General features: G+C 69.9%; 54 protein-coding genes. 10 read left to right on the top strand and 44 right to left on the bottom strand.

Annotated features, from left to right (window positions below):
- The 4 genes from AUV07_RS03780 to AUV07_RS03765 form a co-directional block, all read right to left on the bottom strand.
- On the bottom strand, positions 1 to 1,289 hold a 1,289-nt coding region (locus AUV07_RS03780; RefSeq protein WP_231868191.1), incomplete at its 3' end, for a cbb3-type cytochrome c oxidase subunit I.
- 3 nt (positions 1,290 to 1,292) lie between these two features.
- Positions 1,293 to 2,219, bottom strand: a complete 927-nt coding sequence (gene ctaC, locus AUV07_RS03775; protein WP_062634011.1) for an aa3-type cytochrome oxidase subunit II — start codon at positions 2,217 to 2,219, stop codon at positions 1,293 to 1,295.
- Between the two features lie 108 nt (positions 2,220 to 2,327).
- The gene (erpA, locus tag AUV07_RS03770) at positions 2,328 to 2,690 is read right to left on the bottom strand and encodes an iron-sulfur cluster insertion protein ErpA (RefSeq protein ID WP_025105067.1); all 363 of its coding nucleotides are present in this window, start codon (positions 2,688 to 2,690) and stop codon (positions 2,328 to 2,330) included.
- 67 nt (positions 2,691 to 2,757) lie between these two features.
- On the bottom strand, positions 2,758 to 4,161 hold the full coding sequence (locus AUV07_RS03765; protein WP_062634009.1) for a dipeptidase: 1,404 nt from the start codon (positions 4,159 to 4,161) through the stop codon (positions 2,758 to 2,760).
- A gap of 45 nt (positions 4,162 to 4,206) precedes the next feature.
- Between AUV07_RS03765 and AUV07_RS03760 the strand changes: the two genes are divergently transcribed.
- Positions 4,207 to 4,779, top strand: a complete 573-nt coding sequence (locus tag AUV07_RS03760; protein ID WP_062634007.1) for a DUF3043 domain-containing protein — start codon at positions 4,207 to 4,209, stop codon at positions 4,777 to 4,779.
- Here AUV07_RS03760 and AUV07_RS03755 read toward each other — a convergent pair.
- The 25 genes from AUV07_RS03755 to AUV07_RS03635 all read right to left on the bottom strand — a co-directional run bounded on the left by AUV07_RS03755 (position 4,754) and on the right by AUV07_RS03635 (position 31,402).
- Entirely contained in the window at positions 4,754 to 5,791 is a 1,038-nt protein-coding gene (locus tag AUV07_RS03755) for a quinone-dependent dihydroorotate dehydrogenase (RefSeq protein WP_062634005.1), read from the bottom strand. The two genes, AUV07_RS03760 and AUV07_RS03755, sit on opposite strands and share 26 nt — an antisense overlap.
- A 10-nt stretch (positions 5,792 to 5,801) precedes the next feature.
- On the bottom strand, positions 5,802 to 6,272 hold the full coding sequence (gene nrdR, locus AUV07_RS03750) for a transcriptional regulator NrdR (protein WP_025105071.1): 471 nt from the start codon (positions 6,270 to 6,272) through the stop codon (positions 5,802 to 5,804).
- A 10-nt stretch (positions 6,273 to 6,282) separates the two neighbouring features.
- Positions 6,283 to 7,587 carry a histidinol dehydrogenase gene (gene hisD / locus AUV07_RS03745; protein WP_062634003.1) on the bottom strand — a complete coding sequence of 435 codons (1,305 nt, stop codon included), beginning with the start codon at positions 7,585 to 7,587 and terminating at the stop codon, positions 6,283 to 6,285.
- Position 7,588: 1 nt separating this feature from the next.
- Complete coding sequence (locus AUV07_RS03740; protein WP_062634001.1) at positions 7,589 to 8,842, bottom strand: hypothetical protein; 1,254 nt, start codon at positions 8,840 to 8,842, stop codon at positions 7,589 to 7,591.
- A gap of 67 nt (positions 8,843 to 8,909) precedes the next feature.
- Positions 8,910 to 12,428 (bottom strand): DNA polymerase III subunit alpha, encoded by a 3,519-nt coding sequence (dnaE, locus tag AUV07_RS03735; RefSeq protein ID WP_025105074.1) that lies wholly within the window; start codon positions 12,426 to 12,428, stop codon positions 8,910 to 8,912.
- A 50-nt stretch (positions 12,429 to 12,478) separates the two neighbouring features.
- Positions 12,479 to 13,060, bottom strand: a complete 582-nt coding sequence (locus AUV07_RS03730; RefSeq protein ID WP_062633999.1) for a GNAT family N-acetyltransferase — start codon at positions 13,058 to 13,060, stop codon at positions 12,479 to 12,481.
- A gap of 56 nt (positions 13,061 to 13,116) precedes the next feature.
- A complete protein-coding gene (locus AUV07_RS03725) occupies positions 13,117 to 14,037 on the bottom strand; it encodes an RluA family pseudouridine synthase (protein WP_025105078.1) in 921 nt (306 codons plus the stop codon).
- A gap of 2 nt (positions 14,038 to 14,039) precedes the next feature.
- Positions 14,040 to 14,612: a signal peptidase II gene (gene lspA / locus AUV07_RS03720; RefSeq protein ID WP_036293163.1), complete on the bottom strand. Its 573-nt coding sequence runs from the start codon at positions 14,610 to 14,612 to the stop codon at positions 14,040 to 14,042.
- A gap of 9 nt (positions 14,613 to 14,621) precedes the next feature.
- Positions 14,622 to 15,221, bottom strand: a complete 600-nt coding sequence (locus tag AUV07_RS03715; RefSeq protein WP_062633996.1) for a DivIVA domain-containing protein — start codon at positions 15,219 to 15,221, stop codon at positions 14,622 to 14,624.
- Between the two features lie 180 nt (positions 15,222 to 15,401).
- The gene (locus tag AUV07_RS03710) at positions 15,402 to 15,701 is read right to left on the bottom strand and encodes a YggT family protein (protein ID WP_025105081.1); all 300 of its coding nucleotides are present in this window, start codon (positions 15,699 to 15,701) and stop codon (positions 15,402 to 15,404) included.
- 3 nt (positions 15,702 to 15,704) lie between these two features.
- On the bottom strand, positions 15,705 to 16,178 hold the full coding sequence (locus tag AUV07_RS03705) for a cell division protein SepF (RefSeq protein ID WP_062633994.1): 474 nt from the start codon (positions 16,176 to 16,178) through the stop codon (positions 15,705 to 15,707).
- Between the two features lie 43 nt (positions 16,179 to 16,221).
- Entirely contained in the window at positions 16,222 to 16,929 is a 708-nt protein-coding gene (locus AUV07_RS03700) for a YggS family pyridoxal phosphate-dependent enzyme (protein ID WP_062633992.1), read from the bottom strand.
- Positions 16,926 to 18,080, bottom strand: a complete 1,155-nt coding sequence (gene ftsZ, locus AUV07_RS03695) for a cell division protein FtsZ (RefSeq protein WP_025105084.1) — start codon at positions 18,078 to 18,080, stop codon at positions 16,926 to 16,928. Before ftsZ ends, AUV07_RS03700 begins: the two co-directional genes overlap by 4 nt.
- A gap of 162 nt (positions 18,081 to 18,242) precedes the next feature.
- The gene (locus AUV07_RS03690) at positions 18,243 to 19,166 is read right to left on the bottom strand and encodes an FtsQ-type POTRA domain-containing protein (protein ID WP_082802838.1); all 924 of its coding nucleotides are present in this window, start codon (positions 19,164 to 19,166) and stop codon (positions 18,243 to 18,245) included.
- A gap of 3 nt (positions 19,167 to 19,169) precedes the next feature.
- Entirely contained in the window at positions 19,170 to 20,570 is a 1,401-nt protein-coding gene (gene murC / locus AUV07_RS03685; protein WP_062633990.1) for a UDP-N-acetylmuramate--L-alanine ligase, read from the bottom strand.
- Between the two features lie 42 nt (positions 20,571 to 20,612).
- Positions 20,613 to 21,689 carry a UDP-N-acetylglucosamine--N-acetylmuramyl-(pentapeptide) pyrophosphoryl-undecaprenol N-acetylglucosamine transferase gene (locus tag AUV07_RS03680; protein ID WP_062633987.1) on the bottom strand — a complete coding sequence of 359 codons (1,077 nt, stop codon included), beginning with the start codon at positions 21,687 to 21,689 and terminating at the stop codon, positions 20,613 to 20,615.
- The gene (gene ftsW, locus AUV07_RS03675; RefSeq protein WP_062633985.1) at positions 21,686 to 22,891 is read right to left on the bottom strand and encodes a putative lipid II flippase FtsW; all 1,206 of its coding nucleotides are present in this window, start codon (positions 22,889 to 22,891) and stop codon (positions 21,686 to 21,688) included. The genes AUV07_RS03680 and ftsW overlap by 4 nt, the downstream gene beginning before the upstream one ends.
- The gene (gene murD / locus AUV07_RS03670; RefSeq protein WP_062633983.1) at positions 22,860 to 24,395 is read right to left on the bottom strand and encodes a UDP-N-acetylmuramoyl-L-alanine--D-glutamate ligase; all 1,536 of its coding nucleotides are present in this window, start codon (positions 24,393 to 24,395) and stop codon (positions 22,860 to 22,862) included. Before murD ends, ftsW begins: the two co-directional genes overlap by 32 nt.
- Complete coding sequence (gene mraY, locus AUV07_RS03665) at positions 24,385 to 25,491, bottom strand: phospho-N-acetylmuramoyl-pentapeptide-transferase (RefSeq protein WP_025105090.1); 1,107 nt, start codon at positions 25,489 to 25,491, stop codon at positions 24,385 to 24,387. The genes murD and mraY overlap by 11 nt, the downstream gene beginning before the upstream one ends.
- Positions 25,488 to 26,900 carry a UDP-N-acetylmuramoyl-tripeptide--D-alanyl-D-alanine ligase gene (locus tag AUV07_RS03660; protein ID WP_062633981.1) on the bottom strand — a complete coding sequence of 471 codons (1,413 nt, stop codon included), beginning with the start codon at positions 26,898 to 26,900 and terminating at the stop codon, positions 25,488 to 25,490. The genes mraY and AUV07_RS03660 overlap by 4 nt, the downstream gene beginning before the upstream one ends.
- A 27-nt stretch (positions 26,901 to 26,927) precedes the next feature.
- Entirely contained in the window at positions 26,928 to 28,697 is a 1,770-nt protein-coding gene (locus tag AUV07_RS03655) for a peptidoglycan D,D-transpeptidase FtsI family protein (protein WP_062633979.1), read from the bottom strand.
- A 25-nt stretch (positions 28,698 to 28,722) separates the two neighbouring features.
- Complete coding sequence (locus tag AUV07_RS03650; protein WP_062633976.1) at positions 28,723 to 29,295, bottom strand: hypothetical protein; 573 nt, start codon at positions 29,293 to 29,295, stop codon at positions 28,723 to 28,725.
- The gene (rsmH, locus tag AUV07_RS03645) at positions 29,292 to 30,230 is read right to left on the bottom strand and encodes a 16S rRNA (cytosine(1402)-N(4))-methyltransferase RsmH (RefSeq protein WP_062633974.1); all 939 of its coding nucleotides are present in this window, start codon (positions 30,228 to 30,230) and stop codon (positions 29,292 to 29,294) included. Before rsmH ends, AUV07_RS03650 begins: the two co-directional genes overlap by 4 nt.
- Before the next feature lie 103 nt (positions 30,231 to 30,333).
- The gene (gene mraZ / locus AUV07_RS03640) at positions 30,334 to 30,765 is read right to left on the bottom strand and encodes a division/cell wall cluster transcriptional repressor MraZ (RefSeq protein ID WP_025105095.1); all 432 of its coding nucleotides are present in this window, start codon (positions 30,763 to 30,765) and stop codon (positions 30,334 to 30,336) included.
- 262 nt (positions 30,766 to 31,027) lie between these two features.
- A complete protein-coding gene (locus AUV07_RS03635) occupies positions 31,028 to 31,402 on the bottom strand; it encodes a DUF3040 domain-containing protein (protein WP_025105096.1) in 375 nt (124 codons plus the stop codon).
- 84 nt (positions 31,403 to 31,486) lie between these two features.
- On the opposite strand from AUV07_RS03635, the gene AUV07_RS03630 reads away from it, so the two are divergent.
- Positions 31,487 to 32,590 (top strand): polyprenyl synthetase family protein, encoded by a 1,104-nt coding sequence (locus tag AUV07_RS03630; protein WP_062633972.1) that lies wholly within the window; start codon positions 31,487 to 31,489, stop codon positions 32,588 to 32,590.
- Positions 32,591 to 32,596: 6 nt separating this feature from the next.
- Here the strand turns inward: AUV07_RS03630 and AUV07_RS03625 are convergent, their stop codons facing one another.
- The gene (locus AUV07_RS03625) at positions 32,597 to 32,953 is read right to left on the bottom strand and encodes an Rv2175c family DNA-binding protein (protein WP_062633970.1); all 357 of its coding nucleotides are present in this window, start codon (positions 32,951 to 32,953) and stop codon (positions 32,597 to 32,599) included.
- 130 nt (positions 32,954 to 33,083) lie between these two features.
- Between AUV07_RS03625 and AUV07_RS03620 the strand changes: the two genes are divergently transcribed.
- Together AUV07_RS03620 and pknB are read left to right on the top strand one after the other, a co-directional pair.
- Positions 33,084 to 34,220: a LysM peptidoglycan-binding domain-containing protein gene (locus tag AUV07_RS03620; RefSeq protein WP_231868190.1), complete on the top strand. Its 1,137-nt coding sequence runs from the start codon at positions 33,084 to 33,086 to the stop codon at positions 34,218 to 34,220.
- Between the two features lie 76 nt (positions 34,221 to 34,296).
- Positions 34,297 to 36,252 carry a Stk1 family PASTA domain-containing Ser/Thr kinase gene (pknB, locus tag AUV07_RS03615; protein WP_062633968.1) on the top strand — a complete coding sequence of 652 codons (1,956 nt, stop codon included), beginning with the start codon at positions 34,297 to 34,299 and terminating at the stop codon, positions 36,250 to 36,252.
- A 61-nt stretch (positions 36,253 to 36,313) separates the two neighbouring features.
- On the opposite strand, the gene AUV07_RS03610 is transcribed toward pknB, so the two are convergent.
- Both AUV07_RS03610 and AUV07_RS03605 read right to left on the bottom strand, forming a co-directional pair.
- Positions 36,314 to 37,654 carry a class II 3-deoxy-7-phosphoheptulonate synthase gene (locus tag AUV07_RS03610; RefSeq protein WP_062633966.1) on the bottom strand — a complete coding sequence of 447 codons (1,341 nt, stop codon included), beginning with the start codon at positions 37,652 to 37,654 and terminating at the stop codon, positions 36,314 to 36,316.
- A gap of 47 nt (positions 37,655 to 37,701) precedes the next feature.
- Positions 37,702 to 38,391, bottom strand: a complete 690-nt coding sequence (locus tag AUV07_RS03605; protein WP_062633963.1) for a lysophospholipid acyltransferase family protein — start codon at positions 38,389 to 38,391, stop codon at positions 37,702 to 37,704.
- A 151-nt stretch (positions 38,392 to 38,542) separates the two neighbouring features.
- Here AUV07_RS03605 and AUV07_RS03600 point away from each other — a divergent pair, with 151 nt between their 5' ends.
- The gene (locus tag AUV07_RS03600; protein WP_062633962.1) at positions 38,543 to 40,375 is read left to right on the top strand and encodes an AMP-dependent synthetase/ligase; all 1,833 of its coding nucleotides are present in this window, start codon (positions 38,543 to 38,545) and stop codon (positions 40,373 to 40,375) included.
- A gap of 92 nt (positions 40,376 to 40,467) precedes the next feature.
- Here the strand turns inward: AUV07_RS03600 and def are convergent, their stop codons facing one another.
- The 3 genes from def to AUV07_RS03585 all read right to left on the bottom strand — a co-directional run bounded on the left by def (position 40,468) and on the right by AUV07_RS03585 (position 45,915).
- On the bottom strand, positions 40,468 to 40,959 hold the full coding sequence (def, locus tag AUV07_RS03595) for a peptide deformylase (protein WP_062633959.1): 492 nt from the start codon (positions 40,957 to 40,959) through the stop codon (positions 40,468 to 40,470).
- A complete protein-coding gene (locus tag AUV07_RS03590; RefSeq protein WP_062633958.1) occupies positions 40,959 to 42,443 on the bottom strand; it encodes a MinD/ParA family ATP-binding protein in 1,485 nt (494 codons plus the stop codon). The genes def and AUV07_RS03590 overlap by 1 nt, the downstream gene beginning before the upstream one ends.
- Positions 42,444 to 42,507: 64 nt before the next feature.
- Positions 42,508 to 45,915 (bottom strand): pyruvate carboxylase, encoded by a 3,408-nt coding sequence (locus tag AUV07_RS03585; protein ID WP_062633957.1) that lies wholly within the window; start codon positions 45,913 to 45,915, stop codon positions 42,508 to 42,510.
- 92 nt (positions 45,916 to 46,007) lie between these two features.
- On the opposite strand from AUV07_RS03585, the gene AUV07_RS03580 reads away from it, so the two are divergent.
- Entirely contained in the window at positions 46,008 to 46,820 is an 813-nt protein-coding gene (locus AUV07_RS03580; protein ID WP_025105105.1) for a ParA family protein, read from the top strand.
- A gap of 69 nt (positions 46,821 to 46,889) precedes the next feature.
- Here AUV07_RS03580 and AUV07_RS03575 read toward each other — a convergent pair whose 3' ends face one another.
- From AUV07_RS03575 to AUV07_RS03565, 3 genes are all read right to left on the bottom strand, one after another.
- Positions 46,890 to 47,435, bottom strand: a complete 546-nt coding sequence (locus tag AUV07_RS03575; RefSeq protein ID WP_025105106.1) for a MerR family transcriptional regulator — start codon at positions 47,433 to 47,435, stop codon at positions 46,890 to 46,892.
- Positions 47,436 to 47,534: 99 nt separating this feature from the next.
- Positions 47,535 to 48,221: a transcriptional regulator FtsR gene (gene ftsR, locus AUV07_RS03570; protein WP_062633956.1), complete on the bottom strand. Its 687-nt coding sequence runs from the start codon at positions 48,219 to 48,221 to the stop codon at positions 47,535 to 47,537.
- Positions 48,221 to 48,703, bottom strand: coding sequence for an FHA domain-containing protein (locus AUV07_RS03565; protein ID WP_062633955.1), 483 nt, complete (start codon positions 48,701 to 48,703; stop codon positions 48,221 to 48,223). Before AUV07_RS03565 ends, ftsR begins: the two co-directional genes overlap by 1 nt.
- Before the next feature lie 100 nt (positions 48,704 to 48,803).
- Between AUV07_RS03565 and AUV07_RS03560 the strand changes: the two genes are divergently transcribed.
- Both AUV07_RS03560 and lpdA read left to right on the top strand, forming a co-directional pair.
- Positions 48,804 to 49,457: a copper resistance CopC family protein gene (locus AUV07_RS03560; protein WP_062633953.1), complete on the top strand. Its 654-nt coding sequence runs from the start codon at positions 48,804 to 48,806 to the stop codon at positions 49,455 to 49,457.
- 9 nt (positions 49,458 to 49,466) lie between these two features.
- Entirely contained in the window at positions 49,467 to 50,864 is a 1,398-nt protein-coding gene (lpdA, locus tag AUV07_RS03555) for a dihydrolipoyl dehydrogenase (RefSeq protein ID WP_025105110.1), read from the top strand.
- Between the two features lie 53 nt (positions 50,865 to 50,917).
- Here the strand turns inward: lpdA and AUV07_RS03550 are convergent, their stop codons facing one another.
- From AUV07_RS03550 to AUV07_RS03525, 6 genes are all read right to left on the bottom strand, one after another.
- Positions 50,918 to 52,039, bottom strand: coding sequence for an FAD-dependent oxidoreductase (locus AUV07_RS03550; RefSeq protein ID WP_062633951.1), 1,122 nt, complete (start codon positions 52,037 to 52,039; stop codon positions 50,918 to 50,920).
- Positions 52,026 to 52,751 carry a methyltransferase domain-containing protein gene (locus tag AUV07_RS03545; protein ID WP_062633949.1) on the bottom strand — a complete coding sequence of 242 codons (726 nt, stop codon included), beginning with the start codon at positions 52,749 to 52,751 and terminating at the stop codon, positions 52,026 to 52,028. Before AUV07_RS03545 ends, AUV07_RS03550 begins: the two co-directional genes overlap by 14 nt.
- Positions 52,748 to 53,905, bottom strand: a complete 1,158-nt coding sequence (locus AUV07_RS03540) for a type III polyketide synthase (RefSeq protein WP_231868189.1) — start codon at positions 53,903 to 53,905, stop codon at positions 52,748 to 52,750. Before AUV07_RS03540 ends, AUV07_RS03545 begins: the two co-directional genes overlap by 4 nt.
- Positions 53,906 to 53,967: 62 nt before the next feature.
- Complete coding sequence (locus AUV07_RS03535) at positions 53,968 to 54,579, bottom strand: CYTH domain-containing protein (protein WP_062633945.1); 612 nt, start codon at positions 54,577 to 54,579, stop codon at positions 53,968 to 53,970.
- Positions 54,572 to 54,787, bottom strand: coding sequence for a hypothetical protein (locus AUV07_RS03530; RefSeq protein ID WP_025105115.1), 216 nt, complete (start codon positions 54,785 to 54,787; stop codon positions 54,572 to 54,574). The genes AUV07_RS03535 and AUV07_RS03530 overlap by 8 nt, the downstream gene beginning before the upstream one ends.
- 47 nt (positions 54,788 to 54,834) lie before the next feature.
- On the bottom strand, positions 54,835 to 55,305 hold the full coding sequence (locus AUV07_RS03525) for a prepilin peptidase (RefSeq protein ID WP_062633943.1): 471 nt from the start codon (positions 55,303 to 55,305) through the stop codon (positions 54,835 to 54,837).
- Between the two features lie 130 nt (positions 55,306 to 55,435).
- Between AUV07_RS03525 and AUV07_RS03520 the strand changes: the two genes are divergently transcribed.
- Together AUV07_RS03520 and AUV07_RS17915 are read left to right on the top strand one after the other, a co-directional pair.
- The gene (locus AUV07_RS03520; RefSeq protein WP_062633941.1) at positions 55,436 to 56,239 is read left to right on the top strand and encodes a hypothetical protein; all 804 of its coding nucleotides are present in this window, start codon (positions 55,436 to 55,438) and stop codon (positions 56,237 to 56,239) included.
- The coding region (locus AUV07_RS17915) for a Y-family DNA polymerase (protein ID WP_442922875.1) at positions 56,236 to 56,573 on the top strand (338 nt) is incomplete at its 3' end. The genes AUV07_RS03520 and AUV07_RS17915, both read left to right, overlap by 4 nt.

The following is a 56,573-nucleotide window of genomic DNA, read 5'->3' as shown; positions in this document are numbered from 1 at the left end:
CAGAAGTAGAAGCCGGCGAACATCGCGAACACGACCGTACCGAACACCACGTAGTGGAAGTGCGCCACGACGAAGTAGCTGTCGCTGAGGTGGAAGTCCAGCGGCGGGGCCGCGAGGATCACACCGGTGAGACCACCGAAGACGAACGACACGAGGAAGCCGAGCGAGAACACCATCGGGGTCTCGAACGTCACCGAGCCGCGCCAGAGCGTTCCGATCCAGTTGAAGATCTTCACACCCGTCGGCACCGCGATGAGCATCGTCATCAGGGCGAAGAACGGCAGCAGCACCGAGCCGGTGACGTACATGTGGTGCGCCCACACGGCGACGGACAGGGCCGCGATCGCGATCGTCGCGTAGACCAGGGTCTTGTACCCGAAGATCGGCTTCCGGCTGAACACCGGGAAGATCTCCGAGACGATGCCGAAGAACGGCAGCGCGATGATGTAGACCTCGGGGTGGCCGAAGAACCAGAAGAGGTGCTGCCAGAGCAGGACACCGCCGTTGGCCGGGTCGTAGATGTGCGCACCGAGCACGCGGTCGGCGGCGGCGGCAAAGATCGCCGCGGCCAGGACCGGGAAGGCCATCAGAATCAGCAGGCTGGTGATGAGCGTGTTCCAGCTGAAGATCGGCATCCGCCACATCGTCATGCCGGGAGCACGCATCGTGATGATCGTCGTGATGAAGTTCACCGCGCCGAGGATGGTGCCGAAGCCCGAGATGCCGAGACCGAGCATCCAGAGGTTGCCGCCCGCTCCTGGCGAGAACGACGCGTTGGCCAGGGGCTGATACGCGAACCAGCCGAACGAGGCCGCACCCTGCGGGGTGAGGAAGCCGGCGACCGCGATGGTCGACCCGAACAGGAACAGCCAGAAGGCGAAGGCGTTCAGACGCGGGAAGGCGACGTCCGGAGCACCGATCTGCAGCGGCAGGATCGCATTAGCGAAGCCGGCGAACAGCGGCGTCGCGAACATCAGCAGCATGATCGTGCCGTGCATCGTGAACAGCTGGTTGTACTGCTCCTTCGTCGGGACGATCTGCATCCCCGGAGCGAACAGCTCGGCACGGATCACCAGCGCCATCACGCCACCCAGGAGGAAGAACATCACCGAGGCGATGAGGTACATGTACCCGATCGTCTTGTGGTCCGTGGAGGTGATCCACTTGACGACGATGTTGCCCTTCTGCTCGACGCGGGAGGAGCTCATCAGAGCGGCCTGGCGCGCGGGCAGGGTGGTGGGACGGGAGCGAGGTGCCTCGTCGGTGCGAGGAGCTTCAGTGGTCGACATGGCTTACTCCTCTCCTTCCTCGGTGTCGGTCTTCCCGGAAGTGCCGGGGAGGTTCGAGAGACGGTCGTACGCGTCGGTGATGTCCCCGGTGTTGCCCTCTTCCTCGAGGGTCTCGAGGTAGGCGGCGTACTCGTCCTGCGAGACGACCTTCACGTTGAAGAGCATCATCGAGTGGTACTCGCCGCAGAGCTCGGCGCACTTGCCGGCGTACTCGCCCTCACGGGTGGGGATGAAGGACCAGGAGTTGTCCTTCCCGATGAACATGTCCTTCTTGTAGAGGAAGTCGATGATCCAGAAGGAGTGGATGACGTCGCGCGACTGCAGGTTGATGGTGACCTTCTGGTCGACCGGCAGCACCAGGGTCGGCAGCTCCGCCTGGTCGATGTTGCCTTCCGCGTCGGGCTGGGCCTGGATGCCCATGGTCCACACGGTGTCTTCCTCGGTCTCGCCGTTGTACTGGAAGTCCCACGCCCACTGCTTGGCGATCGCGGTGATCTCGACGTCGGGGTCGTCCCACTTCGTCTCGATCTCGGTCTGGTCGCGAGCCGTGAAGAAGAACATGCCCAGCACGAGGATGAGCGGCACGATCGTGTAGAAGATCTCGATCGGCATGTTGTAGCGCATCTGCACCGGGAGACCGGTCTGGCCCTTGCGGCGGCGGTACGCGATCGCAGCCCAGGCCATCAGGCTCCAGGTGACGACACCGACCGCGAGGAGCACGATCCAGGAGTTCACCCAGAGGGACGACACGCGCTCCGTCTGGTTGGTTGCTGCCGGACCACCATCCACGAAGCCCGGAAGAAAGCCGTTCAGCTCGGTGGGAGTACATCCCGCCAGAGCCACAGCTGCCACAACTCCCACAGGGAGTGCGGCCCAACGAAGGCGGCGTTTCGAGGGCACGATGCACCTTTCAGATCGCGGACAAGGCATGTCCAAGTCTAGAGCAACCTCACACCTGATTCATGCCAACCATGCAGGTTGTGAAGCGGAACGGCCGCCGTCACAGGACGTGACGGCGGCCGTTCCGGGAAGAACAGGTCAGTGGAAGCTGTCGCCGCAGGCGCAGCTGCCCGCCGCGTTCGGGTTGTCGATGGTGAAGCCCTGCTCCGAGATGGTGTCCTTGAAGTCGATCGAGGCGCCGTCGAGGTAGGGAACGCTCATGTTGTCGACGATGACCTCGACACCGTCGAAGTCGACGGTCTCGTCGCCTTCGAGGTAGCGCTCGTCGAAGTAGAGCTGGTAGATCAGGCCCGAGCAGCCGCCCGGCTGCACGGCGACGCGCAGACGGAGGTCGTCGCGGCCCTCCTGCTCGAGAAGGTTCTTCACCTTCGTGGCGGCGGCGTCCGTCAGCTTGACGCCGTGTGCGCGGGTGGTCTCTGCGGACAGGGTGGTGTCGCTCATGTCGCTCCTCGTGACGGGGCCGGGTACGTGCTCTTCGACGATTCTACCGCCGGTGCGGTGGGAAGGCTCAGATCTCCCGCGCGTTCATGCGGGCCAGGAGCAGGGCCTCGGTCGCCACGGCGTGCCGGAAGGTGTCCAGGTGCAGAGACTCGTTGGGGCTGTGCGCCCGGGAGTGCGGATCCTCCACGCCCGTCACGAGGATCTGCGCCTCCGGGAACTCGCGCACGAGGTCGGCGATGAACGGGATCGACCCGCCGACGCCCAGGTCCACCGGAGCGACGCCGTACCCGTCGCGCATCGCGTCGCGGGTGAGGGTGACCGCCCACCCGCTCGTGTCCACGAGGAAAGGGTTGCCGAGGTCGACGTCCGAGAAGGTCAGCTCGGCCCCGAACGGGGCGTGGGCGCGGAGGTGCCGCTCGAGAGCCTCATAGGCCTCCTGGCCGGACTGCCCGGGGGCGACACGGGCGCTGATGACCACGGTCACCTCCGGGAGCAGCGTGTTCGACGCCGCCGCGACGCTCGTCGCATCGATGCCGATCACGGTGACGGAGGGCTTGTTCCAGATGCGACTGAGGATCGTGCCGTCACCGATGGGCGTCGTTCCCGGGAGGAGCCCGGCCTCGTCGCGCAGCGTCTCCTCGGTGTACTCAGGTGTCTCGGCGTCCCGAGCGGTCATGCCGTCGACCGCGACGGAGCCGTCCTCGTTCCACAACGTGGCGAGGAGACGCACGGTCGCCATCATCGCGTCGGGCACCGCGCCGCCGAACATCCCGGAGTGCGACGCGTGGTCGAGCGTGCGCACCTTCAGGGTGAAGCGGGCGTTGCCACGGAGGGAGACGGTCAGGCCCGGCGTGACCGAATCCCAGTTGCCCGAGTCCGCGACGACGATCGCATCGGCGCGGAGGGCGTCCTTGTTGTCGGAGAGGAACTGCGCGAAGGACCGCGAACCGTACTCCTCCTCCCCCTCGACGAACATCGCGATCCCGAGGTCGAGGTCGTCGCCGAGCACGTCGGCGACCGCGCGGATCGCGCCGATGTGGGCCATGATGCCGGCCTTGTCGTCCGCGGCGCCGCGTCCGTACAGACGGCCGTCACGCACCGTCGGCTCGAACGGCGGCGTCTCCCACAGGGCGTCGTCCCCCGGAGGCTGCACGTCGTGGTGGGCGTAGAGGAGGATCGTCGGCTTCCCGTTCCGCGCCGCGCGCGTCGCGAGGACGGCCGGCTGACCCTGCTCGTCGGTGCCGGGGATGTCGGCACGGAGCACCCTCACCTCGTCGAAGACGCCGGTGCCGCGCGCGAGTGTGGCGACGGCGTCGGCGCTACGCTCGAGCTGCGTCTGATCGAAGGCCGGCCAGGCCATGCCGGGAATGCGCACGAGGTTCCCGAGGTCCGACAGCGCGGACGGGATGCCGGTGGCGACTGCTTCGAGGACGGCGGCGTCGGACTCGCTGGGAAGTGCAGGTGAGGTCATGCGAGTAATCTTAAGGCGACCCACCCCAGCGAACCGAGGAACCTCGTGGCCACTACCCCCGCCTCCCCTTCGACGAACGACGACGCCCCCCAGACGCCTGCCGTCGGCAAGGGACGCGCGACGCCGACCCGCGCCGAGCAGGAGGCCGCCCGCCGCCGCCCCCTCGTGGCGAACACGAAGGAGGCCAAGGCCGCGGCCCGCGCCGAGCTCAACGAGCGCCGCGCGAAGGCACAGGCCGGCATGGCCGCCGGTGAGGAGAAGTACCTCCCCGCGCGCGACAAGGGCCCGCAGCGTCGGTGGGTGCGCGACTACGTCGATGCCGGCTGGCACCCCGCCGAGTTCGTCATGGGCGTCATGGTCCTCGTGATCCTGGCCTCGCTGCTGCCGACCAACATGATGATCTCGTTCTACGCGTACCTGTTCATGATGGCGTACATCGTGATCGCGATCGGCGGCATGATCCTCCTCGGCATGCGGGTCAAGCGCAAGGCGGCCGCGAAGTTCGGCAAGGACCGCGTCGAGAAGGGCCTCGGCTGGTACGCCGGCATGCGGGCTCTGCAGATGCGCTTCATGCGCCTGCCCAAGCCGCAGGTCAAGCGCGGGCAGTACCCCGACTGACCAGTCCTCGGTTGATCTCGCGGCCCCAGAACGGGCCGCGGTAGAGGAACGCCGTGTAGCCCTGGACCAGGGTGGCCCCGGCATCCAGACGCTCCTGCACATCGGCGGCGGTCTCCACACCGCCCACCGCGATCACGCAGAAGTCCTCCGGCACCGCCGCACGGACGACCCGGAGCACCTCCAGCGACCGCTGCTTGAGCGGAGCGCCGGAGAGCCCCCCGGCGCCCGCCGCTTCGACGACGGCCGCATCGGTCCGCAGGCCGTCACGGCTGATCGTCGTGTTGTGGGCGATGATGCCCGCGAGCCCTTCCTCGACGGCGAGCCGCGCGATCGCGGTGATCTCGTCATCCGGCAGATCGGGGGCGATCTTCACGAGCAGCGGGGTGGACCCGGCCGCGTCACGGACAGCGCGTAGCAGGGGAGCCAGGGTCTCGACCGCCTGCAGGCCCCGCAGCCCCGGAGTGTTCGGCGACGAGACGTTGACCGCGAGATAGTCGGCGAGCGGAGCGAGTCTGGTGGCGGAGGCGACGTAGTCGGCGACGGCGTCCTCGACGTCCACCACCCGGCTCTTGCCGATGTTCACGCCGATCACCGTGTCCGGCGCGCCGCGGCGCAGTCGGGCGAGGCGGCGGGCCGCGGCGTCAGCGCCCCGGTTGTTGAAGCCCATGCGGTTGATGACCGCCCGGTCCCCGACCAGCCGGAACAGGCGCGGCTTCGGGTTGCCCTCCTGCGGGACAGCCGTGATCGTGCCGACTTCGACGTGGCCGAAGCCGAGCGCCGCGAGACCGCGAACCCCGACGGCGTTCTTGTCGAACCCTGCGGCGACGCCGAACGGCGACGGGAACGTGAGCCCGAGAGCCTCGACCCGCAGCGAGGGGTCCGGCCGGGTCATCGCGCGGGTGCCCCACGAGAACGGCGGCACACCGAGGACGCGGATCACCGCCATGCCGGCGTGGTGGGCGAACTCGGGGTCGAAGCGCGAGAGGACGGCGCGGAAGAGCAGCGGATACATCCCTGCCAGATTACCGGTCCGCCGCCTCCGCCTTCGCGTGGTCGGCCCGGAGGTCGCTGATCGCGGACTCGAAGTCCTCGAGCGAGTCGAACGCCTGGTAGACGCTCGCGAAGCGGAGGAAGGCGACCTCGTCGAGCTCACGCAGCGGGCCGAGGATGGCGAGGCCGATCTCGTTCGTGTCGAGCTGGGAGACCCCCGTCTGCCGGACTGCCTCCTCGACGCGCTGAGCGAGGATCGCGAGGTCCGCTTCCGTCACGGGTCGCCCCTGACAGGCCTTCCGGACACCGGAGATGACCTTCTCCCTGCTGAAGGGCTCCATGACGCCCGAGCGCTTGATGACGTTCAGGCTCGCGGTCTCCGTCGTCGAGAACCGTCCTCCGCATTCCGGACACTGACGACGCCGACGGATGGAGAGACCGTCGTCGCTGGTGCGCGAGTCGATGACGCGCGAATCGGGGTGACGGCAGAAGGGGCAGTGCATCTGACAGATCCTACGCGGTGAAACGGGCCTCGATCGCCTCGCCGTGGGCGGGGAGCACCTCGGTGTCGGCCAATGCGACCACGCCCTCCCGGACCGCGGCCAGAGCGGCACGGTCGTACGAGACGACCTGCTGCGGGCGGAGGAACGTGTAGGCGCCCAGGCCCGGGGCGTAGCGGGCCTGCCCTCCGGTGGGCAGGACGTGGTTGCTGCCGGCCATGTAGTCGCCGAGGCTGACCGGGGTCTGATCGCCGACGAAGACGGCACCGGCGCTCGTGAAGGCGGCTGCCGCCTCCTCCGCATCCGCGAGGTGCAGTTCCAGGTGCTCCGGGGCGTAGGCGTTGCTGAACGCGACAGCCATCGCCCGGTCGTCCACGAGCACGATCGCCGACTGCGGCCCGGACAGTGCGGCCGCGACGCGCTCGCTGTGCCGCGTGCGCCCCGCCTGCCGTTCGACCTCTCCCCTGACCTGCTCCGCGATCTCCACGGAGTCCGTCACGAGGACGGCAGAGGCCTGCTCGTCGTGCTCGGCCTGGCTCACGAGGTCGGCGGCGATGAGCCGCGGGTCGGACGTGGCGTCCGCGACGACGAGGATCTCGGTGGCCCCGGCTTCGGAGTCGGTGCCGACCACGCCCGCGACGGCGCGCTTCGCGGAGGCGACGTAGTTGTTGCCCGGTCCGGACACGACGTCGACGGGATCGAGTCCCAGACTCACGACGCCGTGGGCGAGGGCGCCGATGGCTCCGGCTCCGCCCATGGCGTAGACCTCGGAGACCCCGAGCAGCGCGGCGGCAGCCAGGATGGTCGGGTGCACGCGGCCGTCCTCATCCGCCTGCGGTGGCGAGGCGAGGGCGATCTGCTGCACCCCGGCGACCTGCGCGGGCACGACGTTCATGACGACGCTCGACGGGTAGACGGCCTTGCCGCCGGGGATGTAGACCCCGACGCGGGAGACCGGCTGCCAGCGCTGCGTGATGGTCGCGCCGTCGCCGAAACGCGTGACCTGCGGGGCCGGCACCTGCGCGGCCGACGCCGATCGCACGCGTCGGATCGCCTCCTCCAGGGCCGCGCGCACGGTCGGAGCCAGTCCCTCCAAAGCTTCCTGGAGGTGGGACGCGGGCACCCGCACCGCGTGGCCGGTGACGCGGTCGAAGCGCTCCGCCTGCTCGTGGAGGGCCTCCTCGCCGCGCTCCCGGACATCGTCGACGAGACGCGCGGCGGTGTCCAGAGCCTCGGCCCGCGCCTGAGTCGCGCGCGGGACGGCCGCGAGCATGTCGGCGGGCGAGAGCTCGCGCCCCCGCAGATCGATCGTGCGCATGTCAGCCCTTCGTGATGCCGGCGATGTCGTGGAGGTAGCCGATGCGGCCGTCGTCATGACGGACCACGAACGCGCCGCCCCGATCCTCGATCACGAGGGCCCAGGCCGTCGGACCGATACGGAAGATCGGCTCGCCGCGCTCATCGTGCACGTCGCGCTCCGTCGGCGCAAGGATCCAGAAGGGCTGTGGGACGGGCGCGCTGTCCCACGGCGCGGGGGCCTCGGCATCGCGGTGATCGGAGAGCACGGGCTGCACGGCGGTCGCAGCTTCCGGCGCCGGCTCCTGGGCGGCAGCCAGCTCGTCCTCCGTGAGCGCTTTGGCGCCGAGGAGTGATTCGATGCTGCCGGTGTCCGAGACGATCTCCGGCTGTTCCGCGCGGGAGCGGCGGGAGTAGGACGGCGTGTACTCCGGTTCCGGAGCCACCGGAACGGTTCCGGTGCCGCCGCCCGAGGCGTGCGCGGTCAGGGGGACGCGGTCAGCGTCGTTCGCGACGGCTTCGCGGTCGCCCGTGTCGGTGTCGGTGTACGCACCGGGCACGTCGGCGCGGTCGTCCGTCGGTGCCGCGCTCGGCTCGACCTCGGCGTTCGCGATGACGACGGTGTCGCCATCGGCTCGGGTCGGAGGGACGTCGTAGGGCTCCCCGGGGGCCGTGACGGCAGCGGACGGGGTCGACGACGCCTCGGGCCGCGGACGAGGGATCACAGGGCGGACCGGGTTCGCGTTGCGGTGCGCCAGCGTGACGAGCCGCCCCTGGAAGTCCTCCTTGAGGCCCGGGATGAGCGGGGCGAAGACGGTGAGCACGACGAGCGCGGTCGAGGCGATGACCTGCACGACGGCGTTCCAGGGCAGACCCCAGTTGCCGGTGGAGATGACGGCCGAGAGGGCGAGCCACAGGTTGCCGGCCCACACGCACGCCGAGACCGAGAAGGCCACGGAGGCGAACTGATCGATGCCGAGCGACCCCACGCGGCGGATGCCGTCGGGCGAGAACCGCCGGAGGACGAGGAGGAACACGGCGACCGTCGGCACGCCGATCGGCAGGATCCACTGGATGCCGATGCCCCAGAGCGAGATCCCCCCGCTGAGCGGGAAGAAGGACACGAGGAAGGAGACCAGCCAGACTCCGACGATCAACAGCTCGCGCAGCGTGAATCCGAGGATGCCGTACTCCGGCGTGACCTCGTCGTCGTAGAGGACGCCGTCCTCGTCGCTGAACACCGCCTCGGCATCCGGCTCGGGAAGATCCGTGCTCATAGTCGTCCTTTCCTCATCGGCGCACCACGACTTTCCGGTGCTCTCGACGGCTCCCGATCCTACCCGCTCACCCCAGACAGGTTGGTCCGAGCAGGGACTTGAGGTCGCCGAAGAGGTCGGCCGACACCTTCACGGGCATGGGCACCTCGAACACCTTCGCCGTGCCTCCGCGGTGCACGCGGAGCAGCACCTCGGTGTCGCCGCTGTGCCGTCGGAGCACCTCGGCCAGCTCCGTCATGACCCGTTCCGTCGCGCGCTGCTCGGCGAGGACGAGCGACAGGGGCCCTGCCGCATCGAAGGAGCCGACGTCCGGGGCGAAGGCGGACTGGGCATGCAGGTTCAGGCCGTCGTCGCGGCGGGAGACGCGCCCACGCACGGCGAGGATCGCATCCTGCTGCAGCGTGTGCTGGAACTCGAGGTAGGTCTTTCCCATGAACATCACGGTGACCTCGCCGTTGAAGTCCTCGACGGTGATCATGCCGTAGGGGTTGCCGCTCGCCTTCGCCACACGGTGCTGCACGCTCGTGACGAGGCCCGCCACGGTGACCTGATCGCCGTCCTGCAGATCCTCGGAGTTGTTGAGGTCGTGGATCGAGATCGAGGCGTGCTTGGCCAGCGGCACCTCGAGACCCGCGAGCGGGTGATCCGAGACGTAGAGGCCGAGCATCTCGCGCTCGAAGGCGAGCTTGTCCTTCTTGATCCACTCCGGGCGCGGGGGAACCTTCGCGGGTGCCGCCTCCTCCATGCCGTCATAGAGGCTGTCGAAGTCGAAGCCGATGGCGCCCTGCGCCTCATTGCGCTTCCTGTCGACAGCCGCCTCCACGGCGTCTTCGTGGATCTCGAGGAGCGCCCGACGGGTGTCCCCCATCGAGTCGAAGGCGCCGGCCTTGATGAGCGACTCCACCGTGCGCTTGTTGGCGACGTGCAGCGGCACCGTGTCGAGGAAGTGATGGAAGGAGGTGAACCGCTCGTCCTTGCGCGACTGCACGATGCCGTCGACGACATTCGTGCCGACGTTGCGGACGGCCCCGAGACCGAAGCGGATGTCGTCGCCGACGGCCGCGAAGAAGTTGATCGACTCGGAGACGTCCGGCGGGAGCACCTTGATCCCCATCCGGCGGCACTCGTTCAGGTAGAGCGCCATCTTGTCCTTCGAGTCGCCGACGCTCGTGAGGAGGGCAGCCATGTACTCGGCCGGGTAGTGCGCCTTGAGGTAGGCGGTCCAGTACGACACGAGCCCGTAGGCAGCGGAGTGCGCTTTGTTGAAGGCGTAGTCCGAGAACGGCAGGAGGATGTCCCAGAGGGCCTTGACCGCTCCCTCCCCGAACCCGCGCTCGGTCATGCCCGCCGCGAAACCGGCGTACTGCTTGTCCAGCTCGGACTTCTTCTTCTTTCCCATCGCTCGGCGCAGGATGTCGGCCTGACCGAGGCTGAACCCGGCCACCTTCTGCGCGATCGCCATGACCTGCTCCTGGTAGATGATGAGCCCGTAGGACTCCTCCAGGATCTCGGCGAGCGGCTCCGCCAGCTCGGGGTGGATCGGGGTGATCTCCTGCTGCCCGTTCTTGCGCAGCGCGTAGTTGGTGTGGGAGTTGGCTCCCATCGGCCCGGGACGGTACAGCGCGATGAGGGCCGAGATGTCACCGAAGTTGTCGGGCTTCATGAGCCGCATGAGCGAGCGCAGCGGCGGACTGTCGAGCTGGAAGACGCCGAGCGTGTCACCGCGGGCCAGCAGTTCGTAGACGGCGGGGTCGTCGAGACCGAGGTGCTCGAGATCGAGTTCCTCGCCCCGGTTCATGCGGATGTTGTCGAGCGCGTCCGAGATGATCGTGAGGTTCCGGAGGCCCAGGAAGTCCATCTTGATCAGACCGAGGGACTCGCACGACGGATAGTCGAACTGCGTGACGATCTGACCGTCCTGCTCGCGACGCATGATCGGGATGATGTCGAGCAGGGGCTCGGACGACATGATGACGCCGGCGGCGTGCACGCCCCACTGCCGCTTCAGCCCCTCGAGGCCGAGCGCGCGGTCGAAGACCGTCTTCGCCTCGGGGTCGGTCTCGATGAGAGCCCGGAACTCGCTGGCCTCCTTGTAGCGCGGGTGCGCGGAGTCGAACATGCCGTCGAGGGGCATGTCCTTCCCCATGACGGCCGGGGGCATCGCCTTGGTGAGCCGCTCCCCCATGCTGAACGGGAAGCCGAGGACACGCCCGGCGTCCTTGAGGGCCTGCTTGGACTTGATCGTGCCGTACGTGACGATCTGTGCGACCCGCTCGGACCCGTACTTCCGGGTCACGTACTCGATGACCTCGCCGCGGCGGCGGTCGTCGAAGTCGACGTCGAAGTCGGGCATCGACACGCGGTCCGGGTTGAGAAAGCGCTCGAAGATCAGACCGTGCTCGAGAGGGTCGAGGTCGGTGATCTTCATTGCATAGGCGACCATCGAACCCGCACCGGAGCCACGCCCCGGACCGACCCGGATGCCGTTGTCCTTGGCCCAGTTGATGAAGTCGGCGACGACGAGGAAGTAGCCGGGGAAGCCCATCTGCAGGATGATGCCGGTCTCGTACTCGGCCTGCTTGCGCACCTTGTCCGGGATGCCGTTCGGGTACCGGTAGTGCAGGCCCTTCTCGACCTCCTTGATGAGCCAGCTGTCCTCGGTCTCGCCCTCAGGGACCGGGAACCGCGGCATGTAGTTCGCCGACGTGTTGAACTCCACCTCGCAGCGCTCGGCGATCAGGAGCGTGTTGTCGCAGGCCTCCGGGTGGTCCCGGAAGAGCTGCCGCATCTCGGCCGCGGTCTTGATGTAGTACCCGTCGCCGTCGAACTTGAAGCGGTTCGGGTCGTCGAGCGTGGAGCCGGACTGCACGCACAGCAGGGCCGCGTGGGCGTCGGCCTCGTGCTGGTGGGTGTAGTGCGAGTCGTTGGTGGCCACGAGCGGGATGCCGAGGTCTTTCGCGAGACGCAGCAGATCCGTCATGACCCGGCGCTCGATCGACAGGCCGTGGTCCATGATCTCGGCGAAGTAGTTCTCCTTGCCGAAGATGTCCTGGAACTCCGCTGCGGCCGCGCGGGCGGCGTCGTACTGGCCGAGCCGCAGCCGGGTCTGCACCTCTCCGGACGGGCAGCCCGTCGTGGCAATGAGTCCCTTGCCGTACGTCTGGAGCAGCTCGCGGTCCATACGCGGCTTGAAGTAGTACCCCTCCATGCTCGACAGCGAGCTCAGCCGGAAGAGGTTGTGCATGCCCTCCGTGCTCTGGCTCCACATGGTCATGTGGGTGTACGCGCCCGAACCCGACACGTCGTCGCTGCGCTGGTCCGCCGAGCCCCACTGCACGCGGGTCTTGTCGCTCCGGTGCGTGCCCGGAGTGACGTAGGCCTCGAGACCGACGATGGGCTTGATGCCGGCGTTGCGGGCGGCGTTGTAGAACTCGAACGCCGCGAAGGTGTTCCCGTGGTCCGTCACCGCGATCGCCGGCATGCCGTAATCGGCTGCCGCCTGCGTCATCGCGTTGATCTTCGCAGCCCCGTCAAGCATCGAGTACTCGCTGTGCACGTGCAGGTGGACGAAGGAGTCGGATGCCATGCTTCGAGTCTACGTTCGGCCTCGGACACGCGGAGGCGTCGGCTCCCGGTTCACGCTTTCTCGCGGAGGTCAAGCCGCATGAGCACGCGAGGGAAGCCGTCGAGGACCGAACCCGTGTCCGCCGCCTTCTTGAACCCCGCGCCCTCGAAGAGCCGCCGGGTCCCGACGTACGCCATCGTGAGATTCACCTTCGCCCCCGCGTTGTCGACCGGATAGCCCTCGATCGCGGGCGCGCCTCGTTCGCGGGCATAGGCGACCGCGCCCTCGATGAGCGCATGGGAGACCCCCTGCTTGCGGTGCCCCGGGCGGACCCGGAAGCACCACAGCGACCACACGTCGAGGTCGTCGACATGCGGGATGAGGCGATTGCGCGCGAAGCTCGTGTCGCGCCGAGGGTGCAACGCCGCCCAGCCGACCGGCTCGTCGTCGAGGTAGGCGAGCACGCCGGGAGGAGGATCCTGGTGGCAGAGCTCACGCACCCGCTCGGCCCGTGCGGGACCGCGAAGGGAGACGTTCTCCTTGTTGCCGATCCGATAGCTCAGGCAGAAGCAGACGTTCGACGTCGGCTTCTTCGGCCCCACGACCGCGGCGACGTCGTCGAAGATCGTCGCAGGGCGCACCACGATGCTCATGCGGTCAGTGTGGCGGAGACCACGGACACCGGCGCGCTGACGCCCCGGCGGATGGACTATTCCCCGCGCAGCACGTCCAGCGCGTGCTGGAAGTCCTCAGGATAGGGCGAGGCGAACTGCACCCATTCCCCCGTCGTCGGATGGGCGAAGGCCAGCTGATGCGCATGCAGCCACTGCCGCGTGAGTCCGAGGCGGGCCGAGAGCGTCGGGTCGGCGCCGTAGAGTGGGTCCCCGACGCACGGGTGCCGGTGTGCCGCCATGTGCACGCGGATCTGATGCGTACGGCCCGTCTCCAGGTGGATCTCGAGCAGGGAGGCACCGGGAAAGGCCTCGAGCGTCTCGTAGTGCGTCACGGAGGGCTTGCCGTCCGGGACGACGGCGAACTTCCAGGAGTGGTTCGGGTGCCGACCGATCGGCGCATCGATCGTGCCCACGAGCGGGTCCGGATGCCCCTGCACCACCGCGTGGTAGATCTTCTCGACCGTGCGCTCCTTGAACGCCCGCTTGAGAGCGGTGTAGGCGGCCTCGCTCTTGGCGACGACCATGAGTCCGCTCGTCCCCACATCCAGCCGGTGCACGACGCCTTGACGCTCCGGTGCACCGCTGGTCGCGACGCGGAACCCCGCGGCGGCGAGAGCACCGACGACCGTGGGCCCCTCCCACCCGAGCGAGGGGTGCGCGGCGACGCCGGTCGGCTTGTCGACGACGACGATGTCGTCGTCGTCGTAGACGATGCCCAGCTCAGGCACCGCGATGGGCACGATCTTCGGCCCCTCCTTCGGCTCCCACTCGACGTCGAGCCAGGCACCGCCCCGCAGGCGATCCGACTTGTCGAGGGTGACGCCGTCCAGGCGGACGCCGCCGGACGCGGCCACCTCCGCCGCGAAGGTCCTCGAGAACCCGAGGAGCTTGGCGAGGGCGGCGTCGACCCGCGTGCCGTCGAGCCCGTCCGGGACGGGCAGCGAGCGGGACTCCACGCTCAGCGCCCCTCGGACGCGGCGGCGGCCTCGGCGTCCTCGTCGGTCTCGACCGGGGCATGGTCGCGCTCGCGCGTGCCGTCGAACCGGAGGCCGAACACCACGAGCAGGGCGACCGAGATCATCCCGGTGACGATGAAGATGTCGGCGACGTTGAAGATCGCCGGCATCATCCACGGCATGGAGATCATGTCCACGACGTGGCCCACGGGGAACCCGGGCTCCCGGAACAGACGGTCCGACAGGTTCCCCAGCACGCCCCCGAGGAGGCAGCCGAGGACGACCGCCCAGAGACGCGACCGCAGCCCGAACGCCTTCCAGACGATGACGCCCGCGACGACCGCAAGGGCGATGGTGAAGATCCACGTCACGCCAGAGCCGAGCGAGAACGCCGCGCCGGGATTGCGCACGTAGTAGAGCTGCAGGAACTCTCCGAGAACCGGGACCGCCTCGTGCAGCGGCAGGTTCTCGATGGTGAGGTACTTCACAAACTGATCGGCGGCCAGCACGACCGCTGCGAGAATCGCAACGATCGCGCCGGCCGCCGACCGACGAAGGGGACGACGTCCTGACAAGAGGGCGCCTTACAGGCCGATCGCGGAGACCGGCGTCGAGTCCGTGGACGCCGACTTCTCGTCGAGCTCGCGGAGCTGACCCTCGATGTAGCCGCGGAGCTGCGAGCGGTAGTCGCGCTCGAAGTTGCGCAGCTCGGTGATGCGGGCCTCCAGCGTGTTGCGCTCGCGCTCCAGGCGCGCGGTCTCCTCGCGCTGCTTCGCCTCGGCCTCCGTGCGGATGCGGGCGACCTCGGCCTCGGCCTCGGAGATGAGCTGGTTGCGCTTGGCCTCACCCTCGGCCACGTGCTCGTCGTGCAGACGCTGCGCGAGCTCGATGATGCCGGCAGTCGCGGTCGCGGAGCCGGTCGGTGCGGCGTCGGCGGCGGGAGCCTCGGCGGCGGCCGGGGCAGGAGCAGCGGCAGCCGGCTCGGCGGCAGCGGCGGGAGCAGGCGTGGAGCCCGACTCGTACGCGGCGAGCTTCGCCTTCAGCTCGGCGTTCTCCTCGAGGGCCTTGCGCCACTCGATGACGATCTCGTCGAGGAAGTCGTCGACCTCGTCCGGGTCGAAGCCGTCCTTGAAGCGGACGTGCTGGAACTGCTTGGTGACGACGTCATCCGGGGTAAGTGCCATGGGTGGCTCCTCTTTCGATGAGTTCGATTGCCAGTACCGATGTATGGCGTGTTCGTGATGTGGCGCGAACCCGGGGCGCGCACCTGGGTGCCAGCATAGCCCCCGAGCCTTGGGGTCGCGATGCCACGACACCCAGGCTCGGCGAACTCGCCGCCGTCTCCGGGCGCGACACCGGGGTGGTCAGCGGATGAACAACCGGACGATGTTCATCAGGATCAGGACGACCAGAAGGGTCAGCGCGAAGCCGAAGTCCAGCGAGAGCTGACCGATGCGCAGCGGAGGGATGATCCGCCGGAAGAACCGGATGGGCGGATCGGTGACGGTGTACACCGCCTCCGCGGCCACGAGGCCGAAGCCCTTCGGACGCCATTCCCGATTGAACATCGGGATGTAATCCAGGATGAGCCTCGCGAAGAGCACGAGGATGTAGACCAGCAGCACCAGATGGACGATGCTGGCGAGGACCGAGACCAGCTGCACGGTCTACGAGTGGTCGAAGCCCGCAGACTCGGCGTCTGCGTGCGCGATACCCCCGTGACCGGACACCGCGATGTTCTCCGGCGAGAGCAGGAAGACCTTGGAGGTCACCCGCTCGATCCGGCCATAGAGGCCGAGGGAGAGACCGCTCGCGAAGTCGATGAGGCGGCGCGCGTCGGCGTCGCTCATCTGGGAGAGGTTGATGATGACCGGGACGCCCTCGCGGAAGCTCTCCGCGATCAGCTGGGCGTCGCGGTACTGCTTCGGGTGGACGGTGAGGATCTCGTTCACGGCTCCTGCTGCGGGCTGGCGGACGGCGACGGGACGACGGAGCGGCGTGACGGGGGCCGGTGCCGGCTCTTCGCGCTCACGCTCGCGCTCACGCTGGGCGCGCGCGGGTGCCTGCGTCTCCTCTTCGTAGACCTCTTCCTCGTCGGCGAGGCCGAGATACACCATGGTCTTCTTCAGCGGGTTACCCATCGTGTCCTCCGGTTCGAACGTTTCGGGCTGGTCTTGTCACAGGTTAACCCCGGGCGGGGCGCGGTCCCGTGATTGCGGAACCGATCCGCAGGTGTGTCGCGCCGGCGGCGATGGCCTCGGCGAAGTCGCCGGTCATCCCGGCGGAGATCCACGTCGCGTCGGGAGCGACGGTCCGCACGTCGGCGGCGATGTGGTGCAGACGGGCGAAGGCGCTCGCGGGGTCCTCGTCGAGGGGCGCGACGGCCATTACGCCCCGGAGCCGCAGCGAGGGCAGGCTGAGCACGTGCTCGGCCAACGCCACCGCCGACGCCGGCGCTACCCCTCCCCTGCCCTCGTCCTCGGTGAGGTTCACCTGCACGAGCACGTCGAGCACCTCGTCGGTCTCTGCGGCACGATGCAGGGCGTCGGCGAACCGGTCACGGTCCACGGAGTGCACGACGTCGGCGCTCCGCCTGATCGCCGCGGCCTTGTTCGTCTGCCCCTGTCCGATGAAGTGCCACTCGAGGTCGAGCGCGGAGAGCTCGCCCGCTTTGGCGGTGAGCTCCTGCTGTCGGTTCTCCCCCACCGCGTGCACCCCGAGGGCGTGCAGATCGCGCACCAGCGAGGCGGGGTGGAACTTCGTGACGACGATCCGGGTGATCTCCGCGGGAGACCGCCCGGCGGCACGCGCGGCGTCGGCGATCTTGTCGTCGATCGCCGACAGCCGCGCGGCCAGATCCGATGGCGCCGAGGCGCCGACCGGTGTCGTCACTTCAGGAATTCGGGGATGTCGATGTCGTCGTCGGCGAAGGCCGGCTCGATGCTCGTCGCCGGCGTGCGCGGTGCCGCGGGCGCCGGGGCGGGCTCAGGCGTGCTCTTCTCGGCCGCAGGCTCGCTGGTCTCCGACAGCGCCACCTCGGGAAGGGACGCGGTCGAGGGACGCGAGACGACCATCGGGTCCAGTCGCAGCGAGGGCTCCCCGCCGTCGAAGCCCGCGGCGATCACGGTCACCCGCACCTCGTCGCCGAGCGTGTCGTCGATGACGGTACCGAAGATGATGTTGGCCTCGGGGTGCGCGGCCTCCTTGACGAGGTCCGCCGCGTCGTGGATCTCGAAGATGCCGAGGTTCGAGCCACCCTGGATCGAGAGCAGCACCCCGTGGGCACCTTCGATGGAGGCCTCGAGCAGCGGCGACTCGACGGCGAGCTCCGCCGCCTTGATCGCGCGGTCGGCGCCGCGGGCCGAGCCGATGCCCATCAGAGCGGATCCGGCTCCCTGCATGACCGACTTCACATCGGCGAAGTCCAGGTTGATGAGACCGGGGGTCGTGATGAGGTCGGTGATGCCCTGCACGCCGGCGAGGAGGACCTGGTCGGCGGTGGCGAACGCCTCGATCATCGAGATGCCGCGGTCGCTGATCTCGAGCAGACGGTCGTTCGGGACGACGATGAGGGTGTCGACCTCTTCCTTCAGCTTCGCGACGCCCGCCTCGGCCTGGCTCTGGCGGCGACGCCCCTCGAAGGAGAACGGCTTCGTGACGACACCGATGGTGAGCGCACCGATCGACTTTGCGATGCGGGCGACGACGGGAGCGCCACCCGTTCCGGTGCCACCGCCCTCTCCGGCGGTGACGAAGACCATGTCGGCGCCGGTCAGCGCCTGCTCGATCTCCTCCGCGTGGTCCTCTGCGGCGCGACGACCCACCTCGGGGTCGGCACCGGCACCGAGGCCGCGGGTGAGCTCGCGACCCACGTCCAGCTTGACGTCGGCGTCGCTCATGAGCAGCGCCTGGGCGTCGGTGTTGACGGCGATGAACTCGACTCCGCGGAGACCGAGCTCGATCATGCGGTTGACGGCGTTGACGCCGCCACCGCCGACGCCGACGACCTTGATCACGGCGAGGTAGTTCTGGTTCTGGCTCATGGCCGGCCTCCGATTAGTAGAGCCTGGAAGGGGGAACCTTAAACCTCAACTAGAGGTGTAAAGTATTTCCCGGTATTGCGTTCTCTCAGATCGAAGGTAAGCGCCGCCCGCCCGCGCGCCCGCAACGCCGTGGGCGTGTCGCGCCATTCCTGCGCAAAGCGTTCAGCCGACGACCGCGACGTCGGGCGAGGTCACGTCGATGGACGAGGCCGTGGGGTTCTTCACGAGAGCCGCGGAGAGCGCGAGCGCCTTCAGCGCGCTGTCTTCCTCGCTCCCCCACACGACCGTGAGGCCGGAGTCGAGGGTGAGGGTCACGTCGTCCGCCGTCGAGGCACGGACCCCGGTGAGGGCGCTGCGGATATCGGCGGGGAGGGCACGCACGACGAGCCCGGCGCTGCGGAACGCCGAGGAGTCCACGCCGCCCTCGACCTCGACGAGTGGCTGTCCTGCCGGACGCTCCTCGGTCGTCGAGAGCGCGACGCCCGCGGCGTCCACGAGGGTGAAGCCGGCGGCGGACTCGATCACGCCGATCGGTGTGCGCTCGACGATACGGACCGTGAGGTCGTGCGGGGGTCTCGCCTCCAGCGCGTAGGTCTCGATGAGCGGGAAGGCCAGCAGCGCGGCCTTGACCTCACTGGTGTCGACGAGCGCGAGCGGCGTGCCCATCTGGTCCGCCAACGCGCCCTCGATCACCGCCGGATCGATCGTGGTCGTCCCGGTGACCGTGATGCGCTCGACCGCGAAGAGCGGACTGTAGGCCGCCGCGACGCTTCCGCCGATCAGCAGCACGATCGCGCCGACGACGCTCAGCCAGGTGATGCGGCGCCGACGCGAGCGCTGGGTGAACCGACGGATCTCCGCGCGGAGGGCCTTGCGGCGCGCGCGCGCAGCCCGCCAGACGTCCATCGAGGAGCTCGGGACGGCCGCTTCCTGCTCCCCCTCGACCCCGGGGGCGACGAGATCGTCCTGGACAGCCTCGTCCGCCGGCGACGGAGCGGCACCGCGGCGGCGGAGGCTGCGCGCGGATGCGGCGTCCGTCTCCTCCGGTGCATCCGGGGCGCTCGGGAGCGGGGGCGGCCGGCGCATGGGCTACGCCCCGTCGGTCCGGCGCAGCGAGTCCAGCACCTGCGGGATGATCTGATACACGTTGCCGCAGCCGAGGGTCACGACGAAGTCGCCGTCGGTCGCCACGGATGCCGTGTAGTCGGCCGCCTCCTGCCAGTCGGCGACGAAGTGCACGCGGGAGGGGTCGTGGAACGCGCCGCTCACCAGCTCGCCGGTGACGCCGGGCACCGGATCTTCCCTGGCACCGTAGACGTCCAGCATCACGGTGTGGTCGGCGAGGTCCTCCAGGACGTCCGCGAACTCCTGGTACATGTGCTGCGTCCGCGAGTAGGTGTGCGGCTGCTGGATCGCGATCAACCGCCCGGAGCCGGCGATGCTGCGCATGGCTTCGAGCGCCGCGCGCACCTCGGTCGGGTGGTGGGAGTAGTCGTCGTAGACCGTGACCCCGCGCTCCTCGCCATGACGCTCGAGACGACGGACGGTCCCCGCGAAGCCCTCGACGGCGCGCACGGCATCGCGGAGCGGGTGACCGAGCGCGAGCAGCACGGCGACCGCCCCGGTGGCGTTGATCGCATTGTGCACGCCGGGGACGGCGAGCTGCATGCGCTCGGTCTCGCCGCCGTGCGAGACGACCGCGGCGACGGGACCTGCCGTGACGATCTCGCTGACCCGGACGTCGGCACCCTCGGCCTGACCGAACGTCAGGACCCGCGGGTGGGACAGTCCTGCCAGGACCCGGAGCGCACCGGGGTCGTCGCTGGAGATGACGACCGCCTCCGACGCGGCGTCCGCGAAGCGCACGAAGGCGTCGTGGAAGGCCTCGTCCGAGCCGTAGTGGTCGAGGTGGTCGGGGTCGACGTTCGTGATGAGCGCCACGGCCGTGTCGTAGAGGAGGAAGGTGCCGTCCGATTCGTCGGCCTCGATGACGAAGAGGTCGCCGCTCCCGGTCGCGCTGGACGTGCCGAGCTGCTCGATCACGCCACCGTTCACGAAGTGCGGATCGGCGCCGAGGTCGCGCAACGCGGTGACGATCATGCCCGTCGAGGTCGTCTTGCCGTGCGCGCCCGCCACCGAGACGAGGCGCCGCGTGCCGATCAGCCAGTGCAGCGCCTGGGACCGGTGGATGACGTGGAGGCCCCGCTCCTTGGCGGTGACGAACTCGGGGTTCTCCGGCCAGATGGCGCCCGTGTGCACGACCGTGTCGGCGTCGCCGAGGTGGGCGGCATCGTGACCGACGTGCACCGTCGCGCCCGCGGCGGCCACCGCCCGCAGGTTGTCGCTGTCGGCACGGTCGCTGCCGGAGACGCGGATGCCCGCGTCGAGGAACATCTTGGCGAGTCCGCTCATCCCGGATCCACCGATGCCGATGAAGTGCGCGGCGGTGATCGTCTCGGGGATGGGGAGGGAGAGGTCGGGTCTGATCATGTCCGCTTCAGTCTACTTTTCGTTCGCGTCCGGGCGGCGGCGTCACGCCGCACCGAGGGCACGATCGATCATCGCCACGACGTTCTCGGTCCCGGTGCGGGTGCCCGCGGTCTCCGCGGCCTCCGCCATCCGCCGGATGCGGTCGGGATCGCCGAGCAGCGGCACGACGATCCGCCGGACGGCGTCGCCGTCGAAGGTCGCGTCATCGAGGAGCTGCGCGGCACCGGCGGCCACGGCCGATCCGGCGTTCAGACGCTGCTCTCCGTTGCCCACCGAGTACGGCACGTACAGGGCGGGGATGCCGAGTGCGCTGATCTCGCTGACCGTCGCCGATCCCGAACGCGACACGATGAGGTCGGCCAGCGCGAACGCGAGGTCCATGCGGTCGACGTACCGGCGGAGGGCGTAGCCGGCGACGCCCGGATCGGGAAGGTCGCTGCGCTCCCCCGTCACGTGGAGCAGTTGCCAGCCCGCGGCGAGGATGTCGCGCCAGGAATCCGCCAGAGCGTCGTTCAACCGCTGCGCTCCGAGCGAGCCGCCGAAGACGAGCAGCACGGGGCGATCGGGGTCGAGCCCGAAGTACTCCGCGGCCTCGGCACGCCGTGCCGCGCGGTCGAGCGTGATGACCTCGCGCCGCAGCGGCATGCCGACCACCTCGCTTCCGCGGAGGGGCGTCCCGGCGAACGCGACGCCCACGCCCGCGGCCGCACGGGCACCGAGCACGTTCGCCAGCCCGGGCTTCGCGTTGGCCTCGTGGACGACGAAGGGCACGCGCTCGCGACGCGCGGCGACGTAGGCGGGTGCGGAGGCGTAGCCGCCGAAGCCGACGACGACGTCGATGTCGTGCTGACGGATGTGCGCGCGCACCTGCGCGATCGCCCGGCGGAACCGCGCGGGGAACGCGGCGGCCTGCGCGTTCGGACGCCGCGGAAACGGCACCTTGTCGACGATGAGGAGCTCGTAGCCGCGCTCGGGGACGAGGCGGGACTCCAGGCCTTCGGCCGTGCCGAGCACGAGGATCGTTGCGGCGGGGTCGCGCTCGCGGAGCGCGTCGGCGACGGCGAGCAGCGGATTGACATGGCCGGCGGTGCCACCGCCGGCGAGGAGGTACGAAGTCACCTCGCGACCCTACCCCGCTCGGCTGACTGCTTCTCGGCGACCGGGATGGTCCGCGCGAAGGCCAGCAGCACGCCACACGCGATGAGCACCGCGAAGAGGGCCGTTCCACCCTGGGACATGAACGGCAGCGGCACGCCCATGACGGGGAAGACCCCGATGACGACGCCGATGTTCAGGACCGCCTGGCCGACGATCCAGACCGTGATCCCTCCGGCCGCGACGCGGATGAAGGGGTCCGAGGTCTTGCGGATCACGTGGAACGCGCCCACCGTGAAGAACGTGAAGAGGGCGAGCACGACGATGCAGCCGATCAGCCCCAGCTCCTCGCCGACGATCGCGAAGATGAAGTCGTTGCCGGCGGCGGGCAGCCACCCGTACTTCTCCTGGGAATTGCCGAGACCGAGGCCGAAGACTCCGCCGGAGGCCATGCCCCAGATGCCGTGGATCGACTGGTAGCAGTCCGTGTAGTACAGCGCCATGTCGTCGCAGGTGGCGGTGATCCGGCGCATGCGGTCCTCGCTGGAGAGCGCGTACGCCAGCACCGCGACCACGCCCAGGATCATCGGGATGATGAACAGCCGCAGCTTCACGCCGGAGAAGAAGAGGCAGCCGAGGAGGATGAGGACCATCACCATCGCGGTGCCGAGGTCCTTGCCCGCGAGCACGGTGCCGATCGCCAGCGCGCCGACCGGCACGACGGGGATGAAGACGTGGTGCCAGGTGCCGAGCATGGTCTGCTTGCGGAGCAGGACCGCGGCGATCCACAGGGCGAGCGCCAGCTTGAGGAACTCGGACGGCTGCATCTGGAAGCCCGCCACCTGGATCCAGTTCCGGTTTCCGCCGTCGGCGATGCCGAGCGGCGTGAACACGAGGAGCTGGAGGGCCACCGCGCCGAACAGCGCAGGCCAGGCCATGCGCTTGAGGAAGTCCACGGGGAAGCGGCTGATGAGGAACATCATCGGGATGCCGAGCAGGGCGAACACACCCTGCCGGAGGGCGCCGTCCAACGGGTTCTGCGCGTTGGCCACGGCGGTGGCGCTCGTCGCGGACAGCACCATCACGAGGCCGAAGATCGTGAGGAGCAGGGCGGTCGACGCGATCAGCAGGAACTCGGTCGAGACCGGCGTGAACCGGCGCCCGAGCGAGACCCGGGCCGCGAGCCCACCCGACTCAGACCGCGGAGGGCGAGCCACCTGCGTCATCGGCGCTCCCCCGATCGATCCATTCCTGCACCGCTTCGGCGAAGCGATGGCCGCGATCCGCGTAGCTGGAGAACTGGTCGAAGGATGCGGCGGCGGGAGCGAGGAGCACGGTGCCCTCCCCGTCGACGATCCCCGCCGCGATCTCCACGACGCGGTTCATGACCTGTCCAGTGTCGCCAGCATCGACCTCGAAGACCGGCACCGTCGGCGCGTGTCGCTCGAATGCCGCGACGACGGCCGTGCGGTCCACTCCGATGACCACCGCCGCGCGCGCGGTCGAGCCCGCGTCCGCGACGAGATCGGCGATGTCGACGCCCTTGAGATCGCCGCCGACGACCCACACCGCGCCCGGGTAGGCGCGCAGCGAGGAGGCGGCGGCGTGCGGGTTCGTCGCCTTGGAGTCGTCGATCCAGGTGATGCCGGCATGCCGGGCGACCACCTCGATACGATGCGCGTCGAGGCGGAATGTCTGCAGCGCGCCATGGATCGCCTCGGGCTCGACTCCGAGAGACCGGGCGAGAGCGCTGGCGGCGAGGATGTTCTGCACGATGTGCGGGGCCGACAGGCCGGCGGCCTCCAGGTCGGCGACCGTGGTCAGCTCCAGGGCGCTGCGGGCCCGGTCGTCGAGGAAGGCCCGATCGACGAGCAGCCCCTCCACGACGCCGAGGTCGCTCGGCCCGGGGATGCCCAGGTCGAAGCCGATGGCACGAGCGCCCTCGACGACCTCGGCCTCTTCGACCATCCGCCGCGTGGCCTCGTCGGCCTTGTTGTAGACGCAGGCGACGCGGGTGTTCCGATAGACCAGCGCCTTCGCATCCCGGTACGCCTGGGCGCTGCCGTGCCAGACGAGATGATCGTCGGCGAGGTTGAGGCAGACCGCGGCGTGCGGGAAGAGCTCCCCCTCCGGGCGCGACAGGCCGAGATACCAGAGCTGGTGGCTGGAGAGTTCGACGACGAGCACGTCGAAGCCGGCCGGATCCCGGACCGCGTCGAGCACGGGGACGCCGATGTTGCCGCACGGTGCGGCACGCAGCCCGCCGGCGACGAGCAGCGTCGCCGTGAGCTGGGTCGTCGTCGTCTTGCCGTTGGTCCCGGTGATGAGCACCCAGCCGGCCGGCGTGCCGTCCGCGCGGAGGACCTTGTCGCGCACGCGCCAGGCGAGCTCGACATCGCCCCAGAGCGCGATGCCCTCGTCCTGGACCCAGCGGATGACGGGGTGCGACGGAGCGAAACCCGGGGAGGCGATGACGACCTCGGGCGCGAACGCCGTCAGCGCCTCCGGCACAGCGTCCAGCGGACCGAGTTCCAACCGGGCGCCGATGACGGGGAGCAGACGGGCGTACTCCTCCTCCGCCGACGCGCTGAGCACGAGGACGTCGGCACCGAGCTCGGCGAGGGTGTCGGCGACGGAGAAGCCGGTCATGGAGAGACCGAGGACGGCGACGCGCAGGCCGCGCCAGTCGGCGTGCCAGCTCGTCAGCCCGGCCAGGCGCTCAGCCGACACGGGTCAGCCATTCCACGTAGAAGAGCCCGACGGCAGAGACGGCGAGCAGACCCGCGATGATCCACATTCGCACCACGATGGTGACCTCCGACCATCCCCGCATCTCGAGGTGGTGGTGGAACGGACTCATGAGGAAGAGCCGCTTGCCGCGGGTGATCTTGAAGTAGGCGCGCTGCAGGATCACGGATCCGGAGGCGAGCACGAAGACACCGGCGATGATGAGGAGCAGCAGCTCGGTGCGGGTCATGACCGCCATCGCGGTGATGACGCCGCCGATGGCCATCGAACCCACATCTCCCATGAACACCTTGGCCTTCGGGGCGTTCCACCACAGGAAGCCGATGAGGCTGGCGGCGAACGAGGCCGAGATGATGGCGAGGTTGAACGGGTCGCGCACCTCGTAGCAGCCGCCGAGGGAACCGGGGTCTCCGCCGATGCAGGGCTGCTTGAACTGCCAGAACGCGATGAGGCTGTACGCACCGACGACGATCACGCCCGCACCGGCGGCGAGGCCGTCGAGGCCGTCGGTGAGGTTGACGCTGTTGGAGGTCGCGACCCCGATGATCGAGATCCAGGCGAGGTAGAGGATCCAGCCGAGGATGACGCCGAACGCGAAGAGGTTCAGCCACGTGATGTCGCGGAAGAGGGAGATGGACGCACTGGCCGGCGTCTGCCCCCACTTGTTCGGGAAGTTCAGCGCCACGATCCCGAACGGGATCACGACGATGAGCTGCCCGATCACCTTGCGCCACCCGGACAGCCCGAGACTGCGCTGGCTGCGCACCTTCATGTAGTCGTCGATGAACCCGACCACGCCGAAGCCCACCATGAGCCAGATGACGAGGATCGCGGACAGCGCCGGGGTCTCGCCGCTGACGAGGACGCCGGTGAAGTAGCCGACGATCGAGCCGAGGATGAAGATGACCCCGCCCATCGTGGGCGTGCCGCGCTTAGCCTCGTGGCTCGGGTTGCCGGCGGCTTCCGGGGTGCGGATGACCTGCCCCCAGCCCCACTTCCGGAAGAGCCGGAGGAAGACGGGAGTCAGGAAGAGAGTGAAGGCGAGCGAGATGGCCGCCGCCATGATGAGGGACCTCACGAGAACAATTCTCCCAGACGATCGCCGAGATGCCGGAGGCCCACGGAGTTGGACGACTTCACGAGGACCCGGTCGCCGTCGCGCAGCTCGGTGCGGAGGTACTCGAACGCGGCGTCCTGGTCCGGCAGATGCACGGCCTCGCTGTCCCACGATCCCTCGCCGACGGCGGCGAGGTACAGCCGACGCGCCTCCGGGCCGACGACGACGATGCGCCGGATGTTGAGGCGCACCGCGAGGAGGCCGATGCGGTCGTGCTCCTCCCCCGCGCTCTCGCCGAGTTCGCTCATCGCGCCGAGGACGGCGACGGTGCGCTCGTCGGGGCCGGTGATCTGGGCGAGGGTACGCAAGGCGGCTGCCATCGAGTCGGGGCTGGCGTTGTAGGCGTCGTTGATGATGCGGACGCGGTCGTTGCCCAGGGGCTGCATGCGCCAGCGCTCGGCGATCTCGACGGTCTCCAAGCGGGCGACGGCGTCGGCAGGGGCCACACCGAGCTCGACGGCCGCGGTGATCGCGGCGAGGGCGTTCGTGACGTGGTGCGCGCCGAGGACGCGCAGGCGCAGCGGCAGCCGCTCCCCGGCGACCTCGATCACGCACTGCGTGCCGGAGGCCGAGACCTCGATGTCGCGCGCGTGCACGGCGGCCGCGGCGGACTGGCCGAAGCCGACGACCCGGAGGCCGCGGTTCTCCGCGAGCTCGCGCATCGCCCACACCCGGGCGTCGTCGGCGTTGAGCACGGCCGTGCCGGGTACGCGGGCCGCGGCGACGAGCTCGGACTTGGCCTTCGCGGTGGCCTCGATGCCGCCGAAGCCCCCGGCGTGCGCCATCCCGACCATGAGCACGACGACGAGGTCGGGCTCGACGAGGCCGGCGAGCCGCGCGATGCTGCCCGGCGCGGCGGCGCCGAACTCGCTCACGAGGAACCGGGTGTCGTGCGTGACGCGAAGCATCGTCACCGGGGCGCCGACCTCGTTGTTGAAGGACTTCACCGGAGCGACGGTCTCGCCCTCGTCATCGAGGATGCGGGCGAGGAAGTTCTTGGTCGTCGTCTTGCCGTTGGAGCCGGTGATGCCGACGATGCGCAGGTTCCCGCCGGCGCGCACGCGCGCCACGACCTCGCGGGCGAGGTCGCCGAGCGCGGCGACGGCATCCGGGACGACGATCTGTGAAACCGCGACGTCGACCGGACGCTCGACGATCGCCAGCACCGCGCCGGCTTCGACGGCGGCGCCGACGAAGCGGTGTCCGTCCGTCTCGGCTCCGGGCTTGGCGACGAAGATCGACCCCGCCTCCATGGTGCGGGAATCGGTGTCGACGATGCCGTCGACCACCGTCTCCGGCGTGTGCTCTCCGGCCACGCGCAGCTCACCACCGACGGCGGCGGCGATCTCAGCGAGCGTCAGGGCGATCATGTCATCTCCATGCGCGGCTCTCGCCGGCTATCCGAACTTGGGGAGGAGCGCGTCCATCGGGACAGAGGACGGCATCACGCGATAGGTCTTCATCACCTGCGTCATCGCCTTCTGGAAGGCGGAAGCGGTGGCCGCGGACGATACAACCTTAGTCGGCTCGTCGAGGGTCACCACGACGACGTACTGGGGGTCGTCGACGGGAGCGAAGCCCACCATGCTGGTGTAGTAGACGCCCGCCTTGTAGCCGCCCTTGCCGTCGGACACCTGTGCGGTACCGGTCTTGCTGGTCACGCGATAGCCGGGCACCTGGATGCGATCCGCGTTCCCGCCCTGCACGGCCACGTTCTCGAGCATGCGCGTCAGATCGGCCGCGGTCTGCTCCTTCACGATCTGCTCGCGCTTCGGCTTCGGGGTCTCCGTGACCGTCCCGTCGGGCGCCGTGCAGGACTCGACCATCGTCAGGTCGATCTTCTCCCCGCCGTTGGCGATGGCCTGGTAGGCGCCCGCGAGCTGTGGGGCCGTCACGGTGAAGTACTGGCCGAACGTCGTCGTGTAGAGCGACTGACTGTCCCAGTCGCTCACCGGGTGGAGGATGCCGCCCACCTCGGAGGGGAAGTCCAGCGTCTTCTGACCGACGCCGAAGCGCTGCAGGTAGTCGTAGCGGACCTCGGGGGCGACCATCGTGCCGAACTTCGACAGCGCGGTGTTGGACGAGTCGATGAGTCCGCCCGCCAGCGTGTAGTTGTACGCGGGGTGGCTGAACGAGTCGTTGATCACAGCGCCGTTCGGGAAGGTCTCGCGCGACGACGCTGTGACCGTGCTGAGCGGAGTGAGGCCGGCGCCCTCCATCGCTGCCGCCGCCGTGATCGCCTTGAACGTCGAGCCCGGCTCGAAGTCGCGGTGGAAGATCTGGCTGTAGCGCGTCTCGGGCGTCGAGGAGTCCAGGTCGTTGGGGTCCATGGCGGGCCACTCGGCGGCGGCGCGGATCTTGCCGGTGCCCACCTCGACCACCGTCACCGTCCCGCCCTTCGCCCCCTGCTTCTGGGCCTCTTCGCCGATCATCTGCTGGAGGTACCACTGCAGGTCACTGTTGATCGTGAGCTGCACGGTGCCGCCGTTCACGGCGTCGGTGACGGACTCGCTGCCCGGGATCACGACTCCGTCCTTGCCCTTGCGGTAGGTCTTCTCGCCGTCCACGGGCGCCAGGCAGGATTCCTCGAGCTGCTCGATACCCGCCTTGGCCTCGCCCGTGTTGTCGAGGAAGCCCAGCACGTTGCCGGCGACGGCGCCGTTCGGGTAGACCCGCGTCTCGCGCGGCTGCAGCGCCAGATAGCTCCCGAGGCCGAGGTCGCGGAGCGCGATGTACTGCTCGGTGTTCAACCCGGTCTTCAAGGGCGCGTACTGGCTGTTCGGGTTCTCGGCCAGGGCGTCCGAGACGCGCTTGCGGATCTCGTCGCCCGGCACGCCCGTGATGGCGGCGATCTTCTCGGAGGCCTCGGCCCACGGCAGCGCCGGGTCCTTCTCCTCCGTGAGCCTGATGACCTGCGGGCTGAGCTGAGCGTCGTACACCATGACGCTCGACGCGAGGACGGTGCCCTCCGCGTCGACGATGGAACCGCGCTGCCCGGGGATCGTGGACCCGTCCCCGATGTGCTCCAGAGACTGGCTGACATGCTCGTCGGCGCTCACGACCTGGATGTCGATGAGGCGGACGACGAACGCCACCAGCACCGAGAGGATGACCGCCAGTGCGACGACGGTGCGTCGCCGCGGTCCGCGCGTGGCTCGTGTCGTCATGGGATCTCTCCGTCGATCGGGATGGTCAGTGGGTCGTGGGGCTGGGGAGGCCGTCGGTGAGGGCGGGCGGCAGGTCCGTCGCGGGCGGGGCGCCTCCGGTGGACTCCTCCGCCGTCTGCTCCGCCGCGGGCGCCTCCTCGGTGACGAGGACGTTGCCGACGGCCGCCGGCCCATGAGGGTCGACCGTCGAGATCCCCTCGGCGCCGGCGCCGGCGCCGAAGACCGCGCCGTCACTGAGACGCAGATAGGAGGGCGCTCCCGCGACGACCATCCCGAGGTCGGCCGCATTGCCGGCGAGCACCTGCGGAGAACTCAGCCCCGTGAGCTCCTCCTGCAGCGCATCCGTGCGGAGGTCGAGTTCGCGCTGCTGGGAGGTCAACCCCGCGAGGGTGAACGAGTCCTGCGTGATGGCCAGGGAGAGCCCGACCTGCGCCGCCCCGATCGCCAGGGCGCCGCCGAGGGCGACGAGGGCGTAGGCGAGCTTCGGTTTGCGCCGCCGCGCCGGTGCCGTCACGGGCTGGAGGCGGCGCTCCGGGGTCCTCTCCGGGACGACCGGCTGCAGGGGCAGGGTCGGATTGCGGACTGCGTTCATGCTCATGCGCTCTCCCGCACCTTCTCGGCGGCGCGCAGGCGCACCGGTATCGCACGCGGGTTGCGTGCGCGTTCTTCGTCGTCGGCGAGTTCCGCCCCCTTGGTGAGGACACGGAATCGGGGGGCGTGCTCCGGCAGCTCGACCGGGAGGCCGGCGGGCGCCGTCGAGGAGGACGCGGCGGCGAAGGCCTGCTTCACCAGCCGGTCCTCGAGGGACTGGTATGACATCACGACGATGCGACCGCCGACGGCGAGAGCGTCCATCGCGGCGGGGATGGCGTCCGCGAGCACGTTCAGCTCCGCGTTGACCTCGATGCGCAGCGCCTGGAACACGCGCTTCGCGGGGTGCCCCGCACGCTGTGCCGCGGCGGGCGTCGCCGCCACGAGGATGTCCACGAGCTCCCCGGAGCGGGTGATCGGCTGCTTCTGGCGGGCCTCAATGATGAAGCGGGCATACCGTGCCGCCAGCTTCTCCTCGCCGTACCGCTCGAAGATGCGGCGCAGGTTCCCCTCGCTGTACGTCGCGATGACGTCGGCGGCGGTGATGCCCTTCGTCTGATCCATCCGCATGTCGAGCGGAGCGTCCTTGGAGTACGCGAAGCCGCGTTCGGCCTCGTCCAGCTGCAGCGACGAGACGCCGAGGTCGAAGAGGATACCGGCCGCCCCCTGGGCGTGCAGACCGATCTCGTCGTAGACGGTGTGCACGAGCGTGACGCGATCGCGGAACCGGGCGAGCCGCTCCCCCGCGATCGTCAGCGCGTCGGTGTCGCGGTCCAGGCCGATGAGGCGGATGCCAGGGAAGCGCTCGAGCAGCGCCTCCGAGTGCCCGCCCATGCCGAGGGTGGCGTCGACGAGCACGGCGCCGTCCTCCTGGAGGGCGGGCGCGAGGAGCTCGACGCAGCGGTCGAGCAGGACAGGAGTGTGGATGTCGCGGAGGTTCATGATCTCTCTCGGGTCCGACCTTCGGCTCTGATCCCCCTCCGCTTCTCGACCCGGCACCGGGGAAGTGTGTCGGGGCGGGAGCGGCGGGGCATCACAGCCGTGGTCAGAACAGTCCGGGAATCACCTCCTGCTCCAGCTCGGCGTAGGACTCCTCGCCGGCGGCGAGGTAGGCGTTCCAGCTCTCCGCATCCCAGATCTCGGCGTGGGCGCCGACTCCGGTCACGATGAGTTCCTTCTGAAGACCCGCGTACTGACGCAGGTGGGCGGGGATGGTGATGCGGTTCTGGCTGTCGGGCATCTCCGCACTGGCACCGGAGAGGAACATGCGCATGAAGTCACGCGCCTGCTTGTTGGCGAGCGGGGCCTGACGGATCCGCTCGTGCATCGCCTCGAACTCGGCCGTGCTGAAGACGTAGAGGCACCGCTCCTGACCCCGGGTGACGACGATGCCGCCGCCCAGGTCCTCGCGGAACTTCGCGGGAAGGATGACCCGTCCCTTGTCGTCCAGCTTCGGTGAGTGCGTGCCAAGCAGCATCGGCCATCACCCCCTCTCCGTCCGGCCAACTCGAGATGCGCCCCACTTTACTCCACTTTCCTCCACATTCCTACGACGAATCCCGCGTATCGGGCGGCGGTTCAAGAGCAGCGCGCCCGCGACCCGCGAGATTCCGGGGTGGAGGAAGGTGGAGGGCCGGTGGAGGGCCAGTGGAGGGCTCAGAAGGCGTCAACGCACCGAAGACACGAAAAAGCCCGGATGCTCAGCATCCGGGCTTCGTGGTGGAGGAGAAGGGAGGGGCTCAGTGGCCGTCCTGGCGCCGATCCCACCGGTCGTTCATGCGATCCATGAAGGAGGAGGAGTCCTGCCGCTTCGGGGCGGTGCGCGTGCGGGTCTCTGCCGGACCGCTGCGCCGGACCGGGGTGACGGCCAGCATCACTCCGCCGAGCATGGCCGCGAAGCCGATGACGCCGACCACGATGCCCCAGACGTCGCCGAGGATGACACCCACGACCAGTCCGCCGATACCGGCGAGCAGGAGGAGGGCCCCGTAGACGAGGTTGCGATAGCTCAGCGTGCGATCACCCGACGGCGCGCTCACGACATCGGCGTCATTGTGCAGGAGATGGCGTTCCATCTCGTCGAGCAGACGTTGCTCCTGTTCGGAGAGTGGCATCTCATCCCCCTCGGGTATCGTGCCCTCCAGTCTACGCGCGAGCAGCGTCCGGGGCTAGCGGTTCCCGCCTCACATCCTTTACGTATGCTGGGAGTCGTGACGTCCCCCTCCCCCTCCGTCCCCGACGCCGTGGCCGCGCGACTGGACGTCTTCCTCGACCGCATGCGAGCCGAGTCGGCGGAGTACGGCGAGGACGCCGCCGCCTTCCTCGCCGCGGCGGCGGACACCCTCTCCGGCGGCAAGCGCCTGCGCGCCCGGTTCTGCCACGCCGGGTGGCGTGCGGTCGCCCGATTCCGCGATCGTCGCGTGGTCGAGGACGACCACCTGTGGGACGCCTGCGCCGCCCTCGAGATCTTCCAGTCCGCCGCTCTCGTCCATGACGACCTGATCGACAACTCGGACACCCGTCGAGGACGCCCCGCCGCCCACCGCGCACTCGAGTCCTCGCACCGCGCCGCCGGATGGTGGGGCGACGCCGCCGCCTTCGGACGCGCCGGATCCGTCCTGCTCGGCGATCTCCTCGTGGCCTGGAGCGACGACCTCCTGGAGTCGGCGCTCGACGGGCACCCCGAGGCGAGGACCGTGCGGGCGGAGTATGCCCGGATGCGTCGCGACGTCACGACCGGGCAGTTCCTCGACATCGCCGAGGAGTCTGCGTGGAGCGTGAGCGACGACCGCGAGCACGCCGAGCGAGCGCTCCGCGTCGCCTCGCTGAAATCGGCGCGCTACAGCATCGAGCAGCCGCTGGTCCTCGGAGCGAGCCTGGCCGGCGCCGATGACGAGCAGACGCGGGCGTTGCGCCGCTTCGGGCATCCGCTCGGTCTCGCCTTCCAGCTGCGCGACGATGTGCTCGGCGTGTTCGGCGACGCGGCCGTCACCGGGAAGCCCGCGGGCGACGACCTGCGGGAGGGCAAGCGGACCGTGCTCATCGCCTTCACCAGGGAGCACCTGGACACCTCGGCCCGCCGGGTGCTCGACGAGATGCTCGGCGATCCCGACCTGTCGACGTCCCAGGTCTCGTTCCTGCAGGAGACGATCGCCGGGACCGGGGCTCTGGACCGCGTCGAGACGATGATCGCCGACTACGCCAGGGACGCCGACCGCGCACTGTCCGGCGCGCGCCTCGACGACGCAGCGGTCGGCGAGCTGCGCGACCTCGCCAGGGCCGCCACCGTGCGCTCCTCCTGAGCAGGCTCAGGCGAGCGTGCGCGCGAGCCGACGCACCTCGCTCTTGTGCCCCGCGAGGAGAGAGGCGATCGGCGAACGCCCGAGGGTCTCGTCCTCGGCGAGCAGCCAGTCGATCAGCTCGTCGTCGGAGAACCCGGCGTCCTGCAGCACGATGATCGTTCCGCGCAGCGAGCTCAGCGGCTGTCCGTCCACGATGAACACCGAGGGGACCGCGAAGACACCGCTGCGGCGCGAGCCGACGAGGTAGTGCTCGTCGATCAGGCGTCGCACGCGACCCAACGGCTCGCCGAGGACCTCGACGAGGTCGGGTATGGTCAGCCACTCGAGCGCGGAATCAGGGGTTGCAGCGACGTTCTCAGACACGGTGCCACTATCTCACCTCCACGGCCCGGTCGCATGTTCGTCACTTCCGTCCCACACGTCACACCCGTCACTTCTGTTGACATCGCTATACATCCGTGTCAGCGTGAAGTGCTCGAAAAGGGGGCCCGACGTGATCCTGCAGACAGCCGTGGCCGGCGCTCTCGCCGCCACCCTGACGGCGACACCCGCCGCCGCACCCGCACCACCGCTCGCACCGCACGAACGCCAGCGCGTCGCTCCGACGCGCGTCGTCCCCACGCAGAACGTGCCACCGGGGCACGTCGTGCAGCCGGGCGACACGGTCGCTGGCATCGCCGGTCGGCACGGACTCCGGACCGCCGACGTCCTCAGTTGGAACGGGCTCTCGATGCGCTCCGTGATCTACCCCGGCCAGACTCTCTCCCTGCGGGCACCTGCGGCGGCTCCGGCCCCGGCCGCGACGCCCGCCCCTGCCGCGGCGAAGACGCACGTCGTCGCAGCCGGCGACACGGTGTTCGCCATCGCCCAGACGTACGGGACCTCGGTGAGCGCCGTCCTCGCCGCGAACGGCCTGCCCCAGGGCGCGATCATCTACCCGGGCCAGAAGCTCGTCGTCTCCGCGGGTGCACCCGCCGCCCCCGCGGCCGCTCCGGCCGCAGCACCGTCGACGCCCGCTCCCGCACCGGCCGCCGCCACGCACACCGTGGCCGCCGGTGAGACGCTGTTCTCGATCGCCCAGAAGTACGGCACCACGACGCAGTCCCTCTTCGCCTGGAACGGCCTCGAAGCCTCGTCGATCATCTATCCCGGTCAGAAGCTCGCCGTCCAGGGTGCTCCGGCGCCGATGCCCGCGGCCGCCCCGAGCGGCCAGCGCACCGCCGCCCTGAATGCGGAGCAGGCGGCCAATGCCTCCCTCATCATCCGCATCGGCCGTGAGCTGGGCGCCTCCGACCGCGCGATCGCCACCGCGCTCGCGACAGGGATGGTGGAGTCGGGCCTGCGGAACCTCGACTGGGGAGACCGCGATTCGCTCGGTCTGTTCCAGCAGCGTCCCAGCACCGGCTGGGGCACCCCGGAGCAGATCATGGATGCGGAACGGAGCACGCGGGTCTTCTACGGCGGCACCGGGGACCCCAACGGCGACGTGACCCGCGGCCTGTTCGACATCCCCGGGTGGGAATCCCTGTCGTTCACCGACGCGGCTCAGGCCGTGCAGATCTCCGCCTACCCCGAGCGCTACGGGCAGTGGGAGGCACAGGCGTACGCATGGCTTGCCCAGCACGGGTGACGCTTCCGGAAATCCGGATGCCCCGAGGGGTGAGGCGTTCCCGGGGCTTTCAGCCAATCGTCCCTAGACTTCTGTCGTGACGACCAATCATCAGGCCGACCCCCTCATCGGGCGGCTTGTCGACGGTCGCTACCGTGTACGGGCACGGATCGCCCGCGGCGGGATGGCGACCGTCTACGTCGCCACCGACCTGCGCCTCGAGCGCCGCATCGCCCTGAAGGTCATGCACGCGCACCTGAGCGACGACTCGGCATTCCAGAGCCGGTTCATCCAGGAGGCCCGCGCGGCCGCCCGTCTGGCCGACCCGCATGTCGTCAACGTCTTCGACCAGGGTCAGGACGGCGAACTCGCCTACCTCGTCATGGAGTACCTGCCGGGCATCACCCTGCGTGAACTCCTCCGCGAGCAGAAGCGCCTGACGGTCGCCCAGACGATCACGATCATGGATGCCGTGCTCGCCGGACTGTCCGCCGCGCACCGCGCCGGGATCGTCCACCGCGACGTCAAGCCGGAGAACGTGCTGCTCGCGGAAGACGGCCGGATCAAGATCGGAGACTTCGGTCTCGCCAGGGCCACCACGGCGAACACGGCGACCGGGCAGCAGCTGCTCGGGACGATCGCCTACCTCGCCCCTGAGCTCGTCACGCGCGGTACGGCCGACGCCCGCAGCGACATCTACGCGCTCGGCATCATGCTCTACGAGATGCTCGTCGGCGAGCAGCCCTACAAGGGCGAGCAGCCGATGCAGATCGCGTTCCAGCACGCCACCGAATCGGTCCCCCGCCCCAGTGTGCGCAACCCCGCGATTCCGGAGCAACTCGACGAGCTCGTGCTCTGGGCGACGGAGAAATCGCCGGACGAGCGACCTGACGACGCGCAGCAGATGCTGGAGCGGCTGCGTGAGATCGAGCGCGAGATCGGCGTCGCCCCCGCCGTGACCCGGACGACCGGCTCCGCCCGTGACCAGGCGGACTCCGGCGACCTCACCAAGGTCATGCCGGGCACGATGGTGCTCCCGGAGCCGGCGACGGCCACCTCCGCCGGCATCGACAACGCCACCATCCTCCGTCGGCGGGCCTCGAAGCGCCGCGCCCGCGGCACCTTCCTCCTCTCCCTCGTGCTCCTGCTCGCCGTCCTCGCCGGCGGTGTGGGCTGGTGGTTCGGCTCCGGGCCCGGTTCCCTGATCGCGGTCCCCGAGGTGGCAGGACAGACGTACGAGGAGGCGGCGGCCGATCTCACCGAAGCAGGATTCGTACCGACGCAGCGCGAGGAGTTCTCCGTCGACGTCGATGGGGGCATCGTCATCGAGACCGATCCCGGCACGGGCGCCCGAGTCGACAAGGGCACCACGGTCGCCGTCGTCGTCTCCGCCGGTCCCGCCCCGCACGACCTCGCTGCCGTCGCCGGGCAGCCCGCCGACGACGTGCGCGCGGCACTGGAGGCGGCGAACCTGGAGATCACCGACGACGAGGAGTTCTTCACCGACGCGGAGAACGGGTCGGTGATCGACGTGCGCATCACTCCCCGGGACGGCGGAGACGCCTTCGGCTGCGAAGAGGGCTGCACGGTGCACGAGAAAGACACCGCGACCATCCAGGTGTCACGCGGACCGGTTCCGGATGTCACGGACATGACGGTCAAGCAGGCCACCGAAGCGCTCACCGGCAAAGGCCTCCGGGTCGCCGAGGAGAGCATCTACCGCCCGAGCGACTCCATCGGCAAGGACCGCGTCATCGGATACGCGGACCGGGCGGAGGAAGGCGCGTGGAGGCCGGGCGAGACCATCCAGCTCATCGTCTCGCAGGGTCCGCCGCTCTTCGACGTCCCCGACGTGTCGGGTATGACGCGCAACGAGGCCACCGCGGCCCTGCGTGACGCGGGCTTCACCTGGAGCTACACGAGCAAGACCGGACTCCCCGACTCCGTCTGGGATCTCCTCGCGAACGAGAACACGCGGGTGGAGACGTACAGCCCGTCCGAACCGCAGCGCAAGGGGACACGGATCACGCTCACCATGGGCTTCGCCGGCTGAGACCGAGACGACGAAGGGGCCGGAACATCGTTCCGGCCCCTTCGTGCATCCTCCTCGCGGATCAGCGCTTCTCGAGCTCCTCGGCGACGAGGAACGCCAGCTCCAGGGACTGCATGTGGTTCAGGCGCGGGTCGCACAGGCTCTCGTAACGGGTCGCGAGCGCGGCCTCGTCGATCTGCTCCGAACCGCCCAGGCACTCGGTGACGTCGTCTCCCGTCAGCTCGACGTGGATGCCGCCGGGGAACGTGCCCACCGCGCGGTGCGCCTCGAAGAAGCCGCGGACCTCGTCGACGACGTCGTCGAAGCGTCGTGTCTTGTAGCCGGTCGGAGTGGTGATGCCGTTGCCGTGCATGGGGTCGGTGACCCACAGCGGCTGCGCGCCGGATCCCCGGACGGCCTCCAGCAGCGGGGGCAGCGCGTCGCGGATGCGTCCGGCGCCCATGCGCGTGATGAAGGTCAGGCGTCCGGGCTCGCGCTCCGGGTCGAGCTTGTCGATGAGCGCCAGCGCCGTCTCCGGCGTCGTGGTGGGGCCCAGCTTCACGCCGATCGGGTTCCGGATCTTGGAGAAGTAGTCGACGTGCGCGCCGTCGAGCTCGCGCGTGCGCTCCCCGATCCACAGGAAGTGGGCCGAGGTGTTGTACGGGGTGTCCGTCCGGGAGTCGATGCGCGTCATCGGGCGCTCGTAGTCCATGAGCAGGCCCTCGTGCCCGGTGAAGAACTCGACGCGCTTGAGCTCGTCGAAGTCGGCGCCGGCGGCCTCCATGAACTTGATCGCCCGGTCGATCTCCGCGGCCATGCGCTCGTAGCGCTGGTTGGCGGGGTTCTGGGCGAAGCCCTTGTTCCAGGAGTGCACCTCGCGGAGGTCGGCGAATCCACCCTGCGTGAACGCCCGGATGAGGTTCAGCGTCGACGCCGCCGTGTGGTAGCCCTGCAGCAGACGACCGGGGTCGGCCTGACGCGAGCCCTCGGTGAAGTCGTAGCCGTTGACGATGTCGCCGCGGTAGGCCGGGAGCGTGACCTCGCCGCGGGTCTCCGTGTCGCTGGAGCGCGGCTTGGCGAACTGCCCGGCCATGCGTCCCATCTTGACAACCGGCATGGAGGCGCCGTACGTGAGCACCACGGCCATCTGCAGCACCGTCTTGATGCGGTTGCGGATCTGCTCGGCGGTCGCGCCGGCGAACGTCTCGGCGCAGTCGCCGCCCTGCAGCAGGAAGGCCTGCCCCGAGGCGGCCCGGGCGAGACGGTCGCGGAGGTTGTCGACCTCACCGGCGAAGACCAGCGGCGGAAGGCTCGAGATCTGCCGGGAGACGTCGGCGACGCGGTCGGCGTCTGGCCACTGCGGCTGCTGCTTGATGGGAAGCGAGCGCCAGGCATCAAGGGCTTCGATGTGGTGCGGGAGCATGCGTCCAGCCTAGTGGGCGGCGACACCGCCGAGACGCGCCCTGGAGCCTATGTGACGCGGCCCGGGAGGCGGTCCTTGACGGTCGATGCGTAGACGTCCTCGTACTCCTGCTGACCGAGCCGCTGAAGCGCCACCATGATCTCGTCCGTGACCGAGCGGAGGATGTAGCGGTCGTTCTCCATGCCGGCGTACCGGGAGAAGTCGAGGGGCTCGCCGATGACGATCCCGACCCGCATGACGCGCGGGATCCGCCGGCCGATGGGCATGGCCGTGTCGGTGTCGACCATGATGACCGGGATCACGGGGACCTTGGCTTCGAGTGCCATCCGCGCGATGCCGGTGCGGCCGCGGTAGAGCTTGCCGTCAGGGCTGCGGGTGCCCTCCGGATAGATGCCGAGGAGGTCGCCCCCGCCGAGCACCTGGAGACCCGTGTTGAGCGATGCCTCCGAGGCCTTTCCGCCCGAGCGGTCGATAGGGAGCTGCCCGGTCGCCTTCATGAAGAAGCGGGTGGACCACCCCTTGAGGCCCCGCCCGGTGAAGTAGTCGCTCTTCGCGAGGAACGACATGGGCCGGTCGATCACGAGCGGGAGGAAGATCGAGTCCGCGAAGGAGAGATGATTGCTGGCGAGGATCGCCGCTCCGGTCGCGGGCACGTTCTTCCGCCCCACGATCCAGGGGCGGAACACGGCCTTGACCACAGGGCCGATCACGACGTACTTCATCAGCCAGTAGAACATCGAGGTGAAGTCTAGCGCCGTGTCGCGGATCGTCCCGCTGTTCCCCCTCGCCACCTCGGGAAAGCGACTCAGTTTCACCCTGACCGCGACCCGGTGCCATGCCCTAGACTCGGACCAACGCCCGTGCCCGACCGGTACCGAAGGAGCTGCCGTGGTCCAGTTTGAAGTCCCCGCGATCGTCCCCGCCGATCCCGACGCGAACGTCGCCGACCTGCTTGCGAAGCGCGTCGAGGCGACTCCCGACCGGGCGCTGTTCTCCGTCCCGCAGGGCGACGGATGGCGCGACATCACCGCCGCCGACTTCGAGACCGCGGTGATCGCGCTCGCGAAGGGCTTCGCCGCCGCGGGCATCCAGCCCGGCGAGAAGGTGGGCTTCCTCGCCCGCACCACCTACGAGTGGAGCCTCGTCGACTTCGCCCTCTTCTACGCCGGTGCGGTGATGGTGCCGATCTACGAGACCAGCTCGCCGTCGCAGATCCAATGGATCCTCGAGGACTCCGGCGCGATCGCCCTCCTCGTCGAGTCGCCGGAGCACTTCGTCCGCGTGGACGAGGTGCGCGGCGACCTGCCGCTGCTCCGGGAGGTCTGGCAGCTGCACCTGGGCGCGATCGACACGCTCACCGCCCAGGGGGCGTCGGTCTCCGACGAGGAGATCCAGCGCCGCCGGAACCTCGCCGTCGGCTCCGACATCGCCACCCTCATCTACACCTCGGGTTCCACCGGGCGACCGAAGGGCTGCGTGCTCACCCACAGCAACTTCGTCGAGCTGTCCCGCAACTCCGCGAAGGCGCTCGACGAGGTCGTGCAGACGCCGGGGTCCTCCACCCTCCTCTTCATCACGACGGCACACGTCTTCGCCCGCTTCATCTCCATCCTCAACGTGCACGCGGGGGTGCGCACCGGTCACCAGCCGGACACGCGCCAGCTGCTCCCGGCCCTCGGCTCGTTCCAGCCCACCTTCCTCCTCGCGGTCCCCCGCGTGTTCGAGAAGGTCTACAACTCCGCCGAGCAGAAGGCCGAGGCGGGCGGCAAGGGCAAGATCTTCCGCGCCGCGGCCGACGTCGCGATCGAGCACTCCCGGCTGCTGGAGGAGGGCAAGAAGATCCCGTTCGGGACGAAGCTCAAGTTCGCGCTGTTCAACAAGCTCGTCTACTCCAAGCTCCGCGAGGCCATGGGCGGCAAGGTCGTCTACGCGGTGTCGGGCTCCGCTCCCCTGGGCGCCCGCCTCGGTCACTTCTTCCACAGCCTCGGCGTCGTGATCCTCGAGGGCTACGGCCTGACCGAGACGACCGCGCCCGCGACGGTGAACCTCGCCTCGAAGTCGAAGATCGGCACCGTCGGTCCCGCCCTCCCCGGCGTGGGCGTGCGTCTCGCCGACGACGGCGAGATCGAGGTGCGCGGCATCAACGTCTTCAAGGAGTACTGGAACAACCCGGAGGCCACCGCCGAGGCGTTCAGTGACGGCGGCTGGTTCCACACCGGCGACATCGGCAGCTTCGACGCCGACGGGTTCCTCACGATCACCGGACGCAAGAAGGAGATCATCGTCACGGCGGGCGGCAAGAACGTCGCTCCCGCGGCCCTGGAGGACCCGATCCGCGCGAACCCGATCGTCGGGCAGGTCGTCGTCGTGGGCGACCAGCGTCCGTTCATCTCGGCGCTCGTCACGCTCGACCCCGAGATGCTGCCGACGTGGCTCGCGAACAACGGCCTCGACGAGAAGATGACGCTGGCGGAGGCCTCGACCAACCCGCAGGTCCGCGCCGAGGTGCAGCGCGCGGTCGACGCGGCGAACGAGCGGGTGTCGCGTGCGGAGTCCATCCGCAAGTTCACGATCCTCGACTCGGAGTGGACGGAGGCCTCGGGCCACCTCACCCCGAAGCTGTCGATCAAGCGGAACATCATCATGAACGACTTCGCCGCCGAGATCTCCGCGATCTACGACGAGCCCGTCGCCACCACCAACGTCGCGATCGGCGGCTGACGCCCCTCGTCGACCCACCCCCTTCTGACCGAACCGGCCCCTTGCGCTCGCGCGTAAGGGGCCGGTTCGTACGAAAAGGGGTGGGTCGGCAGCTAGAACCAGGAGCTCTCGCGGACCTCGCGCATCGCGACCTTCCGGGTCTCCGGGTCGAGCCGGGAGAGGAAGAGCGTGCCGTCGAGGTGGTCGGTCTCGTGCTGGAGCGCCTGCGCGAGCAGCCCCTCACCCTCGAGCACGACCGGCTGCCCGTCGAGGTCGATCCCCTCGACCCGGGCCCAGGGGTGGCGCTGCGCGTCGTGCCAGAGTCCGGGGACGGAGAGGCAGCCCTCCCCCGTGGGCTCCGGCTCGCCGCGCACCTCCGTCAGCACGGGGTTGAGGACGTACCCGATCTCGCCGTCGACGTTGTAGCTGAAGGCGCGCAGCGCGACGCCGATCTGCGGGGCCGCCACGCCGGCGCGCCCCGGAAGCTCGACGGTCTCCAGGAGATCGGCGACCAGGGCGCGCACGCCGTCGTCGATCTCCTCGATGGGCGCGCACACCGTCCGCAGGACCGGGTCGCCGAAGATGCGGATCTCTCGAACCGTCATCAGGCGGCCTTCGTCCGGAGGCCCTCGACGAGGAGCGCGGCGAGTTCCCGCGCCGCCTTCCGGGTCTCGGGGAGGAGGTTCGCGAAGACGATCGTCCCGCCCGCGGCGATCTGCGGGTCGTACGGCACGCGCACGACGCTGCGGGCCCGCGACGCGAAGTGCGCCTGCAGCTCTCCGAGGCGGACGAGCGGCGTGCCCGGGGTCGACTGGTTGAGCACCACGATCGCATCCCGCGCCTGCTGCGCGTACCCGTTGGTCTCCAGCCACGTGAGCGTCTCGGAGGCCAGTCGCGCCTCGTCGACGCTGAGGCCGGAGACGATGACGATCTGGTCGGCGAGGTCGAGGGTGGCCGACATCACTGAATGGACGATCCCCGTCCCGGTGTCCGTGAGGACGAGCGAGTAGTAGTGCGCGGCCACGTCGGCGACATCGCGGTAGTCGCTGTCGCTGAAGGCTTCGGCGACACGGGGATCGGCGTCCGACGCGAGCACGTCGAGGCGTGTCGCATCCCGAGCCACGATCGCGGAGATGTCGTGGTAGCCGCGCACGTCGTCCCGGATGCGGACGAGGTCGCGCACGGACTTGCCGTGCGCGGCGCGCTGCACCCGGTCGGCGAGAGTGCCCCGATCGGGGTTCGCGTCCACCGCGATGACACGGTCCTCCCGCGCGTCCGCGAGGGCCATGCCCAGGAGCGCCGTGACGGTGGTCTTGCCCACCCCGCCCTTGCGGGAGAGCACCGGCACGAAGCGGGCGCCGCCGGCGAGCGGGGCCGCGATGCGCGCGGTCAGCTCCTTGCGCTCGCGCGCACGGCGCCCGTCGCCGATGTTCAAACGCCGACCGGACAACGTGTAGAGCAGGTGACTCCACCCGCCCTCGGGTTCGGGCTTGGCCACCCGGTGCGGGTCGAGGAGGCGATCGGTCGTGAGGAGGTCCGCGGACTCGCGAGCGGACTCCCCCAGCTCCCCCAGACGCTTCGCGGTGAGGGTCACATCCGACCGCGGCGCCGGACGTGCGGGCGCGGAGGCCGCGGGTGTGTCGTCGGCTTCGGGCATCGTGGTCTCCTTCTGCACGGGCACCTGCGGGTCCCGCGCCGGTTTCGCGGCCGGGACCTCCGCACGGTCGGCATCGGCCTTCGCGACGAAGAGGGCGGCCGCCTTCTCTTCAGCGGCCCGCTCCGGCGCGGCAACCACGGTCGGCACCGGCTCCTCCACCACGACCGCGTCGATCACCTCGTGGATGCGCGGCGGGTCGAGGACGGGCGTCGGCGCGGAGGGGAGGGTGAGGTCGTCGACGACGAGATCGATCCCGACCTCTCCTTCCACCACGCCGTCGTCGGCGAGGTCGTCGTCCTCCTCCGCCGGCAGCGTCACCCGCACCTGCGCGGTCCCGCCGAGGATGCCGATGCCGGCGGTGTCGACGGACGCAGCGTCGTCGAGCACTCCCAGCGGACTGTCCTCGGGATCGGCGTTGTTCTTCGCGGTCACGTGTCACTCCAACCTGTGCGGGCCTCGGGATGCGCCCAGGGTGCGCGGCCTCGCCCGGACAAGATTAGTGCGCCGGTCGGATCACGACCAAAAGATCACCCGCGTCCACCTGCTGCGTCTCGGCGATGGCATGCCGCTCCACGACCCCGTCCACCGGGGCGGTGATGGCGGCCTCCATCTTCATCGCCTCGATCGACGCGACCGGCTCACCCGCCCGCACGGTCGCCCCCACCTCGGCCTTGAGCGTGACCACGCCGGAGAACGGCGCGGCCACCTGGCCGGGCACCGACGTGTCGGCCTTCTCCACCTCGTGCGCGTCGACAGCGATCGAGCGATCGCGCACGAACACGGGCCGGAGTTGACCGTTCAGAGTCGTCATGACGGTGCGCATGCCCTTGTCGTCCGCCTCGCCGATGGCTTCGAGACCGACGTAGAGCTGTACCCCTCGGTCGATCTCGATGAGGTGCTCCTGGCCGGGGACCAGCCCGTAGAGGTAGTCGCTCGTGTCGAGCACGGACAGATCGCCGTACTGCTCGCGCCGCTCCGCGAACTCCGCCGTGGGGGCGGGGAAGAGCAGCGTGTTCAGGCGAGAACGGCGCTGCGCGCTCGTCCCGGCCAGCTCCGCCTCGTCCTGCTCCGTCAGCGCCGTGAGCCCCGTGCGCACGGAACGCCCCGCGAGTACCTTGGAGCGGAAGGGCTCCGGCCAGCCACCGGGGAGGTCGCCGAGTTCTCCGGCCATGAACCCGACCACGGAGTCCGGCACGTCGTACTTCTCGGGGTTCGCCTCGAAGTCTGCGGGGTCGGCCTTCACCGCGGCGAGGTGCAGGGCGAGGTCGCCCACGACCTTCGACGACGGGGTGACCTTCGGCACGCGTCCGAGGATGCGGTCCGCGGCGGCGTACATGTCCTCGATGAGCTCGAAGTCGTCCGCGAGGCCGAGAGCCTTCGCCTGCTGCCGGAGGTTCGACAGCTGTCCGCCGGGGATCTCGTGGTGGTACACGCGCCCCGTGGGCCCCGGCAGCCCGGACTCGAACGGCGCGTACTGGCGACGCACCGCCTCCCAGTACGGTTCCAGGTCGGAGACCGCGGCGAGGGAGATCCCACTGTCCCGCTCCGTGTGGGCGAGGGCGGCCACGAGCGACGACAGCGACGGCTGACTGGTCGTGCCGGACAGCGGGGCCGACGCGGCGTCCACCGCATCGACGCCGGCGGCGCTGGCCGCGAGGAGGGTGGCGAGCTGTCCGCCCGGAGTGTCGTGGGTGTGCAGGTGCACGGGCAGGTCGAAGCGCTCCCGGAGCGCCGAGACGAGCTTCGCGGCGGCGGCGGGACGGAGCAGTCCCGCCATGTCCTTGATCGCGAGGATGTGCGCACCCGCGGCGACGATCTGATCCGCGAGCCCCAGGTAGTAGTCGAGGGTGTAGAGCTCCTCCGCCGGATCCAGCAGATCGCCGGTGTAGCAGAGCGCGACCTCCGCGACGGCCGTCCCCGTGGCGCGGACCGCCTCGATCGCCGGGCGCATCTGCTCCACGTCGTTGAGCGCGTCGAAGATGCGGAAGATGTCGACGCCGCTCGCCGCCGCCTCCGCCACGAAGGCCTCGGTCACCGCCGTCGGGTACGGCGTGTAACCGACCGTGTTCCGGCCGCGCAGCAGCATCTGGATCGCGACGTTCGGCAGGGCCGCGCGCAGCTTGTCGAGCCGCTCCCAGGGGTCCTCGCCGAGGAAGCGGAGCGCCACGTCGTAGGTGGCGCCGCCCCAGGCCTCGACCGACAGCAGCTCCGGTGTCAGCCGGGCGAGGTACGGAGCGGCGGCGACGAGGTCCTTCGTGCGGACGCGGGTCGCGAGCAGCGACTGGTGCGCGTCGCGGAACGTCGTGTCCGTGATCGCGAGCGCGCTCTGCGCACGCAGACCGTGCGCGAACTCCTCCGGGCCGACCTCGAGCAGCCGCTGCCGGGAGCCGGGCGCGGGTTCGGCGGCCAGGTCGATCGGCGGCAGCTTGGTCGCGGGGTCGATGACGCCGGGATGCGCACCGTGCGGCTTGTTCACCGTCACGTCGACGAGCCAGTTGAGGATCTTCGTCCCGCGGTCCTTCGACTCGCGTCCGCGGAGCAGCTCCGGACGCTCGTCGATGAAGGACGTGCTGACGTCGCCCCGGATGAACGCCTCGTCGTCGAGCAGCGCCTGGAGGAAGGGGATGTTCGTGGAGACGCCGCGGATGCGGAACTCGGCGAGGGCACGGCGCGCGCGGGCGACGGCGGCCGGGAAGTCGCGTCCGCGGCACGTGAGCTTCGCCAGCATCGAGTCGAAGTGCGGGCTGATCTGAGCGCCCTGGTGCACGGTGCCGCCGTCCAGGCGGATCCCCGCGCCGCCGGGCGAGCGGTAGGTCGTGATCTTCCCGGTGTCGGGGCGGAAGCCCTGCGTCGGGTCCTCCGTGGTGATGCGGCACTGCAGTGCGGCACCCCGCAGGTGCAGATTCTCCTGCTGCAGTCCCAACTCGGCGAGGGTCTGCCCCGCGGCGATGCGCATCTGGCTCTGCACGAGGTCGACGTCGGTGACTTCCTCGGTCACCGTGTGCTCGACCTGGATACGCGGGTTCATCTCGATGAACACGACCTCGCCGGCGCGCTCCCCCGCCGTCTCCAGGAGGAACTCGACGGTGCCCGCGTTCTCGTAGCCGATCGAGCGCGCGAACGCGACGGCGTAGCCGTGCAGGGCCTGGCGCACGTCGTCGTCGAGGTTGGGGGCGGGAGCGATCTCGACGACCTTCTGATGCCGCCGCTGCACGGAGCAGTCCCGCTCGAACAGGTGCACCGTCTGACCGGTCTTGTCCGCGAGGATCTGCACCTCGATGTGCCGGGGCCGCACGACGGCCTGCTCGAGGAACATGCGGGGGTCGCCGAAGGCGCTGCCGGCCTCCCGCATGGCCTCGGCGAGGGCAGGGCCGAGATCGCCCATCGTCTCGACGCGCCGCATGCCACGACCGCCTCCCCCGGCCACCGCCTTGGCGAAGAGGGGGAACCCGATCTCCTCCGCCTGGGCGACCAGGGCGTCGACGTCGTCCGAGGCCTCGGTGGACCGGAGCACGGGGACGCCCGCTTCGACGGCGTGGCGCTTCGCCTCCACCTTGTTGCCGGCCATCTCGAGGACCTTCGCCGGCGGCCCGATGAAGACGATGCCGTTCGCTGCGGCCTTCTCCGCCAGCTCGGGGTTCTCCGAGAGGAAGCCGTAGCCGGGGTAGATGGCGTCGGCGCCGGCCTCGGTCGCGACGCGGATGATCTCGTCGACGTCGAGGTAGGCACGGACCGGATGGCCGCGCTCGCCGATCTCGTACGCCTCGTCGGCCTTGAGCCTGTGGACCGAGCCGCGGTCCTCGTGCGGGAAGACGGCGACGGTGCGCGCCCCCACCTCCACGGCCGCTCGGAATGCCCGGATCGCGATCTCGCCACGATTCGCCACAAGGATCTTCTGGAACATGCACACCTCTGAGAGCTCGATGCACGGCCGAAGCACGCACATGGGGCGGGGCTGAGTGTTCCCCCAGCCTAGGGGAAGGTAACGTGGAGTCCGTGCACGTACTCAGCGTCAGCTCTCTCAAGGGAGGCGTCGGCAAGACGACCGTGACACTCGGGCTGGCCTCCGCGGCTTTCGCCCGGGGTGTCCGGACGCTCGTCGTCGACCTCGACCCGCAGTCCGACGTCTCCACCGGGATGGACATCCAGGTCGCGGGACGACTCAACATCGCCGATGTGCTGGCGAACCCGAAGGAGAAGACCGTCCGTCAGGCGATCACCTCCAGCGGCTGGGCCAAGGTCCACCCCGGCACGATCGACGTGCTGATCGGCAGTCCGTCCGCCATCAACTTCGACGGCCCGCACCCGAGCGTCCGGGACGTGTGGAAGCTCGAGGAGGCCCTCGCGGCAGTTGAGGCCGACTACGACCTCGTGCTCATCGACTGCGCCCCGTCGCTGAACGCCCTGACGCGCACGGCGTGGGCCGCCAGCGACCGCGTCATGGTCGTCACCGAGCCCGGCCTCTTCTCCGTGGCCGCGGCGGACCGTGCGCTCCGCGCGATCGAGGAGATCCGCCGGGGCCTCTCCCCGCGCCTCCAGCCGCTGGGCATCGTGGTCAACCGCGTCCGTCCGCAGTCGATCGAGCACCAGTTCCGCATCAAGGAGCTGCGGGACATGTTCGGTCCCCTGGTGCTCTCGCCCCAGCTACCCGAGCGCACCTCGCTCCAGCAGGCCCAGGGCGCCGCGAAGCCTCTGCACATCTGGCCCGGCGACTCCGCACAGGAGCTCGCCGCCGACTTCGACCAGCTCCTCGACCGCATCATCCGGACGGGCCGCGTCCCGGTGCCGGAGAACGGACCACAGAGCTGATCCCGCGGAACGACGAAACGGCCATCCTCTTCGAGGGTGGCCGTTCTTCGTGAAGCGGGAGGGGACGCGTCAGGCGGTGCGCTTGGCGCGACGGGCCGACAGCTCGTCGACGGGGTCCGGTGCGGTCGGATCGAACGCGACGAGCGTCGACTCCACCTCGCGGAGGACCTTGCCCACCGCGATGCCGAACACGCCCTGGCCGCGGCTGACGAGATCGATCACCTCGTCGTTCGACGTGCAGAGGTAGACCGAGGCGCCGTCGCTCATGAGGGTCGTGCCGGCGAGGTCGCGGATACCCGCACGGCGGAGCTCGTCCACCGCGGTGCGGATCTGCTGCAGGGAGATGCCGGTGTCGAGCAGGCTCTTGACGAGCTTGAGCACGAGGATGTCGCGGAAGCCGTAGAGGCGCTGCGATCCGGAGCCATTCGCACCGCGCACGGTGGGCTCCACGAGCTCGGTGCGGGCCCAGTAGTCCAGCTGACGGTAGGTGATGCCGGCGGCACGGGCCGCCACGGCGCCGCGGTAGCCGACCTCGTCGTCCATCGCGGGCAGACCGTCCGTGAAGAGGAGTTCGGTCACGAACCGCGGGTCGCCTGCGAGCTCATCCGCATTCATCTGAAATCCTCCCTGGAACGGTTATCTCCACGGTAGAGCAGGGTCCCGGCACCGGCAACGACATCCGTGCGACGCCGAAGGTGTGTCGCAATCAGTTCGTTACGAAAGGATCCGGGTGAGCGCGTCCTTCACGAAGAGCGTCCGCACATCGTCGATCCGCGTGGCCAGCTCCGGGGCCAATTCGTTGGCGCGAGCACGGGACGCCGCGTCCGTGCGACGCAGCAGCGTGGAGAGCGCCGACTCGATGAGCGACACCTCACGCTCGGCGCCCTGCCGCAGGGAGCGCAGGTGCCGAGGCTCGATGCCGTGCCGATCGAGGGCGACGAGCCCGCGGAGCAGCGCGACGGTGGATTCCGGGTACGTCTCCTGGGCGGTGATGACACCCGTGCTGATCGCGTCGTTGAGCAGCTGTGGTCCCGCGCCCGCCGCGGCGAGCAGCTCCTCGCGGCGGTAGCGACGCGGCGCGGGGGCGATGGAGGGCGGCGGCGCGAGCGCGGCGGTCTCGCCGGACGCCTCCGCCTCATCGAGCTGCTCGCGGATCACGCTGAGCGGAAGGTAGTGATCCCGCTGCAGCGTGAGGCCCAGGCGCAGCCGCTCGATGTCGGACGCGGAGAACTTGCGGTAGCCGGATTCGGTGCGGGAGGGGCGGACGATGCCCTGCACCTCGAGGAACCGCAACTTGCTGGAGGTCAGGTCGGGGAACTCCGGGGTGAGGCGGGCGAGCACCTGACCGATACTCAGCAGGCCCGCGGACGCCGAGCGTTCGCGGGCGGGAGTCGCCGCCATCAGGCGTTCGCCGCGCGGTCGAGCGGAGAAGCGAAGAAGTTCAGACGGAACTTGCCGACGCGCAGCTCGGAGCCGTCCGCGAGGGCGCTTCGATCGACGCGCTCCCCGTTCACGTAGGTGCCGTTGAGGGAGCGCTGGTCGATGATCTCGAACGTCGTCCCGGTGCGGGTGATCTCCGCGTGACGACGGGACACCGTGACGTCGTCGAAGAAGATGCCGGCCTCCGGGTGACGACCGACGGTGGTGACGTCGGTGTCGAGGAGGTATCGGGCGCCGGCGAGGGCGCCGGAGCGGACGAGCAGCAGGGCGGAGCCCGAGGGCAGCGCCGCGATGGCCGACTGCTCGACATCGGTCAACTCCACGCCGAACGGCACGAACGACAGATCGGAATCGTGTCCGAACGTCTGCGTCACATCGTGTCTCGGCTCGCCGGAGCGATGGATGGCGGCTTCACCGGCCGGTCGGCTGTCGCTGTCTGTCACTGTGCCCTCCTGGTCGTCCAGACTATCCGATCCGACGGGGTGCGCGGGAGGCCGCTTTCGCACTCAGCGGTCCCATACCGGGGATTCATAGGCTGGACTCGTGAAGACCACAGCCCTGCGCCGCACGGCGGCCCCCATCGCCCTCGCGGCCACCCTCCTCGCCGCGTTCCTCGTCCTCTTCTCCCCGCTGTCGGCCTCGGCCCACGACGCCCTCGTGTCGTCGTCGCCCGCGGCGGACAGCAGCGTGGAGACCCTGCCGGCGGAGCTGACCCTGACGTTCAGCGCCAAGCTCATCGACGGGGAGGGTGCGACGGAGCTCACCGTCACCGATCCGGCCGGCGAGTCCGTGATCGACGGCGCCCCGACGGTCGACGGCGCGATCGTGACCCAGCCCCTGACCGGCTCGGGGCCCGCCGGCGAGTACCGCGTCGTGTGGAAGGTCGTCTCGAGCGACGGCCACCCCACGTCCGGCGAGTTCTCCTTCACCGTCACCGTCGGCGACGAGGGCGCCGCGACGGACGAGCCCACCACCGCTCCCCCGACGGCGGCACCGACGGCGGAGCAGACCGCCACCCCCGAGGCGACCGCGACGACGGCGCCGGACGCCGGAGAAGACGCCGGAGCCGCTCCGGCGTGGATCTGGGTGCTCGTGATCCTCGGCGCGCTCGCGGTGCTCGCCCTCGTCATCTGGCTCACCCTGCGCGGTCGTCGGCGCCCCGCTCCGACCGATTCCGACGCCCCCTCGGAGCGATAGGCTTAAGGCATGCCACATTACGACGTCGTCATCCTTGGTGCAGGTCCTGGCGGATACGTCGCTGCGGTTCGCAGCGCACAGCTCGGCCTGTCCACCGCGATCATCGAGGAGAAGTACTGGGGTGGTGTCTGCCTCAACGTCGGCTGCATCCCTTCCAAGGCGCTCCTGAAGAACGCGGAGATCGCGCACACCCTGAACCACAAGGCCGACTTCTTCGGGATCTCCGGAGAGTTCACGATCGACTACGGCAAGGCGTTCGACCGCAGCCGCGTCGTCGCGGACGGCCGGGTCAAGGGTATCCACTTCCTCATGAAGAAGAACAAGGTGACCGAGTACGACGGCCGCGGCACCTTCACCGGCCCCAAGGCCATCTCCGTCGCGAAGGCGGACGGCTCCACCGAGGAGGTCACGTTCGACAACGTGATCATCGCGACCGGCTCCAAGGTGCGCCTGCTGCCCGGCGTGCAGCTCAGCGACAACGTCGTGACCTACGAGGAGCAGATCCTCTCCCGTGAGCTGCCGAAGTCCATCGTGATCGTCGGCGCCGGCGCCATCGGCATGGAGTTCGCCTATGTGATGACGAACTACGGCGTGAAGGTCACGATCATCGAGTTCCTCGACCGCGCCCTCCCCAACGAGGACGCCGACGTGTCGAAGGAGATCACCAAGCAGTACAAGAACTACGGCGTCGACATCCTCACCTCCACCAAGGTCGAGTCGGTCGTCGACAACGGCTCCTCCGTGACCGTCTCGTACACGGGCAAGGACGGCCAGCAGGCGTCGATCGAGGCCGACAAGGTGCTCATGTCGGTCGGGTTCGCCCCGAACGTCGAGGGCTTCGGACTCGACAAGACGGGTGTGAAGCTCACGGAGCGCGGCGCGATCGACATCGACGACCACATGCGCACGAACGTCGAGGGCATCTACGCCATCGGCGACGTCACCGCCAAGCTGCAGCTCGCGCACGTCGCCGAGGCGCAGGGCGTCGTCGCGGCCGAGACCATCGGCGGCGCCGAGACCATGACGCTGGGCGACTACCGCATGATGCCGCGGGCGACGTTCTGCTCGCCGCAGGTGGCCTCGTTCGGACTCACCGAGCAGCAGGCCAAGGACGAGGGGCGCGAGATCAAGGTCGCGACCTTCCCGTTCATGGCCAACGGCAAGGCCCACGGCCTCGGCGAGCCGGTCGGCTTCGTCAAGCTCATCGCCGACGCCGAGCACCTGGAGCTCATCGGCGCGCACATGATCGGCCCCGACGTGTCGGAGCTGCTGCCCGAGCTCACCCTCGCGCAGAAGTGGGACCTCACGGCTCTCGAGCTGGCCCGCAACGTGCACACGCACCCGACGCTGTCGGAGGCACTGCAGGAGGGCTTCCACGGCCTCGCCGGCCACATGATCAACTTCTGATCCGACGCCTCGAGAAGGCCCGGTCCGCGCATCGCGGACCGGGCCTTTTCGCGTCAGAGGCCGCGCATCGTGATGAGACCGGTCGTCCACGGGCGCAGCGCGGAGGAACCGAGCGTACGCACCAGCCCCTCCCGCGCGGCGACGACCGGCGCGATCGCCGGAGCACCCATCGCCATGAAGAACGCGGAACGACGATGCGCCTTCCGCGTGGTCCGCCGCACCTCCCGGGCGAAGCCGTCCAGAACGGGGACGGCGTCCGGGTCGGTGCGGCGCAACGCGTCCCGCAGGCGGAGCGCATCCGCCCAGCCGAGGTTCATGCCCTGACCGCCGATGGGACTCACCTCGTGCGCGGCGTCCCCGAGCAGGACGATCCGTCCGCGGTGCAGCCGCCGTGCCGCGTGCTGAGCGGCGCGGAACGACGACACCGCCGCCGCGGGGTCCACGTCGAGGCGGCGCCCCGTCCGGCGCCCGACGATGTCCGCCAGCTCGGCGGCGGACGCCACCGCCCGGCCGTCGTCTTCGCGCACCACCCAGCGGCGCCGTCCATCCGGCAAGGGGAAGGACTCGACGAGGCCGTCCGGCTCGAAGTACAGCACGGCGCGATCGTCGGCCTGCGGATCGTCGACGTCGAGCATCGCGTAGCCGGCACTCCCCGACCGCCGGCCCCACCCGGCGCCGAACGCCGCCCGCAGAGCACTCCGCACGCCGTCGGCGACCACCACGACCGACGCCGTCTCCTCGGCGCGCCCATGCGCGCCGTCGATCCCGACCCGGACGAACGGACCGTCGTCACGGACGGACCGGACGACGGAGCCGAACTGCAGCGCATCGGGTCGCAGCGTCCGCAGACGGTCGCGCAGCAGCTCCTCGGTCCGGGGCTGCGCCAGCGTGAGGATCGGACGCTCGGGAGGGAAAGTCAGGGCGGCGAGCCGTCGCCCGCGGCTGCGGACCTCGCCGCTCGACAGGCGGAGCGCCGCGGAGCGGACGTCGGCGCCCACTCCCGCGGCATCGAGAGCATCCAGCCCCGGACGATGGATCCCGATCGCGCGCGTCTGCAGGCCCGGCTCGGCGCGACGCTCGCATACGCGCACCCGACGACCGTCCTGCGCGACGAGACAGGCGAGCAGCAGCCCGACCGGACCGCCCCCGACCACGAGGACGTCATGGTCGACCATCCGTACCCTCCCAGCGCAGCTCCAGACGAGCGGGCAGGTGCGAGCGCACCTCCCAGCCCGGCGGGGCGACGGCCGCGAGCTCCTGCGGAGTGTACGAGCGGCGGATACTCAGGAGACCGTCGACCCGGATGAAGGACCCGGCGAGGAGGTTCCGCGCGAACGGCCAGGTTCCTGCCGCGAACGCCCCGTAGGCCAGGCGGCTGCGGGCGATGTCGTGGTGGGAGATGAGTCCGCGGTCACCCACCAGCGCACGGGAGTCGTCGAGCACCGCGTGCAGTGCTGCGGCGTCGAGGTGGTGGAGGACGTGGTTGGAGAGCACGACGTCATAGGTGTCGCCCGCCGCCACGAGGTCGCCGGAGAGCGCATGGCGATAGTGGATGCCTGCGCCGTCGTCGTGCGCCGACGCCCAGCGGATCGCACGCTCGTCGGCGTCCAGAGCGGTGATGTCGGCACGGAGGCCGTCGCGTCGCAGTCTCCGGACGAGGTCGCGACACAGGTCTCCCCCACCGGCGCCGATGTCGAGGATGCGCAGCGGACGCCCGGCGACCGCCCGCGGGCGGATGTCCCGCCGATACAGCCGCCCGGGGCGCGAGACGACCGCGTTGACGGCGCTGAAGCGCCGGTACGTGCGACCGAGCGCCTCGTCGTCGGCGGCGGGGTCGTCCATGAGCTCGACGAGGTCGACGGCGCGCGCCGACAGATCCACGCTCACGGCGCGGGCGCGACGACGGTCAGCAGCGCGCTCTCGGCGGTGAGCCCCGGGCCGAAGGCCATCGCTGCCACGCGGTCCCCGGGCTCCGCATCCTCCTGCTCGAGGATGCGCTTCAGCACGAACAGCACGGTCGCACTCGACATGTTCCCGTACTCCCGGAGCGTCTCCCGCGCCGGTCGCAACTGCCCGTCACTCAGCGCCATCCGCTCCTGCACGCGATCGAGGATGCTCCGTCCGCCGGGGTGGATCGCCCAGTGGCGCACCCGGTCGCCCACCCGCCCGGCGGCGAAAGCCTCCGCCAGGCCGTCCTCCCGCCCGTAGAGCGGCGCGAGCGCTCCGATGATCGACTCCCCGATGATCTGCGGGACGGCGGTGGAGAGGATCATCTCGAAGCCGGAGTCGCCGATCGTCCAGGCCATGTCGTCCACCCCCTCCGGCACGATCGCCGTGTGGAAGCCGTCGAGCCGGAGCGCGAGGACGGCCGTGGGCAGCTCCCGGGCCGTCACGATCCCCGCGGCCGCCCCGTCGGCGAACAGGGAGGAGGCCACGATGGTGTCCGGATCCTCGGAGGAGCGCAGGTGCAGCGTGCACAGTTCGACGCTGACGACGAGGACGACCGCGTTCTCATCGGCCGCGCAGAACTGTGCGGCGGCGCGGAGAGCCGGCATCGAGGCGTAGCACCCCATGAAGCCGAGGTGATAGCGCTGGACGGCGTCGGACAGGCCGAGCCCGCGCACGATCTCGTACTCGGGGCCCGGGGCGTGGAAGCCCGTGCAGGAGACCGTGATGACGTGCGTCACGTCCGCCGGGCTCAGGTCAGGGTCCGCCTCGAGGGCGCGGCGCGCGACCTCGACGAAGAGACGGGAGGCCTCGCGCGTGTAGACGTCGTTGCGTGCCCTCGTACCCGGCGCCAGCAGCTGCCCGGAGACGCGATCGTAGAACAACGGGTCGTCCGGGGAGGCGTCGTCGGCCAGCTCCGCGATCACGGTGTGCCGCGTGTCGATGCCGGAGACGTTGAACGACGTCGCCACGATGCGCTGCGCCAGCCGTCCCAGGCCGGGCTGGGCGGCGAAGACGTCGCGCACCTGCTCCTGCACGAGGACGGTCTCGGGGACGATCGTCTGCAGCGATCGGAGCACGGGCGGTCGACTCATGTGGTCACTCAACCACCCTGCAACCGCACGCGGAAAGGGGTTGCATCCGAGGAGTCGGCGGCCTAGAAGCCGAGAGCCCGGGCGAGCTTCGAATCGGAGCCCGCCTCACGGCCGCCGGCGGCGTGCACCGCACGCTCGATCGCCGCGAAGAACGTCGCACGACCGGCGTCGTCGGAGGGGCCTGCGGGGCCGAGCTCGACCTCCCACTCCCGCCAGGCTCGGCGAGTCCCGCTGCGCAGGTCGGTCGCGCGCACGTGGTCGTCCACGAACTCCGCCACGACGCCGTCCGGTCCGGTGAGGAGGTAGGCCGTTCGGTCGTTCTCGATGCGTGCGAGAGGCTCCAGCGGCGCAGTGGTCCAGGCGGCGATCGCTGCGCGCACCGCCGTCGGGACCTCCTCGCCGCCGAGGGGCCAGCCCTGCTCGACCCGGCCGTCGCCCTGTCGCGGGCCCTTGATGTGCCAGCCTTCGTCCGGTCCCCCGGAACGACGGCGCACCGCGACGCCGGCACGGGCCAGCGTTCCGTCCGCGGTGTCCAGGTAGCGGGCGTCGAGAGCGCGATGCTCACCGGGCGAGACCGCATCGACGCCGGGGATCGCCGTCCAGTCGGGCAGGGGCGTCCCGTCGTCGACGTCGTACTTGCGCTCGACCTCGACGGTGCGAGAGGGCTCAGTCATCCTCGAGCGTGAGGTCTTCGAGGGCTTCCTCGAACCAGTAGTCGATCTCGGTGGGGCCGTCGCCCTCGCCCGTGTTCTGCGGCTCGCCGCGGCGGTTGTAGACCACCTGCGTCTCGCTGTAGGGGACGATCAGCTTGTCGTCCGCATCGTCGTCGAGGGGGATGATCTGCCCGTCCAGCGGGCCACCGTGAAGTCGCGCGAGTGCCATGTGCCCAGGGTAGCGCCGCCCTCCCCCATTCGGGGCGACCTGCGCGGTCAGCCGCCGAGGACGCCGAGGACGGCCCCCGCGATCATCCACGGCCCGAAGGCGATGCGGGTCCTCCGATCGGCCCGGCCCGCGGCGAGGAGCACGAGCGCGTAGACCGCTCCGAGCACGAAGGCGGACACCGCGCCGAGGAGGAAGGGCCCCCAGCCGTGCCAGGCGAGGACGAGCCCGATCACCAGGGCGAGCTTCACATCGCCTCCGCCCATGCCCGCCCGGCTGAGCAGCCGCAGGGCCGCATAGAAGCCGCCGAGCACGAGGGCTCCGAGCAGGCCCCGCCCCAGAGCGGCGGCGTCGGCGGTGACGACGGCGTCGGCGACCGCCGCCAGGAGCAGCAGGAACAGGGTCGGCAGCACGATGCGGTTCGGGAGCCGGTGCGTGCGCGCATCGATCACGGTCAGCAGGATGCCGATCGCGAGGAGGCCGCCGTGCACGAGGCCGAGGAGGGCGAGACGGATGTCCATCCCGGCAGGGTAGGGGGATCCGGGACGGCGCGGAGCGCCCTGTGAACAACCCGGAGGGCGATGTCGGATGTACGAACTAGCGTCAGTCGCGTCACTTGCTTTATTCGTACATATCTTCGAGGATAGACACATGGGGATCGGGCTCGATGCGATGACCGCGCTCTCTCCGACCAGCGACACCCGCGCCGGAGAGGTCCTGCGACTGCGCCGCGAGATCAGCCGGATGCAGCGGCGGCGCAGCGAGCACACCCTCCTCCCCCTCGATCCCGCCTTCGCCGCGCTGCTGCCGGACGAGGGACTGCAGACGGGCACCTCGTACACCGTCTCCCCCTCGCCCGCCCTCGTGCTCGCCCTGCTCAGCGCCTCCTCCGGCCGCGGGCACTGGTGCGCGGTGATCGGCATGCCCACCCTGGGGGTCGAGGCCGCCGCCGCCTACGGCATCGATCTGAGCCGGCTGATCCTCGTCCCCGACCCGGGGGACCGCTGGCTCGCCGTCGCATCCGCACTGGCCGAGGTGGTGCCCCTGATCGTCGTGCAGCCCACGACGAGGGCACGCGACGCCGATGTGTCCCGGCTCAGTGCCCGTCTGCGCGACCGCGGGTCCACGCTGCTCGTGGCGGAGGAACCGGGAGCGGGGCGCTGGGCGCAGAGCGAGGGGACCATCCGGCTCCACGACCCGAACTGGCATGGGCTCGGCGAGGGGTGGGGGCTGCTCTCGGACTGCACGGTGACGGTCACGGCGCGGACCAGGCACAGCCCTCGCGCCTCGAGCGTGCGCGTCCGACTACCCGGCGGACACGGAGCCGTGGAGACCGCGGCCGCGGAGCTGACCGCTCTGCCACCGCTCGTTCCCTCTGCGACGGGCAGCGCCGTGGCGACAGACGATGCTGTGGCCGGGTCGTCCGACCTCCTCTTCTGGGCGGAGGCAGGATGAACGCCCCGCTCCGCGTCCTCGTGCTCTGGTTCCCCGATTGGCCGCTGCGAGCGGTGCTGGGCGGAGGCCCGCACCCGCCGACGGCCCTGGTGCAGGCGAACACGGTCGTCGCCTGCACCGCATCGGCCCGCGCACACGGCGTCCGCATCGGCCAGCGCCGCCGCGTCGCCCAGGGCCTCCTCTCCTCCTTGCAGGTCCTCCCCCACGACGCCGAGAAGGACGAACGCGCCTTCGTCCCCGTGCTGCAGCTCATCGAGAAGCACGCCCCGGGCGTGACGCTGCTGCGCCCCGGCCTCGCGATCCTGCGCGCCCGCGGCATCGCCCGCTATCACGG

The organism is Microbacterium sp. CH1 (assembly GCF_001595495.1).
Lineage (GTDB): Bacteria > Actinomycetota > Actinomycetes > Actinomycetales > Microbacteriaceae > Microbacterium.
This window is presented reverse-complemented; position numbering and strand designations above follow the sequence as displayed.

Coding starts and splice junctions, on each gene's coding strand:
- AUV07_RS03715 (WP_062633996.1), bottom strand. CDS start 15,221: ATGGCACTTACCCCGGATGACGTCGTCACCAAGCAGTTCCAGCACGTC.
- AUV07_RS03655 (WP_062633979.1), bottom strand. CDS start 28,697: ATGACGACACGAGCCACGCGCGGACCGCGGCGACGCACCGTCGTCGCA.
- hisD (WP_062634003.1), bottom strand. CDS start 7,587: ATGCGCACGATCGATCTGCGGGGGCGCGAGCTCTCGCCCGCCGACATG.
- AUV07_RS03585 (WP_062633957.1), bottom strand. CDS start 45,915: ATGTTCCAGAAGATCCTTGTGGCGAATCGTGGCGAGATCGCGATCCGG.
- AUV07_RS03525 (WP_062633943.1), bottom strand. CDS start 55,305: ATGGACATCCGTCTCGCCCTCCTCGGCCTCGTGCACGGCGGCCTCCTC.
- AUV07_RS03740 (WP_062634001.1), bottom strand. CDS start 8,842: ATGAGCACGGATCTTCCCGAGCCGGATGCCGAGGCGGTGTTCAGCGAC.
- ftsR (WP_062633956.1), bottom strand. CDS start 48,221: ATGGCGGCGACTCCCGCCCGCGAACGCTCGGCGTCCGCGGGCCTGCTG.
- AUV07_RS03520 (WP_062633941.1), top strand. CDS start 55,436: ATGGGGATCGGGCTCGATGCGATGACCGCGCTCTCTCCGACCAGCGAC.
- AUV07_RS03575 (WP_025105106.1), bottom strand. CDS start 47,435: ATGAATGCGGATGAGCTCGCAGGCGACCCGCGGTTCGTGACCGAACTC.
- AUV07_RS03765 (WP_062634009.1), bottom strand. CDS start 4,161: ATGACCTCACCTGCACTTCCCAGCGAGTCCGACGCCGCCGTCCTCGAA.
- lpdA (WP_025105110.1), top strand. CDS start 49,467: ATGCCACATTACGACGTCGTCATCCTTGGTGCAGGTCCTGGCGGATAC.
- AUV07_RS03550 (WP_062633951.1), bottom strand. CDS start 52,039: ATGGTCGACCATGACGTCCTCGTGGTCGGGGGCGGTCCGGTCGGGCTG.
- rsmH (WP_062633974.1), bottom strand. CDS start 30,230: ATGAACCTCCGCGACATCCACACTCCTGTCCTGCTCGACCGCTGCGTC.
- erpA (WP_025105067.1), bottom strand. CDS start 2,690: ATGAGCGACACCACCCTGTCCGCAGAGACCACCCGCGCACACGGCGTC.
- dnaE (WP_025105074.1), bottom strand. CDS start 12,428: ATGGCATCCGACTCCTTCGTCCACCTGCACGTGCACAGCGAGTACTCG.
- AUV07_RS03610 (WP_062633966.1), bottom strand. CDS start 37,654: ATGCTCCCGCACCACATCGAAGCCCTTGATGCCTGGCGCTCGCTTCCC.
- nrdR (WP_025105071.1), bottom strand. CDS start 6,272: ATGCACTGCCCCTTCTGCCGTCACCCCGATTCGCGCGTCATCGACTCG.
- ftsW (WP_062633985.1), bottom strand. CDS start 22,891: ATGACGCAGGTGGCTCGCCCTCCGCGGTCTGAGTCGGGTGGGCTCGCG.
- ftsZ (WP_025105084.1), bottom strand. CDS start 18,080: ATGAGCCAGAACCAGAACTACCTCGCCGTGATCAAGGTCGTCGGCGTC.
- murC (WP_062633990.1), bottom strand. CDS start 20,570: ATGATCAGACCCGACCTCTCCCTCCCCATCCCCGAGACGATCACCGCC.
- AUV07_RS03630 (WP_062633972.1), top strand. CDS start 31,487: ATGCTGGGAGTCGTGACGTCCCCCTCCCCCTCCGTCCCCGACGCCGTG.
- AUV07_RS03690 (WP_082802838.1), bottom strand. CDS start 19,166: ATGCGCCGGCCGCCCCCGCTCCCGAGCGCCCCGGATGCACCGGAGGAG.
- AUV07_RS03530 (WP_025105115.1), bottom strand. CDS start 54,787: ATGGCACTCGCGCGACTTCACGGTGGCCCGCTGGACGGGCAGATCATC.
- AUV07_RS03650 (WP_062633976.1), bottom strand. CDS start 29,295: ATGAGCATGAACGCAGTCCGCAATCCGACCCTGCCCCTGCAGCCGGTC.
- def (WP_062633959.1), bottom strand. CDS start 40,959: ATGACGGTTCGAGAGATCCGCATCTTCGGCGACCCGGTCCTGCGGACG.
- AUV07_RS03705 (WP_062633994.1), bottom strand. CDS start 16,178: ATGGGTAACCCGCTGAAGAAGACCATGGTGTATCTCGGCCTCGCCGAC.
- AUV07_RS03535 (WP_062633945.1), bottom strand. CDS start 54,579: ATGACTGAGCCCTCTCGCACCGTCGAGGTCGAGCGCAAGTACGACGTC.
- ctaC (WP_062634011.1), bottom strand. CDS start 2,219: ATGCCTTGTCCGCGATCTGAAAGGTGCATCGTGCCCTCGAAACGCCGC.
- AUV07_RS03605 (WP_062633963.1), bottom strand. CDS start 38,391: ATGTTCTACTGGCTGATGAAGTACGTCGTGATCGGCCCTGTGGTCAAG.
- mraZ (WP_025105095.1), bottom strand. CDS start 30,765: ATGCTGCTTGGCACGCACTCACCGAAGCTGGACGACAAGGGACGGGTC.
- AUV07_RS03635 (WP_025105096.1), bottom strand. CDS start 31,402: ATGCCACTCTCCGAACAGGAGCAACGTCTGCTCGACGAGATGGAACGC.
- AUV07_RS03730 (WP_062633999.1), bottom strand. CDS start 13,060: ATGAGCATCGTGGTGCGCCCTGCGACGATCTTCGACGACGTCGCCGCG.
- AUV07_RS03755 (WP_062634005.1), bottom strand. CDS start 5,791: ATGTATCCGCTGCTCTTCCGCGCCGTCCTCTCGCGCTTCGACCCCGAG.
- AUV07_RS03540 (WP_231868189.1), bottom strand. CDS start 53,905: ATGAGTCGACCGCCCGTGCTCCGATCGCTGCAGACGATCGTCCCCGAG.
- AUV07_RS03660 (WP_062633981.1), bottom strand. CDS start 26,900: ATGATCGCCCTGACGCTCGCTGAGATCGCCGCCGCCGTCGGTGGTGAG.